The sequence below is a fragment of the Pseudomonas morbosilactucae genome, from assembly GCF_023241665.1.
GTDB lineage: Bacteria > Pseudomonadota > Gammaproteobacteria > Pseudomonadales > Pseudomonadaceae > Aquipseudomonas > Aquipseudomonas morbosilactucae.
Window position 1 is genome coordinate 1 of record NZ_JALQCX010000008.1, and the last position, 57671, is coordinate 57671.

At 63.3% G+C, this 57671-nt stretch carries 43 protein-coding genes and 8 pseudogenes (1 of these 51 running past the window's edge); 20 read left to right on the plus strand and 31 right to left on the minus strand.

The genetic code is table 11. The annotated features are described in order from the left end of the window. Positions 1 to 135 precede the first annotated feature (135 nt). On the minus strand, positions 136 to 657 hold the full coding sequence (gene gloA / locus M1B35_RS04720; protein WP_123333460.1) for a lactoylglutathione lyase: 522 nt from the start codon (positions 655 to 657) through the stop codon (positions 136 to 138). A gap of 199 nt (positions 658 to 856) precedes the next feature. Between gloA and M1B35_RS04725 the strand changes: the two genes are divergently transcribed. Then, on the plus strand, positions 857 to 1387 hold the full coding sequence (locus tag M1B35_RS04725; RefSeq protein ID WP_268261393.1) for a DUF4946 domain-containing protein: 531 nt from the start codon (positions 857 to 859) through the stop codon (positions 1385 to 1387). A 241-nt stretch (positions 1388 to 1628) separates the two neighbouring features. Here the strand turns inward: M1B35_RS04725 and M1B35_RS04730 are convergent, their stop codons facing one another. The 3 genes and pseudogenes from M1B35_RS04730 to M1B35_RS04740 all read right to left on the minus strand — a co-directional run bounded on the left by M1B35_RS04730 (position 1629) and on the right by M1B35_RS04740 (position 4712). Then, on the minus strand, positions 1629 to 1994 hold the full coding sequence (locus M1B35_RS04730) for a histone-like nucleoid-structuring protein, MvaT/MvaU family (RefSeq protein WP_123333456.1): 366 nt from the start codon (positions 1992 to 1994) through the stop codon (positions 1629 to 1631). Between the two features lie 244 nt (positions 1995 to 2238). Then, positions 2239 to 3791, minus strand: a pseudogene (locus tag M1B35_RS04735) (EAL domain-containing protein). 48 nt (positions 3792 to 3839) lie between these two features. Then, a complete protein-coding gene (locus tag M1B35_RS04740; RefSeq protein WP_268261362.1) occupies positions 3840 to 4712 on the minus strand; it encodes a LysR family transcriptional regulator in 873 nt (290 codons plus the stop codon). A gap of 79 nt (positions 4713 to 4791) precedes the next feature. On the opposite strand from M1B35_RS04740, the gene M1B35_RS04745 reads away from it, so the two are divergent. The 3 genes and pseudogenes from M1B35_RS04745 to hpaR all read left to right on the plus strand — a co-directional run bounded on the left by M1B35_RS04745 (position 4792) and on the right by hpaR (position 7633). After that, on the plus strand, positions 4792 to 5739 hold the full coding sequence (locus M1B35_RS04745) for a DMT family transporter (RefSeq protein WP_123333452.1): 948 nt from the start codon (positions 4792 to 4794) through the stop codon (positions 5737 to 5739). A 262-nt stretch (positions 5740 to 6001) separates the two neighbouring features. After that, positions 6002 to 7077: pseudogene (gene hppD, locus M1B35_RS04750) on the plus strand (4-hydroxyphenylpyruvate dioxygenase). Between the two features lie 133 nt (positions 7078 to 7210). Further along, complete coding sequence (gene hpaR, locus M1B35_RS04755) at positions 7211 to 7633, plus strand: homoprotocatechuate degradation operon regulator HpaR (protein WP_123333448.1); 423 nt, start codon at positions 7211 to 7213, stop codon at positions 7631 to 7633. Between the two features lie 6 nt (positions 7634 to 7639). On the opposite strand, the gene rarD is transcribed toward hpaR, so the two are convergent. The 3 genes from rarD to M1B35_RS04770 form a co-directional block, all read right to left on the minus strand. After that, positions 7640 to 8518, minus strand: a complete 879-nt coding sequence (rarD, locus tag M1B35_RS04760) for an EamA family transporter RarD (RefSeq protein ID WP_123333446.1) — start codon at positions 8516 to 8518, stop codon at positions 7640 to 7642. A 198-nt stretch (positions 8519 to 8716) separates the two neighbouring features. Continuing rightward, the gene (locus tag M1B35_RS04765) at positions 8717 to 9730 is read right to left on the minus strand and encodes an aldo/keto reductase (protein ID WP_268261363.1); all 1014 of its coding nucleotides are present in this window, start codon (positions 9728 to 9730) and stop codon (positions 8717 to 8719) included. A gap of 221 nt (positions 9731 to 9951) precedes the next feature. Continuing rightward, the gene (locus M1B35_RS04770; RefSeq protein WP_268261364.1) at positions 9952 to 11265 is read right to left on the minus strand and encodes an MFS transporter; all 1314 of its coding nucleotides are present in this window, start codon (positions 11263 to 11265) and stop codon (positions 9952 to 9954) included. Positions 11266 to 11445: 180 nt separating this feature from the next. Here M1B35_RS04770 and M1B35_RS04775 point away from each other — a divergent pair, with 180 nt between their 5' ends. Both M1B35_RS04775 and M1B35_RS04780 read left to right on the plus strand, forming a co-directional pair. Then, a complete protein-coding gene (locus M1B35_RS04775; RefSeq protein WP_268261365.1) occupies positions 11446 to 12567 on the plus strand; it encodes a sugar diacid recognition domain-containing protein in 1122 nt (373 codons plus the stop codon). A gap of 151 nt (positions 12568 to 12718) precedes the next feature. After that, positions 12719 to 13861 (plus strand): glycerate kinase, encoded by a 1143-nt coding sequence (locus M1B35_RS04780; RefSeq protein ID WP_268261366.1) that lies wholly within the window; start codon positions 12719 to 12721, stop codon positions 13859 to 13861. Between the two features lie 155 nt (positions 13862 to 14016). On the opposite strand, the gene hpaI is transcribed toward M1B35_RS04780, so the two are convergent. The 8 genes and pseudogenes from hpaI to M1B35_RS04820 all read right to left on the minus strand — a co-directional run bounded on the left by hpaI (position 14017) and on the right by M1B35_RS04820 (position 21390). Then, entirely contained in the window at positions 14017 to 14820 is an 804-nt protein-coding gene (gene hpaI / locus M1B35_RS04785) for a 4-hydroxy-2-oxoheptanedioate aldolase (protein WP_123333436.1), read from the minus strand. Positions 14821 to 14830: 10 nt separating this feature from the next. Continuing rightward, complete coding sequence (gene hpaH / locus M1B35_RS04790) at positions 14831 to 15634, minus strand: 2-oxo-hept-4-ene-1,7-dioate hydratase (protein ID WP_268261367.1); 804 nt, start codon at positions 15632 to 15634, stop codon at positions 14831 to 14833. Between the two features lie 2 nt (positions 15635 to 15636). Further along, positions 15637 to 16944, minus strand: coding sequence for an MFS transporter (locus tag M1B35_RS04795; protein ID WP_268261368.1), 1308 nt, complete (start codon positions 16942 to 16944; stop codon positions 15637 to 15639). A gap of 71 nt (positions 16945 to 17015) precedes the next feature. After that, a pseudogene (locus M1B35_RS04800) lies at positions 17016 to 17404 on the minus strand (5-carboxymethyl-2-hydroxymuconate isomerase). A 168-nt stretch (positions 17405 to 17572) separates the two neighbouring features. Then, positions 17573 to 18430 carry a 3,4-dihydroxyphenylacetate 2,3-dioxygenase gene (gene hpaD / locus M1B35_RS04805; RefSeq protein ID WP_123333429.1) on the minus strand — a complete coding sequence of 286 codons (858 nt, stop codon included), beginning with the start codon at positions 18428 to 18430 and terminating at the stop codon, positions 17573 to 17575. Positions 18431 to 18484: 54 nt separating this feature from the next. Further along, on the minus strand, positions 18485 to 19945 hold the full coding sequence (gene hpaE / locus M1B35_RS04810; RefSeq protein ID WP_123334468.1) for a 5-carboxymethyl-2-hydroxymuconate semialdehyde dehydrogenase: 1461 nt from the start codon (positions 19943 to 19945) through the stop codon (positions 18485 to 18487). 5 nt (positions 19946 to 19950) lie between these two features. Continuing rightward, entirely contained in the window at positions 19951 to 20721 is a 771-nt protein-coding gene (locus tag M1B35_RS04815) for a fumarylacetoacetate hydrolase family protein (protein WP_123333427.1), read from the minus strand. A gap of 9 nt (positions 20722 to 20730) precedes the next feature. Further along, positions 20731 to 21390 carry a fumarylacetoacetate hydrolase family protein gene (locus M1B35_RS04820; protein WP_123333425.1) on the minus strand — a complete coding sequence of 220 codons (660 nt, stop codon included), beginning with the start codon at positions 21388 to 21390 and terminating at the stop codon, positions 20731 to 20733. A gap of 196 nt (positions 21391 to 21586) precedes the next feature. On the opposite strand from M1B35_RS04820, the gene hpaA reads away from it, so the two are divergent. The 3 genes and pseudogenes from hpaA to M1B35_RS32145 all read left to right on the plus strand — a co-directional run bounded on the left by hpaA (position 21587) and on the right by M1B35_RS32145 (position 24445). After that, positions 21587 to 22507: a 4-hydroxyphenylacetate catabolism regulatory protein HpaA gene (gene hpaA, locus M1B35_RS04825; RefSeq protein ID WP_268261369.1), complete on the plus strand. Its 921-nt coding sequence runs from the start codon at positions 21587 to 21589 to the stop codon at positions 22505 to 22507. Positions 22508 to 22834: 327 nt separating this feature from the next. Continuing rightward, positions 22835 to 23587, plus strand: a pseudogene (locus tag M1B35_RS32140) (MCP four helix bundle domain-containing protein); the annotation flags it as partial. Next, positions 23582 to 24445 carry a methyl-accepting chemotaxis protein gene (locus M1B35_RS32145; protein ID WP_425273391.1) on the plus strand — a complete coding sequence of 288 codons (864 nt, stop codon included), beginning with the start codon at positions 23582 to 23584 and terminating at the stop codon, positions 24443 to 24445. The pseudogene M1B35_RS32140 and the gene M1B35_RS32145, both read left to right, overlap by 6 nt. A gap of 25 nt (positions 24446 to 24470) precedes the next feature. Here the strand turns inward: M1B35_RS32145 and M1B35_RS04835 are convergent, their stop codons facing one another. The 5 genes from M1B35_RS04835 to M1B35_RS04855 all read right to left on the minus strand — a co-directional run bounded on the left by M1B35_RS04835 (position 24471) and on the right by M1B35_RS04855 (position 31050). Further along, positions 24471 to 25088, minus strand: coding sequence for a LysE family translocator (locus M1B35_RS04835; protein WP_123333419.1), 618 nt, complete (start codon positions 25086 to 25088; stop codon positions 24471 to 24473). A 52-nt stretch (positions 25089 to 25140) separates the two neighbouring features. Next, complete coding sequence (locus M1B35_RS04840; RefSeq protein ID WP_268261371.1) at positions 25141 to 25983, minus strand: AraC family transcriptional regulator; 843 nt, start codon at positions 25981 to 25983, stop codon at positions 25141 to 25143. 79 nt (positions 25984 to 26062) lie between these two features. Beyond that, positions 26063 to 26704, minus strand: coding sequence for a DUF1345 domain-containing protein (locus M1B35_RS04845; protein WP_123333415.1), 642 nt, complete (start codon positions 26702 to 26704; stop codon positions 26063 to 26065). A gap of 93 nt (positions 26705 to 26797) precedes the next feature. Further along, positions 26798 to 29890, minus strand: a complete 3093-nt coding sequence (locus tag M1B35_RS04850) for an efflux RND transporter permease subunit (protein ID WP_268261372.1) — start codon at positions 29888 to 29890, stop codon at positions 26798 to 26800. A gap of 11 nt (positions 29891 to 29901) precedes the next feature. Continuing rightward, positions 29902 to 31050, minus strand: a complete 1149-nt coding sequence (locus tag M1B35_RS04855) for an efflux RND transporter periplasmic adaptor subunit (protein WP_268261373.1) — start codon at positions 31048 to 31050, stop codon at positions 29902 to 29904. A gap of 226 nt (positions 31051 to 31276) precedes the next feature. On the opposite strand from M1B35_RS04855, the gene M1B35_RS04860 reads away from it, so the two are divergent. The 4 genes from M1B35_RS04860 (at position 31277) to nudC (ending at position 35074) form a co-directional block, all read left to right on the plus strand. Beyond that, on the plus strand, positions 31277 to 31978 hold the full coding sequence (locus M1B35_RS04860; protein ID WP_268261374.1) for a response regulator: 702 nt from the start codon (positions 31277 to 31279) through the stop codon (positions 31976 to 31978). A 1-nt stretch (position 31979) separates the two neighbouring features. After that, positions 31980 to 33278, plus strand: coding sequence for an ATP-binding protein (locus M1B35_RS04865; protein ID WP_268261375.1), 1299 nt, complete (start codon positions 31980 to 31982; stop codon positions 33276 to 33278). Positions 33279 to 33424: 146 nt separating this feature from the next. Next, on the plus strand, positions 33425 to 34237 hold the full coding sequence (locus M1B35_RS04870; RefSeq protein WP_268261376.1) for a crotonase/enoyl-CoA hydratase family protein: 813 nt from the start codon (positions 33425 to 33427) through the stop codon (positions 34235 to 34237). Positions 34238 to 34243: 6 nt separating this feature from the next. After that, positions 34244 to 35074, plus strand: a complete 831-nt coding sequence (gene nudC, locus M1B35_RS04875; RefSeq protein ID WP_268261377.1) for an NAD(+) diphosphatase — start codon at positions 34244 to 34246, stop codon at positions 35072 to 35074. Here the strand turns inward: nudC and M1B35_RS04880 are convergent. Both M1B35_RS04880 and M1B35_RS04885 read right to left on the minus strand, forming a co-directional pair. Beyond that, positions 35042 to 35821, minus strand: a complete 780-nt coding sequence (locus M1B35_RS04880) for a TSUP family transporter (protein ID WP_268261378.1) — start codon at positions 35819 to 35821, stop codon at positions 35042 to 35044. The two genes, nudC and M1B35_RS04880, sit on opposite strands and share 33 nt — an antisense overlap. A gap of 503 nt (positions 35822 to 36324) precedes the next feature. Continuing rightward, positions 36325 to 37559: pseudogene (locus M1B35_RS04885) on the minus strand (acyl-CoA dehydrogenase family protein). A 346-nt stretch (positions 37560 to 37905) separates the two neighbouring features. On the opposite strand from M1B35_RS04885, the gene sfnG reads away from it, so the two are divergent. Beyond that, positions 37906 to 39000 (plus strand): dimethylsulfone monooxygenase SfnG, encoded by a 1095-nt coding sequence (gene sfnG / locus M1B35_RS04890; protein WP_123333396.1) that lies wholly within the window; start codon positions 37906 to 37908, stop codon positions 38998 to 39000. A 403-nt stretch (positions 39001 to 39403) separates the two neighbouring features. Continuing rightward, a complete protein-coding gene (gene pssA, locus M1B35_RS04895) occupies positions 39404 to 40747 on the plus strand; it encodes a CDP-diacylglycerol--serine O-phosphatidyltransferase (RefSeq protein WP_123333392.1) in 1344 nt (447 codons plus the stop codon). 44 nt (positions 40748 to 40791) lie between these two features. Here the strand turns inward: pssA and M1B35_RS04900 are convergent, their stop codons facing one another. From M1B35_RS04900 to M1B35_RS04935, 8 genes and pseudogenes are all read right to left on the minus strand, one after another. After that, positions 40792 to 42015: an MFS transporter gene (locus tag M1B35_RS04900; RefSeq protein WP_268261379.1), complete on the minus strand. Its 1224-nt coding sequence runs from the start codon at positions 42013 to 42015 to the stop codon at positions 40792 to 40794. A 243-nt stretch (positions 42016 to 42258) separates the two neighbouring features. After that, positions 42259 to 43083, minus strand: coding sequence for an iron uptake system protein EfeO (gene efeO / locus M1B35_RS04905; protein ID WP_123333388.1), 825 nt, complete (start codon positions 43081 to 43083; stop codon positions 42259 to 42261). Positions 43084 to 43109: 26 nt separating this feature from the next. After that, a complete protein-coding gene (gene efeB, locus M1B35_RS04910) occupies positions 43110 to 44420 on the minus strand; it encodes an iron uptake transporter deferrochelatase/peroxidase subunit (protein ID WP_268261380.1) in 1311 nt (436 codons plus the stop codon). Between the two features lie 18 nt (positions 44421 to 44438). Then, complete coding sequence (gene efeO / locus M1B35_RS04915; RefSeq protein ID WP_268261381.1) at positions 44439 to 45638, minus strand: iron uptake system protein EfeO; 1200 nt, start codon at positions 45636 to 45638, stop codon at positions 44439 to 44441. Between the two features lie 8 nt (positions 45639 to 45646). Continuing rightward, a pseudogene (gene efeU / locus M1B35_RS04920) lies at positions 45647 to 46494 on the minus strand (iron uptake transporter permease EfeU). 431 nt (positions 46495 to 46925) lie between these two features. Continuing rightward, positions 46926 to 47831: an AraC family transcriptional regulator gene (locus M1B35_RS04925; RefSeq protein WP_123334466.1), complete on the minus strand. Its 906-nt coding sequence runs from the start codon at positions 47829 to 47831 to the stop codon at positions 46926 to 46928. A gap of 284 nt (positions 47832 to 48115) precedes the next feature. Next, positions 48116 to 49414: a glycosyltransferase gene (locus M1B35_RS04930; RefSeq protein WP_268261382.1), complete on the minus strand. Its 1299-nt coding sequence runs from the start codon at positions 49412 to 49414 to the stop codon at positions 48116 to 48118. 100 nt (positions 49415 to 49514) lie between these two features. After that, positions 49515 to 49874, minus strand: coding sequence for a response regulator (locus M1B35_RS04935; RefSeq protein WP_123333378.1), 360 nt, complete (start codon positions 49872 to 49874; stop codon positions 49515 to 49517). A 262-nt stretch (positions 49875 to 50136) separates the two neighbouring features. Between M1B35_RS04935 and M1B35_RS04940 the strand changes: the two genes are divergently transcribed. The 5 genes and pseudogenes from M1B35_RS04940 (at position 50137) to M1B35_RS04960 (ending at position 56675) form a co-directional block, all read left to right on the plus strand. After that, positions 50137 to 53628 carry a response regulator gene (locus M1B35_RS04940; protein WP_123333376.1) on the plus strand — a complete coding sequence of 1164 codons (3492 nt, stop codon included), beginning with the start codon at positions 50137 to 50139 and terminating at the stop codon, positions 53626 to 53628. Beyond that, positions 53628 to 54443, plus strand: coding sequence for a CheR family methyltransferase (locus M1B35_RS04945; RefSeq protein WP_268261383.1), 816 nt, complete (start codon positions 53628 to 53630; stop codon positions 54441 to 54443). The genes M1B35_RS04940 and M1B35_RS04945 overlap by 1 nt, the downstream gene beginning before the upstream one ends. After that, positions 54440 to 55045, plus strand: a complete 606-nt coding sequence (locus M1B35_RS04950) for a chemotaxis protein CheB (RefSeq protein ID WP_123333372.1) — start codon at positions 54440 to 54442, stop codon at positions 55043 to 55045. Before M1B35_RS04945 ends, M1B35_RS04950 begins: the two co-directional genes overlap by 4 nt. Further along, positions 55039 to 56237: pseudogene (locus tag M1B35_RS04955) on the plus strand (hybrid sensor histidine kinase/response regulator). The gene M1B35_RS04950 and the pseudogene M1B35_RS04955 overlap by 7 nt, the downstream one beginning before the upstream one ends. Before the next feature lie 60 nt (positions 56238 to 56297). Further along, positions 56298 to 56675: a response regulator gene (locus M1B35_RS04960; RefSeq protein WP_123333368.1), complete on the plus strand. Its 378-nt coding sequence runs from the start codon at positions 56298 to 56300 to the stop codon at positions 56673 to 56675. Between the two features lie 12 nt (positions 56676 to 56687). On the opposite strand, the pseudogene M1B35_RS04965 reads toward M1B35_RS04960, so the two are convergent. Then, positions 56688 to 57671: pseudogene (locus M1B35_RS04965) on the minus strand (ATP-binding protein); it runs 685 nt beyond the window's last position.

The following is a 57671-nucleotide window of genomic DNA, read 5'->3' on the forward strand; positions in this document are numbered from 1 at the left end:
TTTTTTATTGCCGCTTTGCAATCCAACTGTGTGGGAGCCGGCTTGTCGCTGATAAGGGCTTCGCGTCAGGTACAGGGCGGGAGGGCGCTATCGCTGGCAAGCCAAGTCCTACAGCGCCCGCTCCTACAACGTCGGTTACAGCGGGGCGGGCTGGATGATTTCGACCCAGTAGCCGTCCGGGTCCTTGATAAACGCCAGGCTCTTCATGCGGCCATCGTTCAGGCGTTTCTGGAAGTCGCAGCCCAGGGCTTCGAAGCGTTCGCAGGCGGCAACGATGTCCGGCACCGAAATGCAGATGTGGCCAAAACCGCGAGGGTCGGTGTTGCCGTTGTGGTAGGCGAAGTCCGGGTCGTTCTCGGTGCCGTGGTTGTGGGTCAGTTCGAGAATGCCGGGGATGGACTTCATCCATTGAGTGCGTGCCGCGGCGTCGGCCGGGATCTGCGCCTTGTCCACCAGGGCCAGGAAGTACAGGCTGAATTCGGCTTCAGGGAAGTCGCGTTTTTCCACCAAGGAGAAGCCCATGATCCGGGTGTAAAAATCCAGGGACTGGGTAATGTCCTTGACCCGCAACATGGTGTGGTTGAACACGAATTGTGCGGTGGCGCTATCAGGTTGGGCGGTGACGCCGGGGAAAGTGTCGAGTTCGTGCAGGCTCATGGGCCCTCCGGAATAAAAGTGGGGCAAACGGCGCTCGCGCTCACGAGCAATCCCTTGGCTTGCGATAATCAGGCGTCCTTGCGATCGCGCAATGATACGCAAGAGGGCAGAGCGACGCCAAACCCAATGCTCCTGATCTATTGCCCAATCCTCGCGTCGGGCTCAGACTTTGCGGCTGGCCCCCGATGTGTGCATGAGCATGATCAAGTTCCCCAAAACCCTGGCATTGAGCCTGTGCGGCCTGTTGCTGAGCAATATCGTGCAGGCACAGGAACCTCAATTGACCTGGCCTAATGGTTGGGAAGTCGAAGCCGTTCCTGAAGCGTCCGCCGAACAAGCGGGCAAGGTTTCCCGCCAGCGTGCGGTAAAAAATGATGCGGCAGGTACGCCGCAATTGGTTATGGAATTGACCATGACCCAGGTCGAAAGTGGCCACGTGGTGAACCTTCAAGGGGTTTTGCTGGAGATGCGCAAGTCGATCCAGAAGGACTTCGCCCAAGGCGGTTACCAAAGTGTGTGTAACAAAATTCATGAAGCGCGGCTGAGTCGCCTGTCGGCCCTGGAAACGACCTGCACCATTACTCAGAACGGGCGTCATGTGTTGTCACAAACATTGGTGGCGGCCGTGGATGTTGATAAGGCCTATGTACTTTCATACGCCGGGCAAGCAGCGGCCTATGCCGATAGCCAAGAAGAAATACTCGCCGCCAGAAACAGCTTGAAACTCTAAATGAATCTCTTCGTTTCTGTTCGATTTGTGCGCTGAGGGTTATGGAAAAGGCATTAACCCTAAAGTTGCAGGGGGTGCTGTTGTACGTTTGCTATTGGCGCGCAAAAGGGTGCACTAGTTAGTGCCTTTGTGTGAAGGAGGAGTCTGAACGCGAGGGGTAATTAACTCGAATTGCGATAAGAAAATTCTTACTGATCTAAAGGCCCCGCCTACGCGGGGCCCTTGAAATATGCCGTCTGCCTTAACCGCGCAGCCAAGCATCTACAGTGGCGGCGCCGTACTGTTCTTTCCAGGCTTTCAGGCCGCGGTGGTTGCCGCCTTTGGTTTCAATCAGCTCGCCGGTGTGCGGGTTCTGATAGACCTTGACCACGCGTGCGCGGCGCTGTTTAGGGGCGTTGGCCGATGGCAGCACGGTTTTGCCCAGGGCTGGATCGAGGATGGCGATGATGTCGCGCAGGCTCTTGCCGTAAGTCTTCATCAGGCCCTGGAGTTTTTCTTCGAACTCGATTTCCTTCTTGAGTCCGGCATCGTTCTTCAGGGATTCCAGTTGCGCGAGCTGTTCTTGAAGCGCCTTTTCTGCTGCGCGGAATTCAGCGAGTCTGGACAATATCTTTACTCCAATAATGTATTTTTGCTGATACCTGGCACAAACAAAGCTATTAGCCAGGCGCCTGGGAAGGGTTCGATTAAACGGCCTTCCTGTGATGCTTGAACAGGCAAGAAAAATTGTAGTAGTTAATGCTGTTGGAGTAAATCAGGTTGTTCTTGTTACTGGGAGTTACTGTCAAATGATTCATCTTGGTGCGCGTTGGCAATGCGCCCGAATATGCCACTTTTACTGAAGTGGCAATTTAGTGGCCTTGCAGTGCTTCCAGCAGTTTCTCCTGGGGCATGGGGCGGGCAAATAAATAACCCTGGAGGAAGTCCACACCGCGTTGCGCCAGGTAATCCCGTTGTTCAGCTGTTTCGATGCCTTCGGCGTCAATACCCAAATCCAGCTTGCCCGAGAGTTCGATGATGCTGTCCAGGATATGGCCGGAGAGTGCATCAGCCCCGATCATCGCCACGAAGCTCTGATCGATCTTCAAATAATCGACGTTGAACTGGCGCAGGTAAGCCAGGCTGGAATGCCCGGTGCCGAAGTCATCGATGGCGATCAACACCCCCAATTGGCGCAGGGCTTCAAACAATTGCTGGGTGGTCGCACTGGGCTATATCAATTCGCGCTCCGTCAGTTCCAGCACCAGGATCACCTTGCCCGGTGGGAACGCCGCGAGAAAGGTGCGGCACTCTTCAAGCAGCGCCATGTCCTGGCAATGGCGGGCGGTGATGTTGATGCCGATATGGAAACCCTCGGTGAAGTCTGCGGCATGGGGCACCAGTGCCTGTGCGGTCTGTTCCATCAGGGAGCGGGTCATGGGCACGATCAGGCCCGAGTGTTCGGCGAAGGGGATAAACAGGTCGGGACGCACCAGGCCCTCCTGGGGGTGCTGCCAGCGCATCAGCACTTCCACGCCGGCCCATTGCAGCGTGTCGCCGCGCACCACCGGCTGGAAATAGGGGATGAATTCTCCCGCCTTCAGGGCCCGTTGTAGTTCCCGGCTGGGGGAGGACGAGCGCTTTTGCAGGCGGTGGCCAGCGATGCCCGCCAGCGCTCCGAGGAAGACCAGAAGGCTGAACAGCGCCGGATACTGGGCCTTCATATAGCGCCAGACTGCCCCGGCAGGGAACCCCACGCTGACGTGATAGGGATAACGGAACGAGGCCAGTTCTTCGGCGGCTACGGCGGCGCGTGGCGGGGGCGTGTCATGCACCTGGCCTTTGGCCGATATCCAATGGGGCCCACTTGCAATTGCAGCTCAGCAAAGCGACTGATCAGGCGCAGCACATTGGCCAGGTGGTAACCGTCAATCGTGGCCAACGCTGCTCGCTCGCCTTCGCTGAGCCGGTAGACCAGCAGTGAGCTGTTCGGGGTCACCGGGTTGCCGTTCATGAGCCAAAGTTTGCCCTCGATGTAGTCCTCGGGATCAAGCGGCACCGTGACATTGCCCAGCAGCGAGCTGCAATAGTTGCTCTTGCGCCACACCAGGTTGGTTGAGCGTACAAAAGGTCGGCGCACCACTTGATCGCGCAGGGCCAATTGTTGCTGCTCGTCACAGGCTTGCCCCGCCAGCGGCAGCAAGGCCTGAGCGGCGATATGGCTGTTGTCCAGCATCAGGTCGAATTGGCGCACGGCCTCCTGGGCGGTTTCCAGGCTGCTCTGTTGCAGCGCTCGTTCGGCTTGCAGATGGAGGATGAACAGCCCAAGCCCAATGGGCAGCAACGCCATCAGCAGCGGGCGCAAGGATCGGGTCGAGCGCTGCAACGGGCTGCTAGCGAGCGAACCTTTGGCAGGGGAGGGCAGCGGCCTAGAGTCTGGCACCGGCGTGGTAAGCAGCAGGATAGATGGCTTTCAGCGGCGATACAGGGTTTGCGCGTGCTGGATAAAGGCCAGGGTTGCGGGCGACGCCTGGCGTTGATCGAGCACAGCAATCCCCACGTTGCGGTGGGCGGCTGGCAACAGCTCTCGGGTCACGTAGCGCGGGTCCGGGGAGAGCGGTAGGGACAGTTGGGCGACAATGCTCAGGGCATCGCCGCGGCTGACGGTTTCCAGGGTGCTGAGCAATTGCGAGCAGCGATAACGCACCTTCGGCGTGAGCCCGGCGTTGGCGAACAGGCGTGATACCAGCTCTGCCGAACCGGCTTCGGTGAGTACGAACGGATCATCGCAAAGCGCTTTCAGGGTCAGCGTGCTTTTGGCCGCCAGCGGGTGTTGGCTTGGCAGCAGGGCCACCAGTTGATCCTCCGCCAGGGCAAAGGTGTCGAAACGCTCCTGGGGCAGCACCACGAAACCCAGGTCAATGCGGCGTTGCTCCAGCCATTGCAGCACCTGGCGATCCGGTCCTTCATCGATGTGCACCTCGATCCCGGGATGCTGCAGGCGATAACCCTGGAGAATCTCCGGCAGCAGGCGCATCGACGCCGTGGGCCCGAAGGAGCCGATCCGCAGGGTGCCGCGTTTCATGCCGCGGGCATCGGCGGCTTCCTGCTCCAGGGTCGCGGCCAGGCCCAACATGGCTCGAGCCCGCAGCAGCAGTTGTTGGCCGATGTCGCTGAGTTCCACCTGGGCTTGATGACGGCGGAATAGGTCCACCCCCAGTTCCTGTTCCAGGGACTTGATGGCGTGGGACACCGCCGATTGCGAGATGCCCAGGCGATGGGCCGCGAGGGTGAACCCGCGCAGTTCGGCCACTAGGGAAAAGATCTCGAGTTGGGTCAGGGTCATGAATGAAAGCTCATTTTACGATGATCGGCTATTAGCAAAAGAATACCCCAACGCCCTCAATCCTCGACGTTGGAGTCTTATGTCATTTTCTGATCGAACCGGCCGTTACGCCGGATTTATGCCGGTGTACGCCAAGTTGGCAGCGGTGAGCATGATCTGGGGCGGCACCTTTGTCGCCGGGCGTCTGCTAGCCGGGACCCTGGCGCCGCTATTGGCCGCCAGCGTGCGTTTTCTCCTGGCTAGCCTGGCATTGATGCTGTTCATGGTCCTGGCACGGATCCCGCTGGCGCGCCCCACCCGGGGTCAGTTTGTGCAACTGACCGTGCTGGGCTTTTTCGGCATCTTTTTCTACAACCTGTGCTTCTTCAACGGCCTGCAACTCATCGGCGCCTCCCGCGCCTCATTGATTGTGGCGCTGAACCCGGCGGTGATTGCCTTGGCGTCGTGGTGGCTGTTCAAGGAGCGCTTGGGCCGGACCAAGGTCATGGGCATCGCCCTGTGCCTGGTCGGCGCCGGCACGGTAATCCTCAGTCGCGACCCTTCGGCTTTGCAGGCTGGGGCGGCCAGTTGGCGTGGGGATCTGCTGATTTTTGGCTGCGTACTGGGGTGGGGCCTCTATTCCTTGGGCGCCAGGAACCTCAACAGCAGCCTCGGCCCGTTGCAAACCGTGACCTACTCCATTGGGCTGGGCACGCTGATGCTGTGGGCGGTGACCCTGGCCATGGGCGACGTGGACCTGGCGGCGATCGCCCAGCTCAACCTCGGACAAGGCCTAGGGCTGCTGTACCTCGGCGTGCTCGGTTCGGCTCTGGCCTACATCCTCTATTACGATGGCGTGCAGCGCATCGGTGCCACCCGCGCCGGAGCCTTCATCGCACTCAACCCGCTGACCGCGGTGCTGCTCGGTGCCCTGTTACTGGCGGAGCCGCTGACCCTGAGCATGGGCCTGGGCGGGGCGCTGATTCTCGTCGGCCTTTATTTGTGCAACAAAGGCCTTGCGACGCCGGCAAAAAAGCGGATTTTATAGAGATTACGGACAAACATATTTACGCTGTGTAGAATCCGGTTACGCATACAATAATAAAGTCTTCTGGCAGCAGAAGCCTCGCCAGCCTGCAAGCAAGACAGGGTCGACATGAAGATATTCGGTTTCCAACTGATCTACGGTGATTTCCTCGCCCGCAGCGTGCGCGGTATCTCCTGCGCGCCACCCTCGCTCCTCAGCATTCATAAGCACTGACCCTCCGCGTATCGCGGCGGTTAATTCTAAAAATGATGAGGCGCCAACCATGGCAGATATCTTCGAAAACCCAATGGGCCTGATGGGCTTTGAATTCATCGAATTCGCATCGCCTACCGCCAATACCCTTGAGCCGATCTTCCAGATCATGGGCTTTACCAAGGTCGCGACCCACCGTTCCAAAGACGTGCACCTGTACCGTCAGGGCGCGATCAACCTGATCCTCAACAACGAACCTCACAGCGTGGCCTCGTACTTTGCCGCCGAGCACGGCCCGTCGGTGTGCGGCATGGCGTTCCGCGTGCAGAACGCCCAGCAGGCCTATTCCCGTGCCCTGGAGCTGGGTGCCCAGCCGATCCACATCGCCACCGGCCCCATGGAGCTGAACCTGCCGGCGATCAAAGGCATCGGCGGCGCGCCGCTGTACCTGATCGATCGTTATGGTGAAGGCAGCTCGATCTATGACATCGACTTCGTGTTCCTCGACGGCGTAGACCGCCATCCCGAGGGCGCGGGCCTGAAGATCATCGACCACCTGACCCACAACGTGTACCGCGGACGCATGGCTTACTGGGCCGGCTTCTACGAGAAACTGTTCAACTTCCGCGAGATCCGCTACTTCGACATCAAGGGCGAATACACCGGCCTGACCTCCAAGGCCATGACCGCTCCGGACGGCATGATCCGCATCCCGCTGAACGAGGAATCGTCCAAGGGCGCCGGGCAGATCGAAGAGTTCCTGATGCAGTTCAACGGCGAGGGCATCCAGCACGTGGCGTTCCTCACCGATGACTTGGTGAAAACTTGGGATGCGTTGAAAAAGATCGGCATGCGCTTTATGACCGCGCCGCCGGAAACCTATTACGAGATGCTTGAAGGTCGCCTGCCGAACCACGGTGAGCCGGTCAACGAGCTGCAATCACGGGGCATCTTGCTGGACGGCTCGTCGGAAGCCGGCGACAAGCGCCTGTTGTTGCAGATTTTCTCGGAGACCTGATGGGCCCGGTGTTCTTCGAATTCATCCAGCGCAAGGGCGACGATGGTTTCGGTGAAGGCAACTTCAAGGCGCTGTTCGAATCGATCGAGCGTGACCAGGTGCGTCGTGGTGTGCTCGCCACCGATTAAGGCCAGGCCGCATTGATAACAGAGCCCGATCCGGCGCGTGCCGGGTCGGGCTTTATTTTGCCTGTCGGTTGCCGATAGTGAATGTGTTAATGTTTCTCGCCTGCCTACCCGACCCCCTGACCGACGGCCCTCGATGAAGACACCCAGACCCTCGCTGACCCTGACCTTGCTCCAGGCCCGTGAAGCCGCCATGGCTTTTTTTCGCCCCTCTTTGAACCAGCACGACCTCACCGAACAGCAGTGGCGGGTGATTCGTATCCTGCGCCAGAACGGCGAGCTGGAAAGCCATCAACTGGCGAAGATGGCCTGCATCCTGCCGCCCAGCATGACCGGTGTGCTGACCCGGCTGGAGCGTGATGAATACGTCAGCCGGCGCAAATCCCCGGAAGACCAGCGCCGTCTGTTTATCACCCTGACCGAGCGTGGCGAAGCCTGTTTCGAGTCCATGAGCGGCGACATGGAAATCAACTACCAGAAGATCCAGCAGCAGTTCGGGGAAGAAAAGCTCCAGGCCTTGCTGGGCCTGCTCAACGAGCTGAAACAGATCAAGCCCTGAGGTGGCTCATGAGTGCCGACGGCGACGCTGGCGCAGCAGGTGCCTGAAACCTTCCAGCACCAGCACCAGCACCGCCAGCCAGATCGGCCCGTAGGTCAACCATTCCCCCGGCCCGATGCTTTCTCCCAGCAGCAGGGCCACGGCCAGCAACAGCACGGGTTCAACGTAACTCAGCAGGCCGAACAGGCTGAAGGCCAGCAGCCGGCTGGCGATGATGTAGCAAAGCAAGGCCGAGGCGCTGATCACCCCGAGCAATGGAATCAGCAGGTACAGGCCCGGGTTGCGCTCCAGTACGTTGAAGTCCTGGGCGAACCACAGGGCCACGGGGATCAGCAGCGCCATGTCGAACCACAGGCCGCCCAGGTGATCGGTGCCCAGGCGTTTGCGCAGCACGAAGTACAGCGGGTAACCCAGCACCACCAGCAAGGTCGGCCACGACACCCCACCCATTTGATACAGCTCATTGAACACCCCGACGCCGGCGAACAGGGTGGCGATTTTCTGCAGCCGTGACAGGCGTTCGCCATAGGCAATGCGCCCGGTCAGCACCATGGTCAGCGGCAGGAGGAAATACCCCAGGGACACATCCAGGCTATGGCCGTTGAGTGGCGCCCACATAAACAGCCAGAGTTGCGCGCCCACCAGGGCCGAGGACAGCATCAGCGCCAGAAGCAGGGCCGGCGTGGCCAGCACCCGTCGGCCCAGGCCGACCACTCGCGGCCATTCGCCGGCCAGGATCATGAACAGGGTCATGCAGGGCAGGGTCAGCAGCATCCGCCAGCCAAAGATCTCCAGCCCGGAAAGCGGCGCCAGCAGCGAGGTGTAGTAGTACATGACGGCAAACAGCACCGACGCCAGAACCGATAAAACAATACCTTTAGACACGCTGTCCTCGTGTGACCTGCACCGCAGGCTTGATGAAATAGGGGGGATGTACGTCGAGGGGAATATAGAGGGTTTACAGCGAGAAATTTGCGCTGAATCCGGGTGTTTTGTGGAGGAATTTCTCGTTTTGGCCAAAACCGCCGATTAATCCCGCCGATTGAGCAGTGGCCGCCCGCGCTGGGCGGCCAGGTGCGGGCCTCAGGCCGAGAATGGTGTGCGCCCGGAAACGAAATGACTGACGTCATTGAAGCCGGGGGTCGAGGCATGCCCGGGGGCGACCAGAGCGTCGATAAAAGCTTCGTCTTCGGCGCTGATGCGCACGCTCAACGCCTCGGTGTAGGCATCCCACTGCTGCTCGGTACGCGGGCCGACGATGGCCGAACTGACCGCCTGATTGTTCAGCACCCAGGCGATGGCGAAGGGCACGATCCCCACACCTCGGCCCTGGCAGTACTCCTGGATCTGCTGGGCGATGCGCAGGGATTCGACCCGCCATTCGGTTTCCAGGATGCGCTTGTCCTGGCGCCCGGCGCGGCTGCTGCTGTCCGGTGCCACATCAGGGGCGTATTTGCCACTGAGCACGCCCCGGGCCAACGGGCTGTAAGGCACCACGCCAAGACCGTAGGCGCGGGCGGCGGTGATCTGCTCGGCCTCGGCCTGGCGGTTGACGATGTTGTACAGCGGTTGGCTGATCACCGGGCGCTCGATCCCCAGTTGGTCAGCGATCCGCACCGCTTCGGCGATCCGCCAGCCGCGGTAGTTGGACAGCCCCCAGTAACGGATCTTGCCCTGGCGCAGCAGGTCGCCGATGGCGCGGATGCTCACCTCCAGCGGCGTGTTGTGGTCTTCGCGGTGCAGGTAATAGATGTCCAGGTAGTCGCTGCCCAGGCGGGTCAGGCTGGCGTCGATGGCGTTGAAAATATGCTTGCGGCTCAGACCGGCGCGGTTGGGCACGCCGTCGGCCGGGCCGAAGCCGACTTTGGACGCCACCACCCAGTCATGACGGCGGCGGGCAATGGCTTCACCGACGATCTCTTCGGAGCGCCCGCCTGTGTAGACGTCGGCGGTGTCGATAAAGTTGATGCCCTGGTCCCAGGCCTTGTCGATGATGCGCAGGGCGTCGTCGGTTTGGGTCTGCTCGCCGAACATCATGGTGCCCAGGGTCAGGGCGGAGACCTTGAGGCCGGAATGGCCGAGGAGGCGATGGCTCATGAACGAAATCCTTGTGCGTTGAGGAAGCGACCGCAGCGTCGCAGACGAGGCGTCGGGCACACATCAAATACCAGAACCCCGGCCAGGAGCAATCTCAATCAAGGGAAAATACGACGTCCGAGGGCGCTGGCCGTGCTGTCTGGATGCACAAGCGAGGGGCGGTATCAGGAGCGAGGCGCCGCGTCGGCGGCGGGGCAGTCCGACGCGGGCTTGGGGAGGGCTTACTGGTTACGCAGGCTGCGGGTCATGCGCAGGGCCAGCAAGCTGCCGGCGACGATCACCCCGGCCAACAGGTACAGGGCGGCATCGGTGGAGCCGGTGGTGTCCTTGACCCAGCCGACGATGTACGGGCTGAGAAAACCGGCCATCTGGCCCATGGAGTTGATCAACGCCAGGCCACCGGCAGCGGCACCGGCACTGAGCAGCGCTGTGGGCACCGGCCAGAACATTGGCAGACCGGTGAGGGCGCCCATGGTGGCGATGGTCAGGCCGAGGATGGCGATGGCCGGCTGGCTGGCGAAGTTGACCGCGATCAGCAAGCCCACGGCGCCCATCAGCATCGGCACCACCAAGTGCCAGCGGCGCTCCTTGCGCAGGTCGGCGGAACGGCCCACCAGCAGCATGAACACCGCCGCCAGCAAGTAGGGAATGGCGCTCAGCCAACCGATCACCAGGTTGTCGCTGAAGCCCAGGTTCTTGATGATCGACGGCAACCAGAAGTTGATGGCGTAGACGCCGCTCTGGATGCAGAAGTAGATCAGGCCAAAGGCCCAGATCGCCGGGTTCTTGAACACCGCGGCCAGGGAGTCGCCGGTGGTCTTGGGCTTGTTGGCGGCGTCTTCGGCCTGGTCGGCTTCGAGCACCGCACGCTCCTTGGGCGTCAGCCACGTGGCGTTGGCGAAGCTGTCGCTAAGCAGGAAAAACGCCAGGCCACCCAGCACGACTGTCGGAATGCCCTGCAGCAGGAACATCCACTGCCAGCCCGCAAGGCCACCCTGGCCGGCGGCGAAGTGGTTGAGGATCCAGCCGGAGAAGGGGCTGCCGAGCAGGCCGGACACCGGGATCGCCGACATGAACAGGGCCATGATGCGGCCGCGACGGAAGCTCGGGAACCACTGCGAGAGGTACAGCACCACGCCGGGGAAGAAGCCGGCTTCGGCGGCCCCGGTGAACAGGCGCAGGGTGTAGAACTGGGTCGGGGTGGTGACGAACAGCAGGCAGGTGGACAGGGTGCCCCAGGTGATCATCATCAGCGCAATCCAGCGCCGAGGGCCGAACTTGTTCAATGCCAGGTTGCTCGGCACGCCGCACAGCACGTAACCGATAAAGAAGATGCCGGCCCCGAGGCCGTACACGGTTTCACTGAATTTCAGCGCATCGAGCATTTGCAACTTGGCGAAGCCAACGTTGACCCGGTCCAGGTAGTTGAACAGGTAGCAAATGAAGATGAAGGGGATCAAGCGCAGGGTGATGCGCTTGTAGACGGTGTTCTTTTCGTCAGCTGTGGCCAGGACGGCAGCGGCGCTCTGTGACATGGCGGGTCTCTCTTTATTATGATTTTTTGCGGTGCAAGGGTAACGTTGACCGCCCTGAGAGTCTCGGTCAGGTCAAGGCGGCTGTCTTTGTGCTTGCGCACAGCGATTGCACGCTTCGTCCGTGCTGGCGACCAAGTTTCCGGCTTTTCACAAGAATCCGCCTTCAAGGATCACGCTGCTATGTTCGAACTGGATCATGACCTGGCCCAGGATATCGTCGACCGGACGATGGCCATCTTGCCCTACAACGTCAACGTCATGGACAGCCAGGGCCTGATCCTCGGCAGTGGCGAACCGGAGCGCGTCAACACTCGCCACGAGGGCGCGCAACTGGTGCTGGCCAACGGTCGTGTGGTGGAGATCGACGTGCAGACCGCCAAGCACCTCAAGGGCGTGCAGCCGGGGATCAACCTGCCGTTGCTGCATGACCAGCGGCTGATCGGCGTGCTGGGCATCACCGGCGACCCGGAGCAGTTGCGCACCTACGCCGAACTGGTGCGCATGACCGCCGAGATGCTGGTGGGCCAGCGCCATCAGCAGGCTGAACAACAATGGCGCCGCCAGCGTGGCGACGACTTGCTGGCCTTGCTGCTCAGCGATGACGGTGACTCGCCGCGGCTGGTGGACGAGGCGCAGCAGATGGGCCTCAAGCCGCAGTTGCCGCGCACCCCGTACCTGTTCGAACTGGGCCTGGAACACAGCGCCGGGCAGACTGCCGAAGCCCTGAGTGCCTGGTTGATGTCGCGCTACCCGGACAGCTGGTGCGTCAGCGCCTCCAAGACCTCGCTGTTGTGGTGCCGACCGGCAGCGACCACCGTCGATAACCCGCGGTTGCTGGAAAAGCTCGATGGCCTGGGCTGGAACATCCTGCGCATCGCCATTGGCGGGCAGGCTGACGGCCTGGCCGGGTTGCGCCGTTGCTATCGTCGGGTTGGCGACTTGCTGGCCTACGGTCGTGACGTATTGGGGCATTCACGCGTGCTGACCCTGAACCGTTATCGCCTGCCGGTGATGCTCTGGCGCCATCGCAATGATGATGCCCTGGACGAGTTGCTCAGCCCGTTGCGCAAGGTGATCGCCAAGGACAGCAACGGCCAGTTGCTCGCGACCCTGCGCAGTTGGTGCGAGCACGATGGGCAAAGCCAGGCCTGTGCCGATGCCCTGGGCATTCACCGCAACAGCCTGCGTTACCGCATGGAGCGCATTGCCGAGCTGAGCGGCGTCGACCCGTTGCGGCTCGATGGCATGCTGGCGCTGTATCTGGGCGTGCAATTGCTGCCCCAAGGCAGCGATGCCCACTGAGGTTTGTGAATGGCCGGGCCACGCCAAGGCGAGGTTTGGTCGCGGTTCTTGTAGCAATGAACAATAAAGCCGTCGCGCACTTGTGCAGTCGACAGGCGTCAGCCTCGATGGCAACTGGCAGCATGCATGGCATAAGAACCGGAGATAGCCCATGAAAATCATCATCGCCCCCGACTCCTTCAAGGACAGCCTGAGTGCCGAAGGCGTCGCCCAAGCCATTGCCCTCGGTCTGGCGGACATCTGGCCGGATGCGCAGTTGCTCCAGTGCCCGATGGCCGATGGCGGTGAAGGTACGGTGGAGTCGGTGCTGGCCGCCTGCGCCGGCGAGCCGCGCAGCACTCTGGTCCAGGGCCCCTTGGGCAACCCGGTCGAGGCCCGTTGGGGCTGGCTGCCGGAGAGCCGCACGGCAATCATTGAAATGGCCGAGGCCAGTGGCTTGCAGTTGGTGCCCCTGGGGCAGCGCGACGCCTGTGTCAGCAGCACCTTTGGCACCGGCGAGGTGATTCTGGCGGCGCTGGAGGCCGGGGCCGAGCGCATCATCCTGGCCATTGGCGGCAGCGCCACCAACGACGGCGGCGCCGGAGCCTTGCAGGCTTTGGGCTTGAAGCTTCTGGACCCGCAGGGCCGGATCCTGCCCCGGGGCGGCCTGGCCCTGGCGGACTTGGCCCGTATCGAACTCGACGGCCTGGACCCGCGCCTGGACCGGGTGCGCTTCGAGATCGCCGCCGACGTCAACAACCCGTTGTGCGGCGACCACGGTGCATCGGCGATTTTCGGTCCGCAGAAGGGCGCGTCACCGCAGCAAGTGCGGGCGCTGGACCAGGCCCTGGGGCATTTTGCCGACCTGTGTGCCCAGGTCCTGCCCAAGGATGTGCGCGACGAACCCGGCAGCGGCGCGGCCGGCGGCCTGGGGTTTGCCGCCAAGGCGTTCCTCGGGGCGCAGTTCCGCCCAGGCGTGGAAGTGGTGGCCGAGTTGGTGGGGTTGGAGCAGGCCGTGATGGGCGCTGATTTGGTGATCACCGGGGAAGGGCGCTTCGACGCCCAGACCTTGCGCGGCAAGACCCCCTTTGGCGTCGCCCGCATCGCCCGCCAGCACGGCGTACCGGTGATTGTGCTGGCCGGCACCCTGGGCGACGGCTACGAGCAGATGTACCAACATGGAGTGGACGCAGCGTTCGCCCTGGCATCCGGACCTATGAGCCTGGAACAGGCCTGCAGCGAAGCACCGCGCCTGCTGCGGGCCCGCGCCGCCGACATCGCCCGAGTCTGGCGCCTGGCCAGCCGCACCCGATAAACCCCGCCATCGCCGGCCAGCCGGGCTCCTGCAGGGGCGGGGTGAACATCAACCCTGTGTGGGCGCTGGCTTGCCAGCGATAGCGCCCTCAAGCACTGCGCCTGTCTTGACACTGCGATCGTCGGCAAGCCGGCTCCTGCAAGGTACGGGGGGCGTCAATAAACCCCGCCGCCGCTGGTGCTAGGGGTCTCCAGGGTCTTGTACTGGCCGGCGAGGGTTTGCAGACCTTTCATCAGCACCGTGGTATCCACACCCACCGCAACGAAATTCGCCCCCAACTCAATCGCCCGCCGTGCCAGGGTCTGGTCGGCGCTGAGGATCCCGGCGGCCTTGCCGGCGCGGCGAATCCGCAGGATGGCGTCCTCGATCGCTGCCGCCACTTCGGGGTGCCCGGGGTTGCCGCGATGGCCCATGGACGCCGACAAGTCCGCCGGCCCGATAAACACCCCGTCCACCCCATCCACAGCAGCAATCTGGTCGAGGTTGGCCAGGCCGGCAAGGTTTTCGATCTGCACCAGCAGGCACATTTGTGCGTCGGCCTGGTCCAGGTAACCCGGCACGCTGTTCCAGCGCGACGCCCGGGCCAGGGCGCTGCCCACCCCGCGAATGCCTTCGGGTGGATAACGCATGGCGCGCACCAGTTGCCGGGCCTGCTCGGCGCTTTCGACCATGGGCACCAGCAAGGTCTGGGCACCGATGTCCAGCAATTGCTTGATCAGCGCGGTGTCGCCAATGGGCGGGCGGATGATGCCGTGCACCGGGTAGGGGGCAATCGCCTGCAACTGGCCGAGCAAGCCGCGCAGGTCATTGGGGGCGTGTTCGCCGTCCAGCAACAGCCAGTCAAAACCGGCATTGGCCGCGAGTTCGGCGCAATAGGCATTGGCCAGGCCGACCCACAGGCCGATCTGTGGCTCGGCGTCTTGCAGGCGTTGTTTGAAGCGGTTGATCGGCAGCTGCATGGCAGTTTCCTCAGACAAAACGGCAGGCGATGGAGCCCAGTTGGTCGTAGTCGACGTGGAACACGTCCCCCGGATTGGCCGCCACCGGGCGGGTAAAGGAACCGCCGAGAATGATCTGCCCGGCCTCCAGGCCGACGTCATAGGCCGCCAGTTTGTTGGCCAGCCAGGCCACGCCCTTGGCCGGGTGGTTGAGCACCGCTGCCGAGACCCCGGACTCCTCGATCACACCATTGCGGTACAGCACCGCCGGCACCTTGCGCAGGTCAATGTCCCCCGGGCGCACGGCTCGACCGCCCATCACCACCCCGGCGTTGGCGGCGTTGTCGGAAATGGTGTCGAACACCTTGCGGGTGACCTGGGTCTGCGGGTCCAGTTGCTGGATGCGCGCGTCGATGATTTCCAAGGCCGGGATCACCCATTCAGTGGCTTCCAGCACGTCGAACAGGGTGCAGTTGGGGCCCTTGAGCGGCTTGCCGAGGATAAACGCCAGCTCCACCTCGACCCGCGGCACGATAAAACGCTGGAATGGGATGTCGCTGCCTTCGTCGAAGAACATGTCGTCGAGCAGGGCACCGAAATCCGGTTCGCTGATGTTCGACGACACCTGCATGGCCCGGGAGGTCAGGCCGATCTTGTGCCCCACCAGCTTGCGGCCATCGCGGATTTTCTGTTCCACCCAGCAGCGCTGGATGGCGTAGGCGTCTTCAACGCTGATGTCGGGGTAGGCCAGGGACAGTTGGCCGATCTGTTCCCGGGAGCGTTCGGCGCCATCGAGGCGGGCCGCGGCCTGTTGGATCTGTGCGGTAGTCAGCATGGTTATTTCTCTCGTGGATTGACGATATGGGCCGGCACCCGCAGCACCAGCCAGGCGCCGACGGCGATCAGCAGGGCCAGGGCATACAGCGCCAGGCTGGCGCTCTGGGTGGCGTCACGCACCACGCCGATCAGGTAAGGGGCGAGGAACGAGGCGATGCTGCCCAGGGAACTGATCAGGCCGATGCCCGCCGCCTGGGTATTGCTGGCCAGGAACGCCGGTGGCAGTTGCCAGAACATCGGCAATGCGGCACTGGCGCCCATGCCCGCCATCAGCAAGCCGAACATCACCTGCCAAGGGTTTTCCGGGGCCAGCCCGGTGATGATCAGCCCGGCGCTGGCCATCAACAGCGGCACGCCCAGGTGCCAGCGGCGTTCGCGCTGGCGGTCGGAAGAGCGGCCGATGCCGATCATGAACAGGCAGCCGGCCAGGTAAGGCAGGGCGCTGAGCATGCCCACGCTGCTGTCGCGGCCGATGCCGGCGTGGTGGATCAGGGTCGGCATCCAGAAGGCAATGGTGTTCACCGCCAGCATCACCGCGCAGTAGATGCTCACCAGCAGCCAGATGTGCCGGTTGCCCAGCAGGTCGCTGAAGCGGCTGATGGATTTGTGTTGTTCCTCGCGGGCCAGCGCTGCCTGCACCTGGGCTTTTTGCGCGTCGCTCAGCCAGTCCACCTGCTCCAGGCTTTCCGGCAGGACCCTGAGCACCACCAGCCCGAGCAGTACCACGGGCAGGCCTTCGATCAGGAACATCCACTGCCAGCCGCGCAGGCCGCCGAGGTCATGAAAACCTTCAAGGATCCAGCCCGACAACGGCCCGCCTACCACCCCGGCCATGGGCACGGCAATGGCGAACAGCGCCGTGACCTGGCCCCGCCGACCTGCCGGGAACCAGCGGTTGAGCAGCACCAGGATGCCGGGGAAGAAACCGGCTTCGGCCACCCCCAGGAGAAAACGCAGGGCATAGAAACCCGCCGCGCTGTCCACCAGCAGCAGGGCGCTGGACAACAGGCCCCAGGTGACCATCAGGGTGGCGATCCAGCGGCGCGGGCCGACCCTGTCCAGGGCCAGGTTGCTGGGCACGCCGAACAGCGCATAGGCAATGAAAAACAGCCCAGCGCCCAGGCCGTAGACGCTGTCACTGAAGCCCAGGTCCTGGGTCATCTGCAGCTTGGCGAAGCCGATATTGATCCGGTCCAGGTGGGCAAAGATGTAGCAGGTGAACAGCAGCGGCATCAGACGCCAAGTGATGGTGCGATAGGTGTCGTTGACCTCGGCGACTGGCGCTTCGGCGATGGCTGGATGGGACATGTCAATGACCTCGTTATTGTTGTTGTGGGTACCAGCGGAACACCGCCTTGTAGAAGCCGGCTTGCCGGCGATCAGGCCTGTCCGCTTAAAAACGCATGCACGTTGTTGTGTTTGAAGTTGAGCTCGGCATCCAGCTCGGTCATCTCGAATGACAAGGCCAGCAGGCGTCGGGCCTGCAGCTCGGCAAAGTGCGCCTTGATCACCTCGAACAGCGCCTCGGCGACCTGGCGCGCGTGGCCAGGTCCCGTCCGGCGCCCACTTGCAGGCGCATGTGGACAAAGGCGTAGTCATGCTTGCCGTCGGCCATGCGCCAGGTATCCAGGCGCTGGCCCCGGCTGCGAATACCGCCCAGGGGGAACACGCCACTGGCGCCCAGGCAGTCATGGACCTTGACGAAGAGCCCGGGCAGATCGGCTTCGGCCTCGATGTTGTCGGTGTATTCAGCGATGAAATGGGGCATGGGGGGCTCCTTTGGCGCAGGGGAGAGCGGCAAGCTACAAGCGGCAAGAGCAGTGCTCTTGCGCTGGTAGCCCGCGCCTCGCAGGTTCAATTGACGTTGTTAAGTGCTTTCAGCTTTCAGCTTGCGGCTCATCACTTGCAGCTCGCAGCTTGCCGTTCGCCACGGCCTTCAAAGCTCAAAGACCGCATTAATCTGGCCGGTGCCCGAGCTGCCGAACGGCGGGGTGATGATCTCGGCCGGTCGGTTGTAGTCCGGCCCGCCCAGCAGCCCCAGGAGCATGGCTGTGTCATGCATCTTGCCTTCGCCGTAACAGTGCTCGGCGTAGTCCGGCAGCATGGCGCAGAACTCGCGGAAGCGGCCTTGCTGCCACAGCTCCACCACCCGCAGGTCCATCTGCTTGTCGAATTCCCGGGTCCAGTTATGGATGTTGGCTTCGGCCAGGCGGTCATCGGAGAAGCGATGGGACAGGGAGCCGGACGCCAGCACCAGGACCTTGCGATCGCTCTTTTCGATGGCCCTGCGGACGGCGGCACCAAAGGTGAAGCTGTCTTCCAGGCGATGCCAGGCGCACCAGGCGGCGATCGAAATCACCTTGAAGTGCTCCTCCGGCGGCACGTCCATGTGCATGTAGCGCATGGGCACCAGGGTTCCGTATTCCAGCTCCAGGCTGGGGATGTTGTGGGCCAGGGTGCGCACATCGGCGGCATTGGCCTCGGCGGCAATCAACTCGCCCAGCTCCGGGCAGCCTTGATAGTCGTAGGTCATGTTCTTGATGAAGTGCGGCAGCTCGTTGCTGGTGTAGGTGCCATTGAAGGCTTCACCGCAGTTGATGTGGTAACCGCTGTTGACCAGCCAGTGCACATCGAACACCACCGCGGTGTCGGCCCCCAGCGCCCGGGCGCGGCGGGCAATCTCCTTGTGCCCGGCAATGGCAGCAGCGCGGCAGCCGTGGTGTTTGCCCGGCAGTTCGGACAGGTACATCGATGGAACGTGGCAGACCTTGGCGGCCATGACGACTTCGCCCATGGTGCTTCTCCTGAAACATCTTATTGTTGGCGTGATCCGGGACGGTTACAGACCTTACACGCCCCAGCGCGGGATGTGGTGGCTGCCCATGGAAAGGCAGACGTTCTTGATCTCGGCAAACACCTCGAAGCTGTATTCGCCGCCTTCACGGCCGGTGCCCGAGCCCTTGACCCCGCCGAAGGGCTGGCGCAGGTCGCGCACGTTCTGGCTGTTGATAAACACCATGCCGGCCTCGATGCCACGGGCCAGGCGATGGGCCTTGCCGATGTCTTGGGTCCAGATGTAGGACGCCAGGCCGTACTCGGTGTCGTTGGCCAATTGCAGGGCCTCGGCTTCGTCCTTGAACGGAATCAGGCAGACCACCGGGCCGAAGATTTCCTCCTGGGCGATGCGCATCTTGTTGTTCACATCGGCGAACACCGTGGGTTGGATGAACTGACCCTTGCTCAGGTGCGCTGGCAGGTTGGCCGGGCGTTCCAGGCCACCGGCGAGCAGGGTGGCGCCTTCTTCGATACCGATCTTGATATAGCCGGTGACCTTGTCGTAGTGGGCCTGGGTAATCATCGAGCCGACCTGGGTTTTCAGGTCCGTGGGATCACCGACAATCAGCCGTTTGGCGCGGGCGGCGAATTCCTTGACGAACTGCGGGTAGACGCTTTCCTGGATGAAAATCCGGCTGCCGGCGGTGCAGCGTTCGCCGTTCAGGGAAAAGATGGTGAACAGCGCCGCGTCCAGGGCCCGTTCCAGGTCGGCGTCCTCGAAGACCAGCACCGGCGACTTGCCGCCCAGTTCCATGGAGTACTTCTTCAGGCCCGCGGTCTGCATGATTTTCTTGCCGGTGGCGGTGCCGCCGGTGAAGGAAATCGCCCGCACATCCGGGTGGCGCACCAGGGCGTCGCCGGCGGTGGCGCCGTAGCCCTGGACGATGTTCAGCACCCCGGCCGGAATGCCCGCTTCCACGGCCAGGCGCCCCAGTTCATTGGCGGTCAGCGGCGACAGTTCGCTCATCTTCAACACGGCGGTGTTGCCCAGGGCAAGGCACGGCGCGGTCTTCCAGGTGGCGGTCATGAACGGCACGTTCCACGGCGACACCAGCGCACAGACGCCCACCGGCTGGTACAGGGTGTAGTTGAGCATCTGGTCGTCCACCGGGTAGCTGTGGCCGTCCATGCGGGTGCAGACCTCGGCGAAGAAGTCGAAGTTATGCGAGGCCCGGGGGATCAGCACGTTCTTGGTCTGGTGGATCGGCAAACCGGTGTCCAGGGTTTCCAGTTCGGCCAGGTTCGGCACGTTCTGCTCGATCAGTTCGCCGAGCTTGCGCATCAGCCGCGCACGCTCCTTGGCTGGTGTGTTGGCCCATTTCGGAAAGGCCTCCTTGGCCGCCGCCACGGCCAGGGCGATTTCTTCGGCGCCGCCGCTGGCCACTTCACCGATGGCCTCGCCAGTGGCGGGGTTGTAGTTGGTGAAGACGTCTTTGCTTTCGACCTCACGGCCGTTGATCCAATGTTTGATCATGCTGCTCAAGCCTCTTTCCGGGCGGAGAAGAATTCCGCTTCGCTGACAATTCGGTTAACCAGGCGACCCACGCCTTCCACTTCCACCACCACTTCATCCCCCGGAACCACATCGGCCAAGCCTTCCGGCGTGCCGGTGGCGATCATGTCGCCGGGTTGCAGGGTCATGAAACTGGACAGGTATTCGATCAGGTAGGGGATGTCGAAAATCATGTCCCGAGTGCTGCCTTCCTGGCGCAGCTCACCGTTGACCCAGGTGCGCAGCGTCAGGTTGCCGGGGTCCGGCACATCGGCGACGTCGACGATCCACGGCCCGACCGGGGTCGTGGCATCGCGGTTCTTCACCCGTAGGTTGGGCCGGTAGTAGTTTTCCAGGTAGTCGCGGATTGCGTAGTCGTTGCACAGCGTGTAGCCGGCCAGGTACTCCAGGGCATCCTCGCGTTTGACGTTGCGCGCGGTCTTGCCGATCACCGCCACCAGTTCGCACTCGTAGTGCATGTAGGCGACGTTGTCCGGGCGCCAGGTCACTTGGTGATGGCCGGTGTAAGTGCCGGGGGACTTGATAAAGGCCAAGGGCTCGGTCGGCGGCGTGAAGGCTAGCTCGGCGGCGTGGTCGGCGTAGTTCAGGCCCAGGGCGAACATGCTGCCGGTGGCTGGCGGCAGCCATTGCACCTGGTCTTCGGTGAGGGTGCGGCCATCGGCCAGGGTCACGGCGTTGTGCTCATTGACCGACACCTCGTGGACCTGACCTTGAAAACGGATACGGGCGTGTTTCATGTCGATTCCTTATTCAGCAACGATGGAGTTGGCGAGGCGACCCAGGCCGCTGATCTGCACTTCGACGCGGTCGCCGGGGCGCACATCCACGCGACCTTCCGGGGTCCCGGTGATCAGCACGTCGCCGGCATGCAGGGTCATGAACTCGCTGAGCTCGACAATCAATTGCGGGATGCTGCGCACCAGGTTCGCGGTGCTGTTGTGTTGCACCCGTTCGCCGTTGACGAACAACTCAAGGTCCAGGGCGTGTGGGTCGGCCACCTCGTTGGCAGGCACCAGGGTCGGGCCCAGGGCGCAGAAACCGTCCCGGCACTTGGCCTTGACGGCGGGGCGGTAGTAGCTGTCTTCAGGCAGGCTGAATTCGTTGACGATGGTGTAGCCGGCCACGTACTGCATGGCGTTTTCCAGGCTTACGCGGCTGGCGTCCTTGCCGATCACCACCCCCAGCGCCGGGCCCGGCTGCAGGCGTTCGACGCCGTTCGGGTAGACCACGGGCGCGTCATGCCGGTTGCGGGTGTTGGGGGTCTTGATAAACAGCACCGGTTTCACCGGGGGCTTCTGGTACGGCGGCTGAGTGAAGCTTTGCAGGTGCTGCTGCAACAGCCCCTGGTAGTTCAGGGCCACGCCGAACAGGGTGCCGGTGGCGACGTCATGCAGTGCACGGCTCATTGTTGTTATCTCCTCTGCATCGCGGAACAGGGGGTTGGCCGCGAGGTGAATTCGTTAATGTGTTAACGTTATATTTAATATGTTAACGATCGTCAAGGGCTGAAGCCCTGTGTTCATTTGCGGGCTGGTTTACACGCGGCGGATCACGCAGGATGGGACGGCCCCAAGGGCTTGAAAATAAAAAGAGAACGCTGCCATGAGTGATCGCCAGCCGATCCCCAATATCAATATCGGTCAGGTCTACGACCAGCGTTACGCCGACTCCCAGGTGCATTACGACAAGCTCAGCAACCTGGCCGGGTTCTTCGGGCGCAACATGCCGGTGCATCGCCATGACCGGTTTTTCCAGGTGCACTACGTGCAGAGCGGGGCGGTGCGGGTGTACCTCGACGACCAGCAATATCTGGAGTCGGGACCGATGTTTTTCCTCACGCCGCCGACCATTCCCCATTCCTTTGTCACCGAAGCCGACAGCGAAGGTCACGTGCTCACCGTGCGTCAGCAACTGGTCTGGGAACTGATCGAAGCCGACCCCAGGTTGGCGCCGGGCCCGGTGGTGCCGCCGGCCTGTGTCGCCCTGGCGCGCCTGGGCACGGAATTCGAAGCAGAGGTGCAACGCCTGGAGCGGCTGTTCAGTGAATTGCAGCGCGAGTTCTCCGGCCAAGAGCCCGGGCGAGAGCCGGCCCTGGAAGCCTTGACGCGCTTGATCGTCATCAGCCTGCTCAGGCTGTCGGCCAATTCCTTGGAGGCCCGTCCGGCGCGGCACGAAGACCTGCAGATTTTCCACCGTTTCAATGAGCTGATCGAAGCCCAGTACCTGGAGCACTGGCCGCTGACCCGCTATGCGGCGCAGATCGGCGTCACCGAGGCGCGGCTCAACGACGTCTGCCGGCGCATCGCCGATCTGCCGTCCAAGCGCCTGGTGTACGAACGGTTGATGCAAGAGGCCAAGCGTCTGTTGCTGTTCACTGGCAGTTCGGTAAACGAAATCTGCTACCGCCTGGGCTTCAAGGACCCGGCGTATTTCAGCCGCTTCTTCTTGCGCTACGCGAAGATCACCCCCGGCGAGTACCGGGCGCGCCAGGGGCAGATTGAGGTGGTGCACCCCCAACCGTGAAAACCCTGTCGGGATGATGGCCCCATGCCGTACTAAAACCTGCGCAAAGGGCGTTTGCCTGCCGTCAATGCAGAACGCCCGTTCCAGCTTTAACGATTCAGCCGGAGGCCACGTGTTTCAAGGCTGAGACAGGTGTCGTCGGTAAAAATATATTTCATAAACAGCCACATAAAAGCTCAACTTCGGCCGATACCTCGGATAGGCCCACAGATCAATAACAACGGTGGTGCCCAGCTGTCGGACCCTGTGCTGTTGGGCGACAGAGCCTACTGCATGGATGCTCGCAGTCCCTCCATTGTCGAGAGTCATCCTATGTCCCTACGTCACATGAATATCGCACCTCGCGCTTTCCTGGGTTTTGCCTTCATCGCCCTGTTGGTGATCATCCTTGGCATGTTCGCGGTCAATCGCATGGGCCTGATTCGTGAGGCTTCCCTGGATATGGAGAGCAACCAACTGCCCAGTGTGGGCTTTCTGGGCAATGTGACGGAGAACGTCCTGCGCATGCGCATTCTTTCGTTCCGGGTCCTGGTCAACCGTGATCCCGCCGCCCTGCAAGAGGCCGAGGCGCGCATCGGCGCCCTGGTGGACAAGCTGAAAATCGCCCAGGCGAGCTACGCCGCGTTGCCGGCCGGTGCCGATGAGGCGGCGCTGTACAGCGTGTTTGCCCAGACCTTGAGCGACTACCTGCAGGCGCAGAACCAGATGCTGGAGCTGTCACGGCAGAACAAGCTGGATGAGATGCGCAACCTGATCAACACCCGGATCAAGGACGGCACCGACAAAATGGGCGAACAGTTGAACAAACTGGTGGCGCTCAATACCGCCGGGGCCAAGCAGGCGTCCGATGCCGCCGGCCAGCACTATGACAGCGCCATTACCGGGATCATCGTGGTGGTGGTAATCGCCGCGTTGCTCACGGTGTTGCTGGCCCTGATGCTGACCCGCAGCATCGTCACGCCGCTGAACAAGGCATTGGTGGCGGCCCAGGCGATTGCCAGTGGCAACCTGACGCAAACCATTGAAGTCGACGGCAATGATGAAGCGACCCGCTTGCTCAAGGCCCTGGCCGAGATGCAGGCCAGCTTGCGCAGCACCATCGAGCAGATCGCCGGCTCGGCCACCCAGTTGGCTTCGGCCTCTGAAGAGCTCAGCGCGGTGACCGAAGAGGCCTCTCGCGGGTTGCAGCAACAGAACAATGAAATCGAGCAGGCGGCCACTGCCGTCAACGAGATGACCGCCGCCGTGGAAGAAGTGGCGCGCAACGCGGTGTCCACTTCCGAGGCGTCCCAGCAGTCGACCCAGGCGGCCCGTGAAGGTCGCGACCGGGTAGTCGACACCGTCGGTGCGATCCAGACCATGACCCATGACGTGCAAAACACCTCGTTGATGATCGAAGGCCTGGCCACTCAGGGGCGGGACATCGGCAAGGTGCTGGACGTGATCCGCGCCATCGCCGAACAGACCAACCTGCTGGCCCTCAACGCAGCGATCGAGGCGGCGCGGGCTGGCGAGGCCGGGCGTGGTTTTGCCGTGGTAGCGGACGAGGTTCGGGCCCTGGCCCATCGCACTGCCCAATCGACCCAGGAAATCGAAAAAATGGTCGCCGGGATCCAGAACGGCACCGGCGAAGCGGTGCAATCCATGCAGCAAAGCAATCAGCGTACCCAGAGCACCCTGGAAATGGCCCGTGCCGCCGGGGTGGCCCTGGAACAGATCACCGAGTCCATCCATCGCATCAACGAGCGCAACCTGGTAATTGCCAGCGCTTCGGAAGAGCAGGCCCAGGTGTCCCGCGAGGTGGATCGCAACCTGGTGAACATCCGCGACCTGGCCACCCAGTCGGCCGCCGGTGCCAACCAAACCAGCGCCGCCAGCCATGAGCTGTCGCGCCTGGCGGTGAACCTGAATGCCATGGTCGCGCGGTTCGTGGTCTGACCGCAGGCCTGCGCTGACAGGCTGTTCAGGCCCACAGGCTCAACCAGGCCGAGGCCAGCAGCAACAGGGCCATGCCCCGGTTGAAACGCTGCATGGCCTGGCTTGAGCGCAGCAAACGGCTGGAGCCGGCGCCAAGCACGGCCCAGGCGGCCAGGCACGGCAAGGACACCAAGAGAAACGCCAGGGACAGGCTCAGCACCTGCCCCTGGCGCTCGCTGCCTTCGCCGGCAAACACACTGGCCACGGCCAGGGCCATCATCCAGGTCTTGGGATTGATCCATTGCAGCGCAGCCGCGCCCAGCAGGCCCAGGCGCCGTTGGCCGGTCTCGGCCGCGCGCGGGTCGAGGGGGCCGGTCGGGGCGCGGAAGATCTGCCACGCCAGGTGGCTGAGCCACAGGATCCCGACCCATTGCATGACGCTGTGCAGGGCCGGGTGACGGGTCAGGGCCTGGCCGAAGCCGCTGCCCACCAGCCAGACAATGCCGGTCGCGGCGACCCCGGCACCGAGGATGATCGGCAGTGCGGCCCTGAAGCCGTAGCGGGCGCTGTTGCTGAGAATCAGGATATTGGTCGGCCCCGGGGTGATGGAGGCGACAAAGGCGAACAGCACAAAGGGCAGCAGGCTGGGGACGCTGGACAACATGGCAGGCAGGCTCCGTTGAAGATCAAGGAGGGTGATCTTCAACCCTGGCCGCTCAGGCGTCTGGAAGCTTTGTGCAGCGCTTGCGATAGGCGGCGGGCGTCAGGCCGTAGGCGCGCACGAACCAGCGGCCCATGTGGCTCTGGTCGGCAAAACCCAGGGCCATGGCCACCTCGGCTGGAGGTTCGCCCCGGGCCAGCAGGCGTCGAGCCTTGGCCAGGCGCAACTGCACCAGGTAGGCGTGGGGCGGCAAACCGAAGGCGGCCTTGAAGGCCCGGGTCAGGCGGAAGCGGTCGATGTCGCAGGCGGCGCTCAGGTCTTGCAGGTTGAGGTCGTGTTGCACGTGGGCATGCAGGTAGTCCCGGGCGCGCTGGGCCACCAGGGGCAGGCGCGGGTCTTCGCGATAACGCTGGCGCCAGTGCAAATGGCCGGTGAGTTGGTCCAGCAATTGGTCCAGGGCGCTTTGCCGGACGATGCGCAATTCGCCCTGATGCAGGCTGTGGAACGCGGCGCTGGTGGCCCGGGCCAAGCGGGGGTCGCTGGCCAAGGTGCTGGCAAAACTCAGTTGACTGTCGATCGGCGCCTCGGCGAATACCGCGCTCAGTTCCCGCTCCAGCCACTGCGGGTCGAGGTACAGCATGCGGTAGGTGAAGCCACCGGCCGTGGGGGCGTCGCCGTCGTGGATTTCCCCGGGCTCGAGGAGGAACACCTGGCCCGGAGTGCTCCGGTGCCGTGCCCGGCGGCAGTTGAACTGCTGCACCCCTTGTTCGGTCACGCCCACCAGGTAGCTGTCGTGCCAGTGGGGGTCGTAGGCGTGGCCGGTGAAATGGGCACGCAGGGTCTCGATGCCGGTGTCGGCATCCTGGGCCAGATCGATCCAGTTGTGCGCGGTGGTCATGGGGTATCCGTGGGCATGAGGTACAACCCAGGCAGTTAGCGCCCGGGGCAGGGCGCAGGTCTAGAAGATTTGTGCGCCATCAACTGAACAGCCCGGCGGCGATATTGATCGAGAAACCGAGAATCGCCGTGTTGAATAAAAAGCCGATCAGCGATTGGGCCAGGACAATCTTGCGCAGGCTGCGGGTGGCGACGCCCACGTCGGAGGTCTGCACCGCGACGCCAATGGTGAAAGAGAAGTACAGGAAGTCCCAGTAGTTGGGGGTGGTCAGGCCTTCGGCGAAGCGCAGGGCCGGTTCCTTGCCGTTCCAGGTGTAGTAGAGGCGCGCGTAATGTACGCTGAAAATCACCCCGATCAGCAGCCATGAACCGATCACGGTCAGCCCGGTAAAGGCGTAGTGCAGCAGGCGCTGGTGGCTGTCCAGATCTTTGCTGCCGCTGAGTTCGAAGGTGATGGTGGCCAGGCTGGCGATGGCGGCGATGCACACCGTGAGCAACACCAGGCCGGCATTTTCGTCCTCGACTTCGGCAATGCGCTTCACGTCCTCGGCCTTGGCCCGGGCGGTGAGCCAGATCATCAGCGCCAGGTAGGTCCAGACCCCGGCGTTCCAGCCGATCAGGATCTTGCTGACCAGGGAGTCGGCCGGTACCAGGCTGCCCACGGCGATGCCGATCAGGGCGGCGCTGCTGAGGCGGGGATGGGTGCGCAAGGGATGGGGCATGAAGAAGGGCCGGCGATGGGTTCTGGCGAACCTTAGCACGCGGCAAGCTGACTGCACTTGCCGCGTTGCGCTTGGCCCTTGTGGCCTGAACGACTAGCCCTTGGAGCGGCGGGTGAGCTTCATCACCAGGACAAAAAACACCGGCACAAAGATCACCGCCAGAGTGGCGGTGATCATGCCGCCGATCACCCCGGTGCCGATCGCTTGCTGGCTCGCCGAGCTGGCGCCGGTGGCAATGGCCAGGGGCACCACGCCAAGGATAAACGCCAGCGAGGTCATGACAATCGGCCGCAGGCGCAAACGCGCCGCCTGCACGGTAGCGTCGATCAGGTCGTGCCCCTGGTCGTACAGGCTCTTGGCAAACTCGATGATCAGGATCGCGTTCTTCGCCGACAAACCGATGATGGTGATCAGCCCGACCTTGAAGAACACATCGTTGGGCAGGCCGCGCAGGGACACCGCAAGCACCGCACCGAGCACGCCGAGGGGCACCACCAGCAGCACCGAGGTGGGGATCGACCAGCTTTCATACAGCGCCGCCAGGCACAGGAACACGATCAGCAGGGACAGGCCCAAAAGAATCGGCGCCTGGCTGCCGGACAGGCGCTCCTGCAACGACAGGCCGGTCCATTCCTGGCCCAGGCCGGTGGGCAGGCCGGCCACCAGGCGCTCGACTTCCTGCATGGCTTCGCCGGTGCTGTGGCCCGGGGCCGGCTCGCCGGAAATGGCGATGGCCGGGTAGCCGTTGTAGCGGGTCAACTGGGCCGGGCCCTGGGTCCAGGTGGCGCTGACGAACGCCGACAGCGGCACCATCTTGCCGAGGTTGTTGCGCACCTGGAGCTGCAACAGGTCGGCCACCTGGTTGCGCTGGTCGCCTTCGGCCTGGACCACCACCCGCTGCATCCGCCCTTGGTTGGGGAAGTCATTGATGTAGGCCGAACCCAGCGCCGTGGACATCAGGCTGCCGATGTCGGCGAACGACACGCCGAGGGCATTGGCCTGTTGCCGGTCCACCTGCAGTTGTACCTGCGGTGCCTCGGCCAGGGCGCTTTCCCGGACGTTGGCGAGGATCGGACTGCGCTCCGCTGCCAGCAGCAGCTCGCTGCGGGCCTGCATCAGCGCGGCATGGCCGAGGCCGCCGCGGTCCTGCAGGCGGAACTCGAAACCGCTGGACGTGCCCAGGCCGTCCACCGGCGGTGGCAACACCGCATAGGCCACGGCGTCCTTGATCTGGCTCAGGGCGCCGTTGGCACGATCGGCAATGGCCGCCGCCGAGTCCTCATTGCCACGCTCGGACCAATCCTTGAGGGTGGTAAAGGCCAGTGCGGCGTTCTGCCCGCTGCCGGAGAAACTGAAGCCGAGGATCACCGTGCTGTCGCCCACCCCGGGTTCGCCGGCGTTGTGGGCCTCCAACTGCTCGACCACGCGCACCGTGCGGTTTTGGCTGGCACCGGGTGGTAACTGGATATCGGTGATGGTGTAGCCCTGGTCTTCCACCGGCAGGAACGACGACGGCAGGCGGCTGAACAGCAGGGCCATGACCGCCAGCAGCAGGCCGTAGACCAGCAGGTAGCGGCCGCTGCGCTTGAGCCCGTGGACCACGCTGCGCTCATAACCGGCGCCGAGCTGTTCGAAGCGCCGGTTGAAGGCGCCAAAGAAACCGCCCTGGGCATGGACTTCACCCGCCGCCACGGGCTTGAGCAGGGTGGCGCACAAGGCTGGGGTCAAGGTCAGGGCGAGGAAGGCCGAGAACAGAATCGAGGTGGCCATGGACAGGGAGAACTGTTGGTAAATCACCCCCACCGAGCCAGGCATAAAGGCCATGGGGATAAACACCGCCACCAGCACCAGGGTGATGCCGACAATCGCCCCGCTGATCTGCGCCATGGCCTTGCGCGTCGCCTCCTTGGGCGACAGGCCTTCGCTGGCCATGATGCGTTCAACGTTCTCCACCACGACGATGGCGTCATCCACCAGGATGCCGATGGCCAGCACCATGCCGAACATGGTCAGCACGTTGATCGAAAAACCCAGGGCCAGCATGGTGGCGAAGGTGCCCATCAGGGCCACCGGCACCACCAGGGTCGGGATTAGGGTGTAGCGGATGTTCTGCAGGAACAGGAACATCACTGCAAACACCAGCAGCATCGCCTCGCCCAGGGTGTAGACCACCTTGGTGATCGAAACCTTGACGAAGGGCGAGGTGTCGTAAGGGATTTTGTATTCCACGCCTTCCGGGAAGTAACGCGCCAGTTCATCCATCTTGGCCCGCAACAGGGTGGCGGTGTTCAGGGCATTGGCCCCCGGCGCCAGCTGCACGCCGACTGCGGTGGACGGCTTGCCGTTGAGGCGGGTGGAGAACTGGTATTCCTGGCTGCCGACTTCGACCCGAGCCACGTCGGCCAGGCGCACGGTGGAGCCGTCGGGGTTGGCCCGCAGGACGATCTCGGCGAACTCTTCCGGGGTCGACAACTGGCCCTTGACCAGCACCGTGGCGGTGATTTGCTGGGTGCTGCGGGTCGGCAGGTCGCCGATGCTGCCAGCGGCCACCTGGGCGTTCTGCGCCACGATGGCGGCATTCACGTCGGCCGGGGTGAGGTTGAAGGCCAGCAGCTTCTGCGGATCCAGCCAGACCCGCATGGCGCGTTCGGCGCCATACAGCTGGGCCTTGCCCACGCCGTCGATGCGCCGTACTTCGTTCATGACGTTGCGCGCCATGTAGTCGCTGAGGGCCACGGTGTCCAGGCGGCCGTCGCTGGAGGTCAGGGTGATCAGCAGCAGGAAGCCCGAGGACACTTTCTCCACCTGCAGGCCCTGTTGGGTCACGGCCTGGGGCAAGCGCGGTTCCACCGCCTTGAGGCGGTTCTGTACATCGACCTGGGCCAGTTCCGGCACGGTGCCGGGGGCGAAGGTGGCGGTGATGGTGGCGCTGCCCAGGCTGCTCTTGGACTCGAAATACAGCAGGTGGTCGGCACCATTGAGCTCTTGCTCGATCAGGCTGACCACGCTTTCGTCCAGGGTCTGGGCCGAGGCGCCGGGGTAGGTGGCGTAGATTTCGATCGACGGCGGCGCGACGTCCGGGTACTGGGCCACCGGCAACTGGGGGATGGCCAGGGCGCCGGCCAGCAGGATGAACAGCGCCACCACCCAGGCAAACACCGGGCGGTCGATAAAGAAGTGCGGCATGGCTGGGTTACCTACTGGCCGGGGTTCTGGGCGAGGGGAAGAGGGCGCGAGTCGATCTCGACCTGCTCACCCGGGCGAGCGTGTTGCAGGCCTTCGACGACGATGCGGTCACCGGGCTTGAGGCCAGCGCTGACGATCCAGCGATCGTCCTGCACGGCGCCCAGTTGCACGCTTTGCAGGCTCACCCGTTGTTCGGCGTCGAGCAGCAGCACCTGGGCCACACCGGCGCTGTCACGCTGGATCGCCTGCTGCGGCACGCTCAAACCGTTCTGGTTGACCGCCTGTTCCAGGCGCACCCGAACAAAGCTGCCGGGCAGCAGGTCCAAGTCCGGGTTGGGGAACTCACTGCGCAGGCGGATCTGCCCGGTGCTGGGGTCGACGCTGATGTCGGCGAACAGCAACTTGCCGGGCAGCGGGTACAGGCTGCCGTCGTCCTGGATCAGGGTGGCCTTGGCCTGGTCCGGGCCGACCTGCTGCAGGTGCCCGGCGCGCAGGGCGCGGCGCAGTTCATTGAGTTCTCGGGTGGATTGGGTCAGGTCGGCGTGCACCGGGTCCAGTTGCTGGATCAGCGCCAGGGGTGTGCTTTCGTTCTGGCCCACCAGGGCGCCCTCGGTGACCAGGGCGCGGCCGATGCGCCCGGCAATCGGTGCGGTGACCGTGGCGTACCCCAGGTTGAGCCGGGCCCGTTGCACGGCGGCCTGGGCGGCGGCGACTTCAGCGGCGGTCTGTCGTGCATTGGCTCGGGCGTTGTCGTATTCCTGGCCGCTGATGGCCTGGTCGTCGATCAACTGGGTGTAGCGCTGCTCTTGCAGGCGCGCCTGGAACGCAGTGGCCTCGGCCTTGCGCAGGCTGGCCACGGCGCTGTCCAGGTCGGCCTGGAACGGCGCCGGGTCGATGCGAAACAACACCTGGCCCTGCTTGACGTCCGAGCCTTCGCGGAAGGCCTGTTGCAGCACCACCCCGGCGACCCGGGCGCGCACTTCGGCACTGCGCGGCGCGGCGATGCGCCCGCTCAGTTCGCTGCTGATGGACAGCGGCCGGCTCTCCAGGGTTTCGATGCGGACCTGGGCCAACGGCTGCTCCGGGGGCACCGCAGGCTTGTCGCAGGCCGCCAGCGCCAGGGCGAGCAGACAGAGTGGCGCAAACAGTTTCTTCGACATGCGGATCCCCCAATAATGACCCCGGCATGCTAAGGGGCGATGGCGCCGGCCGTTGTGAAGCTGTGTAGGTGCTGTGTGAAAAAGTGTGAAGCGAATACGCCGTGGGGGCTTCGGTTGTATATCCTTTGCGGCTTGATTGGCGCAGGTTGTAGCGCGCCACCTTAAGCGCCGGCTTGCTGGCGATCACGATCCATCGTTCACCCACGTATTGCCCGGACTTGCCCCCATGCCCAACATCCTCCTGGTCGAAGACGACAGCGCGCTCTCCGAACTGATTGCCAGTTACCTGGAGCGCAACGGCTATCAGGTCAATGTGATCAGCCGCGGCGACCATGTGCGCGATCGCGCGCGGGCGACCCCGCCGGACCTGGTGATTCTCGACCTGATGCTGCCGGGCCTGGACGGGTTGCAAGTCTGCCGCCTGTTACGTGCCGATTCGGCGACCCTGCCGATCCTCATGCTTACTGCCCGGGACGATAGCCACGACCAGGTGCTGGGCCTGGAGATGGGTGCCGACGACTACGTGACCAAACCCTGCGAGCCGCGGGTGCTCCTGGCCCGGGTGCGCACCCTGTTGCGCCGCAGCAGCCTCAGCGACCCGCAGACGGCCAGTGACCGCATCCTGATGGGCAACCTGTGCATCGACCTCTCCGAACGCACGGTGCACTGGCGCGGGCAGTTGGTGGAACTGTCCAGCGGTGAGTACAACCTGTTGGTGGTCATGGCCCGGCATGCCGGCGAAGTGCTGAGCCGTGATCAGATCCTCCAGCGCCTGCGGGGCATTGAATTCAACGGCACCGACCGGTCCGTGGACGTGGCGATCTCCAAGTTGCGGCGTAAGTTCGACGATCATGCTGGCGAAGCGCGCAAGATCAAGACCGTGTGGGGCAAGGGCTACCTGTTCAGCCGTTCCGAATGGGAGTGCTGAGATGCTGCGGGTCCTGGTCCGGCTGTACCTGATCACCATCGTCACCTTCAGCGCGGCGATCTACCTGATCCCGGACCTGGTGATCAAGGTCTTCCACGAGCGGTTTCTCAACTACAACCTGGACCACTCCCGGGGCTTGCAGACCTTGGTGGTCAAGCAATTTCACGGCGTGCCGGTGGAGCAGTGGTCGACCCTGGCGAGGCAACTGGACGAGGATTTCCAACCGCTGCACGTCAGCCTGGTGGCCATCGACGACGAGGGTTTCAGCCTCGACGAACGTGCGCGACTGGCTCGTGGCGAGCAGGTGGTGCGCCTCGGGGACTGGGGTTGGCGGACGTTGGCCGCTTCGCCCCTGGATCAGCGCCGGGCGGTGAAAATCACCGTGCCCCCGGACCCGCTGGACATGAACCTGCTGTATTGGGGCATCAACGTATTGATCGTCGCCGCCTTGCTCGGCTGCCTGCTGCTCTGGCTGCGCCCGCACTGGCGCGACCTGGAACGCTTGAAGGCCACCGCCCAGCGCTTCGGCAAGGGGCATTTGAGCGAACGCACCCAGCTTCCCGCCCGTTCCAACATCGGCAGCCTGGCCCACGTGTTCGACACCATGGCCGGGGACATCGAAAAACTCCTCAACCAGCAGCGGGACCTGCTCAACGCGGTTTCCCATGAACTGCGCACGCCCCTGACCCGACTCGATTTCGGCCTGGCCCTGGCCTTGTCCGAGGAACTGCCCGAAGCCAGTCGTGAACGCCTGCAGGGGCTGGTGGCGCATATTCGCGAACTCGACGAACTGGTGCTGGAGTTGCTGTCCTACAGCCGTCTGCAGAACCCGGTGTGCCTGCCGGAGCAGGTGCCGGTGGCCCTGGACGAGTTTATCGACAGCATCCTGGGCAGCGTCGACGATGAACTGGCTTCGCCGGACATCGTCATCGACGTGCTGCTGCACGGCGCCCTGGAACGCTTCACCCTGGACCCGCGGCTGACGGCCCGGGCCTTGCAGAACCTGCTGCGCAACGCCACCCGCTATTGCGACAAGCGCATCCAGGTGGGGGTGCAGGTGCGGGATGACGGCTGTGAAATCTGGGTCGATGACGATGGCATCGGCATTCCTGATGACCAGCGTGATCGGGTGTTCGAGCCGTTCTACCGCCTGGACCGCAGCCGTGACCGCTCCACCGGCGGTTTCGGCCTGGGCCTGGCCATCAGCCGTCGCGCCCTGGAAGCCCAGGGCGGCAGCCTCACCGTGTTGACCTCGCCACTGGGCGGCGCGCGTTTCCGCCTGTGGCTGCCAGCCCTGTAAGCCGTTACGTGGCGGGGGCGCGCGGCAGGCTCGTCACCGGCTGGAGCCCCGTCAGTCCCGCATTTGGCGGATGCGCTGCCTTACTGCCTCGGGCTGCTGCTTGCTATAGTTCGGGCCTTCTTTTTACCCCGTCAAGGATCGCTGCCATGTCCGAATATCAAGCTTTTCGCGTTGAACTCGCCGATAAAATCGCCCATGTGCAGATCAATCGTCCGGACAAAATCAACGCCATGAACGCGGCGTTCTGGAGCGAGATCGTCGATATTTTCCGCTGGATCGACGACACCGACGAAGTCCGGGTGGTGGTGCTCAGCGGTGCGGGCAAACATTTTTCTTCCGGCATCGACCTGATGCTGCTGGCCGGCGTGGCCAATGAACTGGGCAAGGACGTGGGCCGTAACGCTCGCCTGCTGCGCCGCAAGATCCTGCAACTGCAGGCTTCGTTCAACGCCGTGGACAACTGCCGCAAGCCAGTATTGGCGGCCATCCAGGGCTATTGCCTGGGCGGTGCCATCGACCTGATCAGTGCCTGCGACATGCGTTATGCCGCTGCCGACGCGCAGTTCTCGATCAAGGAAATCGATATCGGCATGGCCGCCGACGTCGGCACACTGCAACGTTTGCCGCGTATCATCGGCGACGGCATGCTGCGTGAACTGGCTTACACTGGCCGCACCTTCGACGCCGCTGAAGCGCAGCGCATCGGCTTGGTCAATGCCACCTACGACGACGCCGCCCAGTTGCTGGAAGGGGTCATGGGCATTGCCCGAGAGATCGCCGCCAAGTCGCCGATCGCCATCGCCGGCACCAAGGAAATGCTCAGCTACATGCGCGACCACCGGATCGACGACGGTCTGGAGTACGTCGCCACCTGGAACGCCGCCATGCTGCAATCCAACGACTTGCGCGTGGCCATGGCCGCCCATATGAGCAAACAGAAACCCGAATTTCTGGATTGATTGACTATGACTTCACGCTGGACCACCGCAGTACTGGACACCGCAACACCGGGCGGCTGGGCTGTAGCCCGCAGCCGCGAAGGTTTTCTGTTCGACGACAACGGCGCGCTGTTTCCCCGCGAGTGGCTCAAGCGCCAGGACCTGTCGGTCCTGGCCGAGCATGGCATCGGCCATCTGGACGGTGAGCCGGTGTATTTGCTGGAACTCAAGAGCCCCGGGGACGTGCCCGGTTGCGGCTGGAAGGGCCTGCGGGCCTTTATGCTCGAAGGCGACCACACCCTGTACAAAGTCCTGGGCTACGCCGCGCAGATTGGCACCTGGGCCCGGGAGCATCGGTTCTGTGGCAGTTGCGGCCAGGCCATGGTCCAGGTGCCGCGGGAGCGCGCCATGTACTGCGAACCCTGCGACCTGCGCAGCTACCCACGGATTTCGCCGAGCATGATCGTGCTGGTGACCCGTGGCGACGAGATCCTCCTGGCCCGTTCGCCACGCTTTGTCAGCGGGGTCTACAGCACCCTGGCCGGTTTTGCCGAGCCGGGGGAGTCTGCCGAGGACTGCCTGGTCCGCGAAGTGCGTGAGGAAGTGAGTGTCGAGGTGCGCAACATCCAGTACGTGGGCAGCCAGTGCTGGCCGTTCCCGCACTCGATGATGCTGGGGTTTCACGCCGAGTACGCCAGCGGCGAGATCGTGCCCCAGGAGGACGAGATCGAGGACGCCCAGTGGTTCAACATCCACCAGTTGCCGCCGTTGCCGGCGTCACGCTCGATTGCCCGCTACCTGATCGACCTCTACGTGGCCCGTCGTTTAGGCCACGCTGAACCAGTGCTGCCAGGCTAAGCGCACCGTCAGGCCCAGGACCACAGTGATAAACACCGGTCGGATGAACTTCGCACCGCCGCTGATGGCGGTGCGAGCACCGAAGAACGCGCCGACCATCACCGACAGGCCCATGCTCAGGCCGATAATCCAGTCCACTTGCCCGGAAAACACAAACACCGACAGCGCCGCGATGTTGCTGACGAAGTTCATGCTGCGCGCCACACCGCTGGCCTTGACCAGGTCGATGGGGTAGAGCAGCAGGCTGCTGACGGTCCAGAACGCACCGGTGCCGGGGCCGGCCACGCCGTCATAGAAGCCCAGGCTGAAGCCCTGGGTGGATTGCCACTTCTTCTTGATCGGGGCGTCGCTGTCCAGGGGCGCCTTGGGCGTGCCGCCGAACAACAGGTACAGGCCGCAGGCGAACACGATCACCGGGAGCATCTTGTTCAGCCACTCGGCAGGCAGGTAATGGGCAACCACGGCGCCGGTCAGCGCGCCCACCAGGGTGCCGACAATCGCGTGCATCCACTGCTTGGGGTGGAACAGCTTGCGTCGGTAGAAGGTGAAGCTGGCGGTGGCCGAGCCGAAGGTCGAACTGAGTTTGTTGGTGCCCAGCACCAAGTGCGGTGGCAGCCCGGCAGTGAGCAGGGCGGGGGTGGTGAGCAAGCCACCGCCGCCGGCAATGGCGTCGATGAAACCGGCAACAAAAGCCACAAGGGCGAGGATGGCGAGGGTGGTCAGGTCTACGCTGAGTTCAAAAGGCATGGGGTCGGCTTATATCGGCGAGGGCGCAGGACGGGCTGCGCGAAAGGCCGACATATTACCCGCAACCCCGCCCCCTGTGCGACCGTCGCAACCCCATCAAAAAACAGACCCCGCGCTTTTTCCTGCACCCTTGATACGTGCCCCGGCCCGCCCCTATGTAGGAGCCGGCTTGCCGGCGATAAGGCCCTCAAGACGTGCGCCAGGCTTGATGCCGCGATCGCTGGCAAGCCAGCTCCTACGGAGGCCGCCGCAGACTATGGAACCACCGCCGCTCTTTGTGTGGGAGCCGGCTTGCCGGCGATAAGGCCCTCAAGACGTGCGCCAGGCTTGAGACCGCGATCGCTGGCAAGCCAGTTCCTATGGAGACCGCCGCAGCCTATGGAACCACCGCCGCTCTTTGTGTAGGAGCCGGCTTGCCGGCGATAAGGCCCCCAAGACGTGCGCCAGGCTTGATGCCGCTATCGCAGGCAAGCCAGCGCCTACGGAGATCACCGTCAGTGCGGTTAACGTTGCGGACCGTTGCCGATCTGCCAGACGAATGGCGGTTCGGTGCCGTTGATTGTCCAGTCGCCGACAATCCGTGCCTTGTAGATCACCGGGTTGTGGGACGACACGGTGCGCGCGTTGCGCCAATGGCGGTCCAGGGATTTGCCTTGGCGAATGTCCGAAGCGCCCAAGGCATTGAACAGCTCGGTGGTGGCACGCTGAATCAGCTCGGTCACCACCACTTGGGCGGTGGCCGACTCCAGCTCGGCGTCCACATTCGCCGCGTGCTCCACTGCCGCATCCCCGGAAAAGCGCGCCACATAGGCCCGTTGCGCCGGTTGTGCCGCGCGCACGGCGGCGGCTTCGGCGGCGTACACCAGGGCCGCGACTTCCCCGACCACTTGTTGCACCTGGGCGTCTTCGCTGACCCGCGGCGCGTTGCCGTGACTGTAGATGCGTTTGCGCTCGCGCACTTCCCGGGCCACGTCATTCAGCGCAGCGCGACCGATACCGGCCAGGCTGGCCAGCAACACCAGTTGGTAGAAGGCCGTTTGGTATTTGAAGCGGGTGGCGAAGTCGATGACGTTCTCGGCGTCCACTTCGGCGTCGGTAAAGCGCGAGGTGCCGCTGCCGGTGGTGCGTTGGCCGAAACCGTCCCAATCGTCGCTCTGCACGATGCCCGGCTGGCGGGTGCGCACGGCAGCGATCACGTCGCGCCGGTGTCGCTGCGTTGAGCGTAAACGTCGATCCAATCGGAGAAAATGCTCCCTGTGCTGTAGAACTTCTCGCCATTGAGTTTCCACTTGTCACCGTCCGGCGACACCTTGGTGATCACGTCGCCAATGGCCACGCTGCCGATTTCGGTCCAGGCGCACCCAACGATGTCACCGCCGACAAAACGTTTGAACCAGACATCCCGCGCCGGCCCCGGGGCGGCGTTGAGCCGGTCCTCGGCAAAGGCGAAGTGCCCGCGCAAGGCTTGCGGCACATTGGAGTCGGCCTCGGCCAGCTCGATCAGCAACTGGAACAGCTGGGGCAGGGAGGCGCCGCCACCGCCGTATTCCACGGGAATGCGCACGGCACCAAAGCCTGCGTCCTTGAGCCACTGGATCGGCTCGTAGGGCAGGCTGCGGCTTTGTTCACGCTCCACCGCACCGGCAGCGATGCGCTTGAAGATCGGACGGAAACCCTCGGCCAGCGTCTCGTAGTCGACGCCCACGGACAGTGGGTTGATTACCTGGTGTTCGGTCATGAAACAGCTCCTCGAGTCGGCAGTAAAAACGTTGCAGGTGCCGAGGGGGATTGCACAGTCCATGCCGAAGCGCATAGTGCCGGTTTTACGGGGGGCGACAGTGGTTGTGGGCCGGGCAACTGTTGGCGAGGCAACAGTTGTTCAACAAATCGCTGGATTTCTGGATTCGCCGTTCAGGTTCGATTGTTATTCAGGGCCTGGCCCGGCCGTTCTGGGTAAACCGCTTCGCAGCCCTTTAGAACAGGCCTTGCAGCGTACTGGACGCTGGCGGACGGGGCGTCTTAGGCAGGCTGGCACGCTTGCTGCTCTGCTACTCCCACCTTCCCCAAGTCCCGAGGACCTAACAATGAGTCAGCAAGCCGTCAAATTTGCCTACTGGGTGCCCAACGTCAGCGGCGGGCTGGTGGTGAGCAAGATCGAGCAGCGCACCCACTGGGGCATCGACTACAACCGCAAGCTGGCGCAACTGGCTGAAGAGGCCGGCTTCGAGTACGCCCTGACCCAGATCCGCTTCACCGCCGGCTACGGCGCCGAGTTCCAGCATGAGTCGGTGGCTTTCAGCCACGCCTTGCTGGCCGCCACCAGCAAACTGAAAGTGATTGCCGCGATCCTGCCCGGCCCTTGGCAACCGGCCCTGGCGGCCAAGCAACTGGCGACCATCGATCAACTGACCAATGGCCGCATCGCCGTGAACATTGTCAGCGGCTGGTTCAAGGGCGAGTTCCAGGCCATCGGCGAACACTGGCTGGAGCACGATGAGCGCTATCGCCGTTCCGAAGAGTTCATTCGCTCCCTGCGGGGCGTCTGGAGCCAGGACAACTTCACCTTCAAGGGCGACTTCTACCGCTTCGACAACTACAGCCTGAAACCCAAGCCCCTGGGCCAGCCGGAAATCTTCCAGGGCGGCAGCTCCCGCGCAGCCCGGGACATGGCGGCGCGGGTATCGGACTGGTACTTCACCAACGGCAACACCCCGGAAGGCATCAAGGCCCAGGTCGATGACATTCGTACCAAGGCTGCGGCCAATAACCACTCGGTCAAAGTGGGGGTCAACGCCTTTGTCATCGCCCGCGACACCGAAGAGGAAGCGCGCGCCGTGCTGGCGCAGATCATCGACCAGGCCGACCCCGAGGCGGTGAATGCCTTTGGCGACGCCGCCAAGCAAGCCGGCAAGGCGTCACCGGAAGGCGAGGGCAACTGGGCCAAATCGACCTTTGAGGACCTGGTGCAATACAACGACGGCTTCAAGACCAACCTGATCGGCACGCCTCAGCAGATCGCCGAGCGCATCGTCGCCTTGAAAGCCGTGGGCGTGGACCTGGTGCTGGCGGGCTTCCTGCACTTCCAGGAAGAAGTGGAGTACTTCGGCAAACGCGTGCTGCCGCTGGTGCGTGAACTGGAAGCCAAGGCCCAGGCCAAGGCCCAAGAAGTCGCCGCCTGACCCTGCACGCTAAATCCATGTAGGAGCTGGCTTGCCAGCGATGGCGATTTCAACGGCGCTGCAAGCCTCAAGCCTCAAGCCTCAAGCTACAAGAAGCCGGTTCCTACAAAAATACTGTGATGCTGTGACATGTCTCTTGTAGGAGCTGGCTTGCCAACGATGGCGGTTTTAAGGGCGCTGCAAGTCTCAAGCTTCAAGCTACAAGAAGCCGGTTCCTACAAAAATACCGTGGTGCTGAGACATGCCTCCGTAGGAGCTGGCTTGCCAGCGATGGCGATTTTAAGGGCGCTGCAATTCTCAAGCTTCAAGCTACAAGATACAAAAAGAGGGGGTGGGTGGGTTATGAATGCCGGTCCATGGTGTAAGCTCTTGCGCTCTTTGGATTCGACCCACTGCGAGCCCTATGCCGTCGCTTTTCAAACGCTCTCTGTTGCCCAAACTGCGCAGCTTTCCCCTGGCTGCCGACGCCTTGTCCATCCTCTCCGGTGCCGCCGAGTTCCGCCGCTGCCTGCTGGAGAAGATCCCTCAGGCCACGCAGCGCATCTATATTGTCGCCCTGTACCTGCAGCAGGATGAAGCCGGCCAGGAAATCCTCGATGCCCTGCACGCCGCGAAGGCTGCACGCCCCGAGTTGGACATTGTGGTGGTGGTGGACTGGCTGCGGGCCCAGCGGGGCCTGATTGGCGCCGGCAAGCAGCCGGGCAACTCGGCCTGGTACCAGGAGATGACCCGCACCCACGCCAGCGAAGTGCCGGTGTACGGCGTACCGGTGCAGACCCGGGAGCTGTTCGGGGTATTGCACCTCAAGGGCTTTGTGATCGATGACTGTGTGATCTACAGCGGCGCCAGCCTGAACAACGTGTACCTGCACAAGTTCGACAAGTACCGGTACGACCGCTATCACCTGTTGCACAACCAGGCCCTGGCCGACTCCATGCAGCACCTGATTCAGCACGGCCTGGTGGAGTCCCGGGCGGTGCATCGCCTGGACCTGCCGAACCTGCCCAGCACCCGCAGCCTGCGCAATGACATCGGTGACTTGCGCAGCCGCTTGAAGCACGCGGCCTATGACACCAGCGCCGGTGGCGTGCTCAAGGGCGAGCTGTCGGTCAGCCCGCTGCTTGGCGTGGGCAAGAACAACCCCCTGAGCCGGGTGATCTGCGAGCTGATTGCCAGCGCCCAGCAGCAACTGACCATCTGCACCCCGTACTTCAACCTGCCGCTGCCGGTGACCCGTGAGGTCAACCGTGCCCTGGCCCGTGGGGTGAAGATCGACATCATCGTCGGTGACAAGACCGCCAACGACTTCTACATTCCGCCCAGCGAGCCGTTCAAGGTGATCGCTGCGCTGCCTTACCTCTACGAGATCAGCCTGCGGCGCTTTGCCAAGCGTCATCAGCGGATGATCGACAGTGGCCAGTTGAACCTGCACCTGTGGCGCGACGGCGACAACACCTACCACCTCAAGGGCATGTGGGTCGATCAGCGCTACACCTTGCTCACCGGCAACAACCTCAACCCGCGGGCGTTCCGCCTGGACCTGGAAAACGCCTTGCTGCTCGACGACCCCAAGGGTGAGTTGCTGGAACCGCGCCAGCGTGAGCTGACAGAGATCTTCGAGCACACCCGGCGCATCGAGCATTTCCAGAACCTGGAGACCCTGGTGGACTACCCAGAGGCCGTGGGCAAGTTCCTGCGGCGGGTCAGTCGGGTGCGGATCGAGCGTTTGCTCTACCGCATTCTCTGAAACAAAAAACGGCGCCTCAGGGCGCCGTTTTTTTTTGCATCAGGTCATCCGTTGACCTTTGGCTGGGGGGGGGGCTGGGGGGTTGGCCAGGCCGCCACCAGCAACAGCAGCACGGCGGCGATCAGGTAGGGCAGGCGCGGTTCGATGGCGTAGATCAGGGTCCCGGCCAGTGGGCCAATCACTGTGCCCAGGCCTTGGGCGGCGCCGATGGAGCCGGCAGTCGCCCCTTGCTCCGAGGCTTCCACGGCGTTGGCCGCCAGGGCCGAGAAGGACGGGAAGATACCGCCCATGCCCGCCGCCGAAACAAAGAACGCCAGCCACAGGCCCCAGGCCTGGTCTGCGAGGATGCTCCCGGCATAACCGCTGGCGGCCACCAGGGCGCCGACGCGGATCATGCGCAGCGGCGGCCATTCCAGCTTGCGCACCACCAGTTGTGCGCAAATCAGTGCCACACCGACCATGGTCAGGGCGATGCCTGCGGTTTGCGCGGCTTCGGCGGGGCCCATGCCCAGGCGGTCCAGGGCATAGAAGCTGACGGTGATCTGGGCGATGGACACGCACAGCATGGCGACAAAGGCCACGGTCATCGGCCGGCGCAGGCGCGGATCGCCCAGGCGCACCGCTTGCGGCGGTTGCCTCAGGTGCAACTCTTGCTGGGGCAGCTTGAACCACAACACAACAAAGGCCAGCAACGGCAGGATGGCCATGGCGTAGAACGGCAGGCTCATGCTGTAGCGCGCCAGCAGCGCGGCGATTGCCGGCCCCAGGACCAGGCCGCAGGCGTTGGCGGCGCCCAGGGTGGCCATGGCCCGGGCCCGGTGTTGCGGTTCGACGTTGTCGGCAATCAGGGCAAAACCGCCCACCGGCACCGCCGCATAGAACACGCCCACCAAGCCGCGCCCGAGCATGATGCCGATAAAGGACAGCGCCACACTGGGCAGCCATTGCAGGGACAAGTCGATAAACACACAGAGCGCCCAATAGGCCAGGGTGAAGCCCGCGGTGCCAACCAGCAGCACTCGGCGGCGGCCGAAGCGGTCGCTGGCCCGGCCCCAGGGGCGGGCCAACAAAACCCAGATCATCCCCGACACGGTGACCGCGGCGCCGGCTTGCCAGGTCGCCAGGCCTAGCACCCGGGAAATCGGGCCGATCATCGAGACGAAGGCCATCAAGGCCATGGTGCAGGCCATGTAGGCGGCCATCAGTGGGTAGAGTTTGAACGGCGGGGCGGTCAGCGGCTGAGTGGTGGTGGCCGTTGAACTGGGCATATGGATCTTCCATGACAGGCGGGATATCCCGACGTTATAGAGGGAACGAAGGGCGGCCCAGGTTTATTAGCGTCGGTGATAGTAGCTCAGTCGGGTGAGCTCGGGGGGCCTGGGAGTGTGAAGGGTTGTATGAGGGCTTGTGTGAGGCGAGCCAGGGCTCGATAGCGGCCCGGCAGCTCCAGCACAACGCGGTCGTTGGGTCAGGAGCTGCCGGGCCAGCTAGCCAGGTGTTGCGCTGCGGGGTCAGTTCAGGCCGAGCTTGCCGCGCAGTGTGGAGAGGTCTTCAGCCAGGGTGTTGACCGGGCCTACCAGGGCTTTGCGATCTTTGTCCTTGACCTTGTCGTAGGTCTGGAAGCCGCCGTCGGCGGTCTTGTACTTGGCCAGGATGGTGTTCACCGTGGCGAAGTTCTTGTCCACCTTGGCGACAAAGGCTTTGTCCTGCTTCTCGATCTGCGGACGGAACAGGTCGACGATTTTCTTCGCCCCGTCGATGTTGCCCTGGAAGTCATACAGGTCGGTGTGGCTGTAGCGGTCTTCTTCACCGGAGATCTTGGTGGCGGCGACTTCTTCCAGCAGGGCTGCGGCGCCGCCCACGACTTTTTCCGGCGGGAAGGTCAGGCCGGCCACGCGGGCCTGCAGGTCCTTGACGTCCTTGTCCAGGCCGTCGGCCAGGGCGCCCAGGCCTTGGGTGGTGTTTTCCGAGAACAGCGAGTACTCGATGCGGTGGAAGCCGGTGAAATCTTCGGCCTTGACGCCTTTTTCATGGTCGTCGACCCGGGAGTCGATGGAGGCGTCGAGGTCACTGAACAGTTCGGCGATCGGCTCGATCGACTCGTAGTAGACCCGGGTCGGCGCGTAGAGCTTCTTGGCGGTGGCCAGGTCGCCTTTCTTCACTGCGTCGGTGAACTGTTGGGTGTGGCTGGCCAGCTCATCGAGCTGCTCGGTCACGTAGATCTTGTAGTCCGAGATCGGCCCCACCAGCTCCAGGGGGGCGGTGGCGGCGAAGGCCGAAAGGGGAGCCTGGAGCAGGCCAAGGGTCAGCAACACAGCGAGAGGCGACTTTTTCATGGGGCTTTTCCGTGGGGGTTATGGTGTCAGGCAGTGGTTCTGGGGTGTGTGGCATCGAGCAGCGAACGGCCAATGAAATCCTGGCCACCGGTGACCCCCGGCAAGGTAAAGAAGTAACCGCCGCCCACCGGCTTGAGGTATTCCTCCAGCGGCTCACCGTTGAGGCGGGTCTGCACGGTGATAAAGCCTTTTTCCAGGTCGGCCTGGTAGCAGATAAACAGCAGGCCCATGTCCAGTTGGCCGTTCTTGTTGACCCCGTTGGAGTAGTTGAACGGCCGACGCAGGATCAGGTTGGCCTGGGTCGCGGCAGTGCGCGGGTTGGCCAGGCGGATGTGGGCGTCGAGCTTGGTCAGCTTGCCGTGGGGGTCCTTGGCGTAGTCCGGCACCTGGTGTTCCTGGCGGCCGTCCATGGGCGCGCCGGTGGTCTTGACCCGGCCGATGATGCTTTCCTGTTCCTGCAGCGGCGTGCGGTCCCAGCGTTCGACGAAGTTGCGGATGATCCGCACCGCCTGGTAGCTGCCATGGGCGGCCCAGGCCGGCTCGTCGCTGCCGGGCTGGACCCAGACGATCTGCTCCATGGCCTGGCGGTCGTTGGAGTCGGGGTTGGCCGAGCCATCGCGAAAGCCCAGGAAGTTGCGTGCGCTCTGGGCCGGTTGCCCGGGTTGGGTCGGCGCCTGGGGCGGTACGCTGCCTTCCTGCTTCCAGCGCACCAGCAGCAGGTCCGGAAGGTTTTTTACGATGTCGCGCAGGGCGTGGATGTTGCTGTCGGCGGTGTTGGCGCAGAACTGCAGGCTCAGGTCGCCGTGGCAGCAATCGGCTTCAAGGGCGTCATTGGGGAACCCCACCATGCGCGTCAGGCGCTTGGGTTTGGCGGATGCCAGGCCGAAGCGCTCGTCGAACAGCGACTCGCCCACTGACACGGTGATGGTCAGGTTGTCCGGGGTCACCACCGGGCCGAGGATGCCCGAATCCACGGGCGGCAGCTTGGGGTCGACCTGAGGCACCGGGCCGCCGGTCATGAGGAAGGCGATGCGCTCGTTGAGGGTGCGGAACAGGCGCTCCAGGTCGTCGCGGTCGCTGGCCAGCACATCGAAGGACACCAGCATGCCCGAGGCCGGGCGCGGGGTGACGATGCCGCTTTGGTGCTGGCCGTGGAAGTCATTGCGTTCCTGGGTCTTGTCGCTGCTGGGTGCCTCCGTGACCTGGGCCTGGGGGGCGGCCAGGGCCGGGCCGCTCAGGGCTGATCCGGCCAGGGCGACGCTGGCGGCGCCCATGCCCAGCAGCACGCGACGACGTTGTGGATTGAAGCTCGGTGAGGATTGATCTGAGTCGTTCATTTAACGTGGGTCTTCTGCTTAAAGGCCGGACAGGCCAAGGGCGGGATCGATTCCATCCAGTGCATCGGCCAGGGCCTTGGCCTGTTGGGCAATCTGTTGGCGCTGCGGGCTGCTGACGCGGTCGTACGACAGGTAGCCATTGGCATCGCGCAGGCTCTGTAGTTGGGTATCCAGGGCGCCGATGGCGGCGTCGACCTGGGGCAAAAGCTCGGCAGCGGACTTGGCCAGCAATGGGCGCAACAGGTCGATGACCTTGCGCGTGGTGTCCAGGTTGGCGGCAAAGCCGTTGAGGTCGATGTGGCTGTAACGCTCTTCTTCACCGCTCCCGGCACGTACCTCGGCGATGCTGCGCAGGCTGCGGGACACCACATTGACCAACTGCTCGGGCGGCAACGACTGGGCCAGCAACTGGGTCTTGAGGGTGGTGACATCCGTCAGCAGGCGCTGGGCCAGCGGCGTCAGGCCGTTCAGGTCGCGTTGCTGGAACAGGGCGTACTCCAGGCGATGGAAACCGCTGAAGGCCGGGTCCTGTTCGCGCTGCTCGAAATAGTCGGCGCGGGCGTTGATGGCGTTGTCCAGCTCGGCCAGGCGCTGGGCAGCAGGCGCCACGTGCTGGTAGGCGACGCGAGCCGGCAGGTAAAGTGCCTGGGCCTGCTGCAGGTCGCCGGCCGCGATGGCCTGTTGCAGGGCGGCCACGGCCTTGATCAGGGCGGTGCTCTGGCTGCTCAGGTAAACCCGGAACTCCGACAGCGGGCCGATAAAGGCCACCATCGACGGCCGCGCCTTGGCTTGGGCGTCGGACTCGGCAGTGGGCGTGACTTTCAAGGTGCCTCGCGGGTTGCTCAACAGGCCGCAGGTGATGGCGTAGTCGCCGGGTTGCAGGTTGGCGTTGATCACCTGGCTCAGCCCGGGGGCGATGTTTTCCCGCTCCTCGACCACCAGCACGCCGTCGAGAATTTCCCACTCCACCGCACGCTGGGAACGGTTGACGATGCGGAAGCTGGCGTGGCCGGCGGGTACGGTCAGGGCATTCGGTTCGCAGCTGTGGGGGTGGATGGTCACGGTGATTTCACCGGTGTGGGCCTGGCGTTTGCTGGCGGCCAGTTGCGAGGCGTAATAGAACAGCCCGCCGGCGGCGATCATCACGATCACCGAACCGGCTAGCGCCCAGCGCAGAGCGCGGGGTGGCGAGGCCTGGGGTGAGGCTTGCTGGGTCATGGGGAGCCTTACTGACTGGAAACGGAAGACGATGGGCCGGCGGCCTGGGCGGCGGGCCGGCTGGGCAGGAAGAACAGCACCAGGGTCACCGCCAGGTACAGCACATAGGCACCGAGGGTGCTGACGGTGGGCGCGTCCTGGTAACCGAACATGCCGGCCAGGACCGAGCCCAGCGGGCCGTCCATGGGCAGGCGGGCGCTGAAGTCGAAAAGCACGGTCTGCAAGTGGTTCCACACCCCGGCTTCATGCAGGGCTTGAACCGAGTTGGCAAGGATGCCGGCGGCCACCACCAGGATGAACAGCCCGGTCCAGCGGAAAAAGGCCCCCAGGTTGAGGCGCATGCTGCCGCTGTAGATCAGGAAACCGACAACGATGGCCAGCACCAAGCCGAGGAGGGCGCCGATGGGGGCGGCCGGGCCTTCGCTCTGCTGGAACACCGCCAGCAGGAAGAACACGGTTTCCAGGCCTTCCCGGGCGACGGCGAAGAACACCATGGCGATCAGCGCCGTGACCTGGTGTTTCGAACCGGTCAGGGCCTGGTCGAGGGACGCCTGCAGGGAGTGCTTGATGGAGCGCGCCACCTTGCGCATCCAGAACACCATGAGCTGAGAATCGCCACCGCCACCAGACCCACCAGGCCTTCGAACAATTCCTGCTGCTTCTGCGGGAACTCCGCGCTCATCAGCTCCAGGCCGCCCCCCACCAGCAGCGCCAGGGCTGCTGCGAGAAATACACCGATCCACACCGCCGGCATCCATTGGCCGCGGCCGGTCTGTTGCAGGTAACTGGCGATGATGCCAACGATAAGCGCGGCTTCAATGCCCTCGCGCAGCATGATCAGAAAGGGAACGAGCATTCAGCACCGCTAGGCAGATAGATAGGGTGCTAAGTTGTAACATAATGATACTCATTGCCAAATGGATATTATTGACATTCGCTGAACGAAAGCTGAACGGGTTTTATTTACCCCAACACCCACCGCAAACCCGTAGGAGCCGGCTTGCCGGCGATGGGCTTCGAGCCTTGTGCTGGGCTTGAGGACGCCATCGCTGGCAAGCCAGCTCCCAAAGGCGGTGCGGGCATGTTTTTTGTAGGAGCCGGCTTGCCGGCGATGGGGCTTCGAGTCTTATGGTGGGCTTGAGGACGCCATCGCTGGCAAGCCAGCTCCTACAGGGGCGGTGCGGGCATGTTTTTTTGTAGGAGCCGGCTTGCCGGCGATTTGGGCTTCGAGTCTTGTGCTGGGCTTTGAGGACGCCATCGCTGGCAAGCCAGCGCCTACAGGCGGGGTTAGACGCGGTTTTGTTCCGTGAGGCGCTGGACGGCCAGGCGGCGGTAGTGGGAGGGGGTCATGCCTTTGAGTTGCTGGAAGCGCCGATTGAAGTTGGAAATGTTGTTGAAGCCCGACTCGAAGCACACATCCGTCACCGGCTTGTCGCCGTCGGCCAGCAGTTCGCAGGATTTGCTGATTCGCAGGCGATTGACGAATTCGATAAAACAACGCCCCGTGGCCTGCTTGAACACCCGGGAAAAGTAGGTGGGTTTCATGCCCAGGTAATCGGCCACTTCTTCCAGGGGCAGTTCCCGGGCGTAGTGGGCAAAGATGTAGTCCACCGCGCGGTTGGTGCGGTCGACGTTGTGGTCGTCGGACAGTTGCGCGGTGGTCGCCCCGGACAGCAACTGGTAGTCATCGCAGCTCGCCAACAACTCCAGCAGGATGAAAAAGTGCCCAAGGCGGGTCACGCCGCTGGATTCGGCAATGCGCTGCATCAGCGGCATGGCCTGGGCGATGGTGCGCGGGCAGCGGAACTCGATGCCGTATTGGGCGCGTTCCAGCAGCGGCACGAGGTTCTTCAGTTCGGCAAAGACTTGCGCACCGCTGTCGAACAGCTCGTCGGTGAAGTTCACCAGCATGTCGCGCTTGGGCACCACTTCATCCTCGGCCACCTGGCTGATCCAGTTGTGGGGCAGGTTGGGGCCGGTGAGGAACAGGGTCTGGGGGTAGAAGTTGCCGATGTAGTCGCCAATAAACACCTTGCCCGAGCTGGCGACGATCAGGTGCAGTTCGTATTCCTTATGGAAGTGCCAGCGCACCAACGGGCAGGGAAAGCCGTGTTGGCGATAGATGATCGACAGGCCGTTGTGGTCGTCCATCAACTCGTAGGAGGGGTCAGTGATCTTGCCGGTTCGACTCATGGTGCGGGTCTGTTCTTGTTGTTGGCCCCGCTGATAATGCCTCGTGCCCCGCCCATGCACCAGTAGGAGCTGGCTTGCCAGCGAAGGCGTCTTCGAGGGCGATGCAAGGCTTGTGGGCCTCTTCGCCGGCGAGCCGGCTCCTACATGGAATTCGTCTGTCTGCCCCGTAGCAGCTGGCTTGCCAGCGAAGGCGTCTTCGAGAGCGATGCAAGGCTTGTGGGCCTCTTCGCCGGCAAGCCGGTTCCTACATGGCGTTTGCGTGTCTCGCCCCGTAGGAGCGGGGGTTATGGGGCGGGGCGGTTTTTCGCTTCGATCCATTGCGCCATGTATTGGGTGCTCTTGTGATGGTGGTGTCGCAGCATGGCGCCGGTGAAGTTGTCCCGGCGCAACTGCTCCAGGTGCTGGCGGCAGTCTTGCAGGCGCTGGATCAGCGCCGGGCCGTGGACTTGCTGGCGGTAGCGCGCCTCAAGCAACCGCCGGCCATCTGTCTGGGCCTGTTCCCACACCTGTTGGTCCTGATACAGGCGCACTGCCGCGGCCGCCAGGTCGCCGGCCGACTCGGCCACCGCGCCCGGCCAGGGCAGCCCATCCTGGGACATGGATTCACTGCCGATCGGCGTGGTGACGCTGGGGGTGCCGCAGAGCATGGCGTCCAGCAGCTTGCCCTTGATCCCCGCGCCAAAGCGCAGCGGTGCCAGGCAGATGCGCGCCGCAGACATCACCTGCAGGGCGTCTTCGGCCCAGTTCATGATGTGAAAGCCCTGGGCCGGGTTGTGCAGCGCCGCGGCCTTGGGCGGTGTGTAGGCACCATAGAGATGCAGTTGTGCCCCGGGCAGTTGCTGGCGGATCAGCGGCCACACACTGTTCTTCATCCACAGCACCGCGTCCCAGTTCGGCGCATGGCGGAAATTGCCGATGCTCAGGAAGTGGGCGCGTTCGGCAAAAGGGGTAAAGGCCTGTGGCAGCGGGTCCAGCATCAGCGGGCACCAGTGCAGCAAGGCCGCGGGCAACTTGAACTGTTGCTCCAGCAGCTGGATTTCGAACTCGGAGATCATCAGGTTCAGGTCGCAGCGGTAAATCGCCGCTATTTCCCGTTTGGCCAGGTCGGTGTCGGCCATCTGCTGGAATTCATCCGCCAGCGCCGGGGCAAACAGCTCGCTGAAATCGTCGCTGTCGTCGCTGGCCTTCAAACGGTCCTTGAGGCGCTGATGGCGGGCGTGCCGCAAGCATTGCAGGTCCGACGTCTCCAGCACTCGCAGGGCCGTGGGGCAATGCTGCTCGACCCGCCAGCCGAACTGCTCCTCCATCATGAACTGGTCGAACAGCACGATATCCGGGGCCAGTTCGGCGACAAAGCGGTCGAAGCTGCTGTTGTTGAGTTCGATGGGCTGTTCGTCGATGCCCAGTGCCGCGAGGTCCGCCTTGTGCTCGCCCTCATTGGCCGGGCTGCTGAACGTCAGGTCCCAGCCTTGGGCGAGAAAGGTTTCGAGAATTTGCATCATGTGCCCGCCGGCGGCGGAAGAGCGGGGTTCGGGCCAGACGTAACCAATGATCAGGACTTTGGTTGCGGCGGTCGGGCTCATGGCAGGCATTCCTGGAAACGGGCGGAGGGCTTAAAAAAGGGGCGCCATTAAACCACAGCACCGCGACCTCGGCGCCAGTGGTGTGCCCCTGGATCAAGCCCTAGCCGAGGATGCCGCGCACCTTGTCCCGCAGTTGATCGATGGAGAAGGGTTTGCCGATCACCGCCATGCCCGCCGGCACTTCGATGCTTTCGGCGTAGCCGCTGGCGAACAGCACTGGCAGTTGCGGGCGCAGCTCTCGGGCACGCAGGGCCAGTTCCTGGCCATTCATGCCGGGCAGGCCGACGTCGGTCATCAGCAGGTCGATGGTGTTTCCGGGGTTTTCCAGCTGCGCCAGGGCGGCCTCGCTGCCGTCGGCTTCCAGCACCGCGAAGCCCAGCTCTTCGAGCACATCGACAATCAACATACGCACGATGGCGTCGTCTTCGACGACAAGAATGGTGGACGGGCTGGCGGACATAGGAAAGCTCTCGAAAAAAGATGAAATCAATGGGCTGCGCTTGAGCGTAGGACCTTTTGCATGAGTAAGCCGCGGCCCATGACAAGTTCCCGAAGCTGTACAAAAAAACCGCCTTGTACAAGCGGCGGCAAGAATAACCGCTTCCTTGGGCTCGCGGCAGGGTGAAACATCAGGTTGCGCGAGTTTTGTTATAAAAAATGGCCGAACCTGTCGATTGTGGGGCAAACTTCGCTTCTTTTTGACTCCGCGCCAAGGCCTTCAAATGATCCGTCCGTCTTCGGTTGATGAACAGAGTTTCCGCAAGCTGCTGAGCCGCAACATCGGCCTGCCCCTTGGCGTGGGCGTGCTCAGTGCGGTGTTTTTCGTCTCGCTGATCACCTACCTGCTTTCGGTGATCCAGTGGGTGCAACACACTGACCGAGTGATCAACAACCTCAACGAGTCGGCGCGCCTGACCATCGACCTGGAAACCGGCATGCGCGGTTTCCTGATCACTGGCGACGAGCACTTCCTCGACCCCTATGAAGTGGCCAAGCCGCGAATCCTCAACGACTTGCGCGGCTTGCAGGAGCTGGTGGAGGACAACCCGCAACAGGTTGACCGCCTCCGGCGCCTGGAGGCCTTGCAGGTGGAGTGGAATAACTACGCCCAGGAAATGATTGAGCTGCGGCGGCAGAACGGCGACTACCGAGGGGCGATCCAGGCCGGGCGCGGCAAGCGCCTGACCGATGAAATCCGCAAGGAGTACGACGCTGCGGTGGCCATGGAGCAGCAGTTGCGCATCGACCGCAACCAAGGGGTCAGCCGCACCACGGTGTTCAGCGTGAGCCTGTACCTGATCTTTGTGATCGGCCTCAGTGCCTTGCTGGCCTACATCGGGCGGCGCGACCTGCTGGCGCTGTCCACCAGTTACAGCGACACCCTCGACACCCAGCAAAAGAGCGCCCGGCGCCTGGAACAACAGGCCTGGTTGCGCAATGGCCAGACTGAATTGGCCGAGCAGGTGCTGGGGCAGCTGTCGCTGAACCTGTTGGGGCGCAACATCTTGAAGTTCTGCGCCCAATACCTTGGCTCGCCCGTGGCGGCGCTGTACGTCCGCGAAGAGCATGGCGGTCTGCGCCGGGTAGCTGCGTATGGTTTCTCCCGAGAGCAGGAGCAACAGGACCAGACGATTTACAACGGCGAAGGCATTGTCGGCCAGTCGGCCCAGGAGCAACGGCTGATCCGCCTGGATGAGGTGCCGGGGGATTATTTCAAGGTCAGCTCGGGCCTCGGCGATGGTTCGCCTCGCAGCGTGCTGGTGGTGCCCACCACCGATGACGATCGGGTCAATGGGGTGATCGAACTGGGCTTCCTGCGGGCCCTGGACGACCGGGACGTGGAATTGCTGGAGCTGATTGCCGGCAACATCGGCACCTCCATCGAGGCCGCGCGCTACCGGCAGCGCCTGCAAGAGGTGTTGGCGGAAACCCAACAACTCAATGAAGAGCTGCAAGTGCAGCAGGAAGAACTTAAAACCGCCAACGAAGAGCTGGAAGAGCAATCGCGGATTCTCAAGGAGTCCCAGGCGCACTTGGAAACCCAGCAGGCCGAGTTGGAGCAGACCAACGAACAACTGGCGGAACAGGCCGATGCCTTGGCCGAGCAACGTGACGCCCTGGACACCAAGAACCGCGAACTCAGCGACGCCCAGGGCCTGCTTGAGGAGCGCGCCGCGGAGCTGCAGCGTTCGAGCAAGTACAAGTCGGAATTCCTCGCCAACATGTCCCACGAGCTGCGCACGCCCCTCAACAGCTCGTTGATCCTGGCCAAGTTGCTGGCCGAGAACCCCCACGACAACCTCAGCGCCGAGCAGGTCAAGTTTGCCGAGTCGATCTACAGCGCCGGCAATGACCTGCTGAACCTGATCAACGACATCCTCGATATTTCCAAGGTCGAGGCCGGCAAGCTGGAAGTGCGCCCGGAAAACACCAGCGTGCCACGCCTGGTGGAGGGCCTGCGGGGGCTGTTCCAGCCGCTGACCAGCAATAAGGGCCTGGGTTTCCAGGTGGAATTGCAGCCGGGGTCGCCGGCCACTTTGTTCACCGACCGCCAGCGCGTCGAGCAGATCCTCAAGAACCTGCTGTCCAACGCGGTGAAGTTCACCGAGCACGGCCAGGTCAGCCTGACCGTGGCGCGCAACCCGGGGGCTGGCATCGCCTTTGTGGTGCGCGATTCCGGTATCGGCATTGCTGCGGACCAGCAGCAGAGCATCTTCGAGGCCTTCCGCCAGGCCGATGGCACCACCAACCGGCGTTACGGCGGCACCGGTCTGGGCCTGTCGATTTCCCGTGACCTGGCGGCCTTGCTGGGCGGCTCCATCAGCGTCAGCAGCGAGCCGGGGCAGGGCAGTGTGTTCACCCTGGTGCTGCCGGAGCAGTACAGCGAAGCCGCCGAGCCGCAACCCCTGGCCGCAGCGCCGGTGGCATTGGTGGCACCGGTCGCCGTCAGTGTTGCACCCGCGCCAGTGGACGCCGCGCCGGTGGAGATTCCGCGTTTTGCCGATGACCGCGACAAGGCGCCGTTCAGCGGCCGCTGCATCCTGGTGGTGGAAGACGAGCCGAATTTCGCCCATATCCTCTTCGACCTGGCCCATGAACTGGGCTACCACTGCCTGGTGGCCCATGGCGCCGACGAGGGCTACAGCCTGGCCGAACGCTTTGTGCCGGATGCGATCCTGTTGGACATGCGCCTGCCGGACCACTCCGGGCTGACGGTGCTGCAACGCCTCAAGGAGCACGCCGGCACCCGGCACATCCCGGTGCACGTGATTTCCGTGGAAGACCGGGTCGAGGCCGCCATGCACATGGGCGCCGTGGGTTATGCGGTCAAGCCCACCACCCGCGAAGAACTCAAGGACGTGTTCGCCCGCCTGGAAGCCAAGCTGACGCAGAAGGTCAAGCGCGTGCTGCTGGTGGAAGACGACGACCTGCAACGCGACAGCATCGCCCGGTTGATCGGCGACGATGACATCGAGATCACCGCCGTCGGCCTGGCCCAGGACGCTCTGGACCTGCTGCGCGAGAACATCTACGACTGCATGGTCATCGACCTCAAGTTGCCGGACATGCTCGGCAACGATCTGCTCAAGCGCATGTCCACCGAAGACATCTGCTCCTTCCCGCCGGTGATCGTCTATACCGGGCGCAACCTGACCCGGGACGAAGAGGCTGAGCTGCGCAAGTACTCGCGCTCGATCATCATCAAGGGCGCGCGCTCGCCGGAGCGGCTGCTGGATGAGGTGACGTTATTTCTGCACAAAGTCGAATCCAAGCTGTCCCATGAACGGCAGAAGATGCTCAAGACCGCTCGCAGCCGCGACAAGGTGTTCGAGGGGCGCAAGATCCTTCTGGTGGATGACGACGTGCGCAACATCTTTGCCCTCACCAGCGCCCTGGAGCACAAGGGCGCGGTGGTGATCATCGGTCGCAACGGGCACGAAGCGATTGCCAAACTCAATGAGGTCGAAGACATCGACCTGGTGCTGATGGACGTGATGATGCCGGAGATGGACGGCTACGAGGCCACGATCGAAATCCGCAAAGACCCGCGCTGGCGCAAGCTGCCGATCATTGCGGTGACGGCCAAGGCCATGAAGGACGATCAGGAGCGCTGCCTGCAGGCCGGCTCCAACGATTACCTGGCCAAGCCGATCGACCTTGACCGTCTGTTTTCCCTTATCCGCGTCTGGTTGCCGAAGATGGAAAGAATCTAGTGGAACGCAATACCGAGATCGAACTGCGGTTGCTGATTGAAGCGATCTACCTCAAGTACAGCTACGATTTTCGTGATTACTCCGGCGCGTCGATCAAGCGCCGGGTCAACCACGCGTTGCGCCAGTTCGAGTGCAAGACCATCTCCGCGTTGCAGGAGCGGGTGCTGCACGACCCGGCGGCGTTCATGCAGTTGTTGCAATTCCTGACCATTCCGGTGAGCGAGATGTTTCGCGACCCCTCGCACTTCCTGGCCATCCGCCAGGAGGTGGTGCCGCTGCTCAAGACCTACCCTTCGATCAAGATCTGGATCGCCGGCTGTAGCACCGGGGAAGAGGTGTACTCCATGGCCATCCTGTTGCGTGAGGAAGGCTTGCTGGAACGCACCATCATCTACGCCACGGACATCAACCCCCACTCCCTGGACAAGGCCAAGCAGGGCATCTTTTCCCTGGAAAACATCCGCGCCTACACCCGCAATTACCAGCAGGCCGGCGGCAAGGCGTCCTTCGCCGACTACTACACGGCGGCCTACGACTACGCGATCTTCGACAAGAGCCTGCGGGACAACGTGACCTTTGCCGACCACAGCTTGGCGACGGACAGTGTCTTCTCAGAAACTCAGTTAATTTCGTGTCGTAATGTGTTGATTTACTTCAATAAAAAATTGCAGGATCGAGCCTTTGGTCTGTTCCATGAGTCCCTCTGCCACCGGGGTTTCCTGGTGCTGGGCAGTAAGGAAACCCTGGATTTTTCCGCCTACGGCAAGCAGTTCGAGCCCTTGGTCAAACAAGAACGGATCTACCGCAAGTCATGAGCCAGGGCAGCGTCGGGCCCAGTGCCCTGCCTCGAATCGAGGCCATTGTCGTCGGAGCCTCGGCCGGTGGGGTCGAGGCCCTGTTGCGAGTGTTCAGCGAATTTTCCGCGGGCTTTTGCCTGCCGGTGATCGTGGTCCTGCACCTGCCTGACGAGCGCCGCAGCCAGTTGGCCGAGGTCTTTGCCAGGCGCGTGGCGCTGCCGGTCAAAGAGGCCGAGGACAAGCAAACCATTGTTCCGGGCACCCTGTACTTTGCCGCCCCGGGTTATCACCTGTCGGTCGAGCAGGACCGCAGTCTGTCCCTGAGCCTGGAGGCGCGGGTGCACCATTCGCGCCCAGCCATCGACTACCTGTTCGAGTCCGCTGCCGATGCCTATGGTCCGGGGCTGGCCGCGGTGCTGCTGACCGGGGCCAATCAGGACGGAGCTGCGGGCCTGGCCCAGGTCAAGCGCCTGGGCGGCCTGACCATTGTCCAGGACCCTAAGGAGGCCCAGGTGTCGACCATGCCGCAAGCCGCCCTGGCGCTGCACCGTCCGGACTACATTCTCCCTTTGCACGGCATCAGCCGTCTGCTTGTCGAGCTGGAACGAATCGCATGTTAAGTCACATCCAAGCCAAGCTGCTGATCGTCGATGATCTGCCGGAAAACCTGCTGGCCCTCGAGGCGCTGATCAAGCGCGAGGACCGCCAGGTGTACAAGGCGCTGTCGGCCGACGAAGCGCTGTCGCTGTTGCTGCAGCACGAATTCGCCCTGGCGATCCTCGACGTGCAGATGCCGGGCATGAACGGTTTCGAGCTGGCCGAACTGATGCGCGGCACCGAGAAGACCAAGAACATCCCCATCGTCTTTGTCAGCGCCGCCGGGCGCGAGCTGAACTACGCCTTCAAGGGCTATGAAAGCGGCGCCGTGGACTTTCTCTACAAGCCCCTGGATATCCACGCGGTCAAGAGCAAGGTCAATGTGTTCGTCGAGCTCTATCGCCAGAGCAAGGCCATGAAGCAGCAGGTCGAGGCCTTGGAGCGCAGTCGTCGTGAACAGGAGGCGTTGCTCCAGCAGTTGCAGGCCGCCCAGGACGACCTGCAGCAGGCGGTGCGCATGCGCGATGACTTCATGTCCATCGTCGCCCATGAGGTGCGCACGCCCCTCAACGGCCTGATCCTGGAAACCCAGTTGCGCAAGATGCACCTGGCCCGGGAGAACGCCGCCGCGTTTTCCCTGGACAAGATGCACGCCATGGTCGATCGCGACGAGCGCCAGATCAAAAGCCTGATCCGCCTGATCGAGGACATGCTCGACATCTCGCGGATCCGCACCGGCAAGCTGTCGATCCGGCCTTCACATTTTGACCTGACCCAACTGGTACGCGGCTTACTCGACAACTTCGCGCCCCAGGTCGAGGCCGCCAACTCGTCCCTGAGCTTTCAGGGTGAGCAGCCGGTACACGGGCACTGGGACGAGTTCCGCATTGAACAGGTGATCTCCAACCTGCTGACCAACGCCCTGCGTTATGGCGCCAAGAGCCCGATCGAAGTACGGGTCTACAGCCAGGACGGCCAGGCGCGGGTGGAGGTCCGCGACCACGGGATCGGCATCAGCGAAGACAACCAGAAACGCATTTTCCAGCAGTTCGAGCGGGTGTCCGCCAGCCATGTGGCGGCGGGTTTGGGCCTGGGGCTGTTTATTTCCGAGCAGATTGTCGCGGCCCACGGCGCAGCATCAGCGTGGACAGCCGGATAGGCGAGGGCGCGTTGTTTTGCGTGTCGTTGCCGCTGGTACAAAACCCTGAAAAATAACGCAACCTCTGCGTGACCGAATGGTCGTATCAGCAGCTATTGACCGAACAAAGGCTTCCCATGAGCGAAGATGCACAAGACGTCGTATTGATCGTCGAAGATGAACCGGTGATTTTGATGCTTCTGGCCGACTACCTGTCAGGCCTGGGCTATCGCGTGTTGCAGGCCGAAAACGGCGAACAGGCCTTCGAGATTCTGGCCAGCAAGCCGCACCTGGACGTGATGATTACCGACTATCGACTGCCTGGCGGCATTACCGGAGTGATGATTGCCGAGCCCGCGGTAAAACTGCGCCCGGACCTCAAGGTGATTTTCATCAGCGGCTACCCCACCGAGATTGTCGAGTGCGGCAGCCCCATCACCCGCACCGCGCCGATCCTGGCCAAGCCCTTCGACCTCAACACCTTGCAGGAACAGATCCAGGAACTGCTGGCCTGAGGCGCCGCCGCCTCAGGCCTTGATCATCTCCCTGACCGTATTGGTCAGGAGGTCAAAGGTGAAGGGTTTGGTGATCAACTGCATGCCCGGATCGAGGAACCCGCCGCGCGCCGCTGCGTGCTCTGCGTAGCCGGTGATAAACAACACTTTCAACTCCGGGCGGATCTGCCGCCCGATTTCCGCCAGTTGCCGGCCGTTCATGCCCGGCAGCCCTACATCGCTGATCAACAGGTCGATGCGTTGCGGGGAGTCGAGGATCGGCATCGCGCTGCGCGCATCGCCGGCTTCGAGAAAGGCATAGCCCAGTTCGCTGAGCACCTCGCTGACCAACACCCGCACCGCCGGATCGTCCTCGACAATCAGCACGGTTTCGCCATTGCGCGCCACCGCCTGTTGTTGCGGGTCGCCGGGCTGCTCCGCTTGCATGTCGCCGGCAAAACGCGGCAGGTACAGGCTGACTTCGGTGCCGCGGCCCAGCTCGCTGTCCAGGGTTACGTGGCCGTGGGACTGCTTGGTGAAGCCGTAGATCATTGACAGGCCGAGCCCGGTGCCCTGGCCGATGGGTTTGGTGGTGAAGAAGGGGTCGAAGACTCGGCTGAGGATGGCTTCTGGCATGCCACAACCGTTATCGCTGACCCGCAGCACCACATAGTCACCGGGCTCCAGGTTGTCGTGGGCCTGGGTAAAGGCCCGGTCGAGCTGACGGTTGAAGGTTTCCACTCGCAGCCGCCCGCCGTGGGGCATGGCGTCGCGGGCATTGAGCACCAGGTTGAGCAGGGCGCTTTCCAGTTGGTTGGGGTCGCCTCGGCCACCCACAGTTGGTCGCTGAGCTGCATCTCCAACTGGATGCTTTCACTCAGGCTGCGTTGCAGCAGCTCGCCCATGGAGGTGACCAGGGTGTTCATCGCCACGGGCTTGGAGTCCAGGGATTGGCGACGCGAAAAAGCCAGTAGGCGGTGGGTCAGGCCCGCAGCGCGGTTGGCCGAGGTCACGCCC

Coding starts and splice junctions, on each gene's coding strand:
- efeO (WP_268261381.1), bottom strand. CDS start 45,638: ATGACCCAGCAAGCCTCACCCCAGGCCTCGCCACCCCGCGCTCTGCGC.
- M1B35_RS04820 (WP_123333425.1), bottom strand. CDS start 21,390: ATGAGCCGTGCACTGCATGACGTCGCCACCGGCACCCTGTTCGGCGTG.
- M1B35_RS04745 (WP_123333452.1), top strand. CDS start 4,792: ATGTCATTTTCTGATCGAACCGGCCGTTACGCCGGATTTATGCCGGTG.
- M1B35_RS04850 (WP_268261372.1), bottom strand. CDS start 29,890: ATGCCGCACTTCTTTATCGACCGCCCGGTGTTTGCCTGGGTGGTGGCG.
- M1B35_RS04725 (WP_268261393.1), top strand. CDS start 857: ATGATCAAGTTCCCCAAAACCCTGGCATTGAGCCTGTGCGGCCTGTTG.
- M1B35_RS04840 (WP_268261371.1), bottom strand. CDS start 25,983: ATGACCACCGCGCACAACTGGATCGATCTGGCCCAGGATGCCGACACC.
- M1B35_RS04870 (WP_268261376.1), top strand. CDS start 33,425: ATGTCCGAATATCAAGCTTTTCGCGTTGAACTCGCCGATAAAATCGCC.
- efeO (WP_123333388.1), bottom strand. CDS start 43,083: ATGAAAAAGTCGCCTCTCGCTGTGTTGCTGACCCTTGGCCTGCTCCAG.
- M1B35_RS04765 (WP_268261363.1), bottom strand. CDS start 9,730: ATGAGCCATCGCCTCCTCGGCCATTCCGGCCTCAAGGTCTCCGCCCTG.
- M1B35_RS04880 (WP_268261378.1), bottom strand. CDS start 35,821: ATGCCTTTTGAACTCAGCGTAGACCTGACCACCCTCGCCATCCTCGCC.
- hpaE (WP_123334468.1), bottom strand. CDS start 19,945: ATGATCAAACATTGGATCAACGGCCGTGAGGTCGAAAGCAAAGACGTC.
- M1B35_RS04900 (WP_268261379.1), bottom strand. CDS start 42,015: ATGCCCAGTTCAACGGCCACCACCACTCAGCCGCTGACCGCCCCGCCG.
- M1B35_RS04925 (WP_123334466.1), bottom strand. CDS start 47,831: ATGAGTCGAACCGGCAAGATCACTGACCCCTCCTACGAGTTGATGGAC.
- M1B35_RS04855 (WP_268261373.1), bottom strand. CDS start 31,050: ATGTCGAAGAAACTGTTTGCGCCACTCTGTCTGCTCGCCCTGGCGCTG.
- M1B35_RS04795 (WP_268261368.1), bottom strand. CDS start 16,944: ATGTCCCATCCAGCCATCGCCGAAGCGCCAGTCGCCGAGGTCAACGAC.
- hpaH (WP_268261367.1), bottom strand. CDS start 15,634: ATGCTGACTACCGCACAGATCCAACAGGCCGCGGCCCGCCTCGATGGC.
- hpaD (WP_123333429.1), bottom strand. CDS start 18,430: ATGGGCGAAGTCGTCATGGCCGCCAAGGTCTGCCACGTTCCATCGATG.
- nudC (WP_268261377.1), top strand. CDS start 34,244: ATGACTTCACGCTGGACCACCGCAGTACTGGACACCGCAACACCGGGC.
- sfnG (WP_123333396.1), top strand. CDS start 37,906: ATGAGTCAGCAAGCCGTCAAATTTGCCTACTGGGTGCCCAACGTCAGC.
- M1B35_RS32145 (WP_425273391.1), top strand. CDS start 23,582: ATGCAGGCCAGCTTGCGCAGCACCATCGAGCAGATCGCCGGCTCGGCC.
- M1B35_RS04775 (WP_268261365.1), top strand. CDS start 11,446: ATGTTCGAACTGGATCATGACCTGGCCCAGGATATCGTCGACCGGACG.
- hpaA (WP_268261369.1), top strand. CDS start 21,587: ATGAGTGATCGCCAGCCGATCCCCAATATCAATATCGGTCAGGTCTAC.
- M1B35_RS04835 (WP_123333419.1), bottom strand. CDS start 25,088: ATGTTGTCCAGCGTCCCCAGCCTGCTGCCCTTTGTGCTGTTCGCCTTT.
- gloA (WP_123333460.1), bottom strand. CDS start 657: ATGAGCCTGCACGAACTCGACACTTTCCCCGGCGTCACCGCCCAACCT.
- M1B35_RS04935 (WP_123333378.1), bottom strand. CDS start 49,874: ATGTCCGCCAGCCCGTCCACCATTCTTGTCGTCGAAGACGACGCCATC.
- M1B35_RS04845 (WP_123333415.1), bottom strand. CDS start 26,704: ATGCCCCATCCCTTGCGCACCCATCCCCGCCTCAGCAGCGCCGCCCTG.
- M1B35_RS04950 (WP_123333372.1), top strand. CDS start 54,440: ATGAGCCAGGGCAGCGTCGGGCCCAGTGCCCTGCCTCGAATCGAGGCC.
- M1B35_RS04815 (WP_123333427.1), bottom strand. CDS start 20,721: ATGAAACACGCCCGTATCCGTTTTCAAGGTCAGGTCCACGAGGTGTCG.
- efeB (WP_268261380.1), bottom strand. CDS start 44,420: ATGAACGACTCAGATCAATCCTCACCGAGCTTCAATCCACAACGTCGT.
- M1B35_RS04780 (WP_268261366.1), top strand. CDS start 12,719: ATGAAAATCATCATCGCCCCCGACTCCTTCAAGGACAGCCTGAGTGCC.
- M1B35_RS04940 (WP_123333376.1), top strand. CDS start 50,137: ATGATCCGTCCGTCTTCGGTTGATGAACAGAGTTTCCGCAAGCTGCTG.
- M1B35_RS04930 (WP_268261382.1), bottom strand. CDS start 49,414: ATGAGCCCGACCGCCGCAACCAAAGTCCTGATCATTGGTTACGTCTGG.
- M1B35_RS04770 (WP_268261364.1), bottom strand. CDS start 11,265: ATGTCACAGAGCGCCGCTGCCGTCCTGGCCACAGCTGACGAAAAGAAC.
- M1B35_RS04960 (WP_123333368.1), top strand. CDS start 56,298: ATGAGCGAAGATGCACAAGACGTCGTATTGATCGTCGAAGATGAACCG.
- pssA (WP_123333392.1), top strand. CDS start 39,404: ATGCCGTCGCTTTTCAAACGCTCTCTGTTGCCCAAACTGCGCAGCTTT.
- hpaR (WP_123333448.1), top strand. CDS start 7,211: ATGAAGACACCCAGACCCTCGCTGACCCTGACCTTGCTCCAGGCCCGT.
- hpaI (WP_123333436.1), bottom strand. CDS start 14,820: ATGCAGCTGCCGATCAACCGCTTCAAACAACGCCTGCAAGACGCCGAG.
- M1B35_RS04865 (WP_268261375.1), top strand. CDS start 31,980: ATGCTGCGGGTCCTGGTCCGGCTGTACCTGATCACCATCGTCACCTTC.
- M1B35_RS04860 (WP_268261374.1), top strand. CDS start 31,277: ATGCCCAACATCCTCCTGGTCGAAGACGACAGCGCGCTCTCCGAACTG.
- M1B35_RS04740 (WP_268261362.1), bottom strand. CDS start 4,712: ATGACCCTGACCCAACTCGAGATCTTTTCCCTAGTGGCCGAACTGCGC.